This window comes from Escherichia sp. MR (genome assembly GCF_005280595.1).
In the GTDB taxonomy this organism is placed as follows: Bacteria; Pseudomonadota; Gammaproteobacteria; order Enterobacterales; family Enterobacteriaceae; genus Escherichia; species Escherichia ruysiae.
In genome coordinates, this window is sequence record NZ_SZVK01000024.1 from 1 (window position 1) to 56,154 (window position 56,154).

47 protein-coding genes and 4 pseudogenes are annotated in these 56,154 nt (G+C 50.0%); 23 read left to right on the forward strand and 28 right to left on the reverse strand.

Annotated features, from left to right (window positions below):
- Positions 1–92: 92 nt before the first annotated feature.
- Positions 93–761: a DUF3313 domain-containing protein gene (locus FC814_RS12085; protein ID WP_001261028.1), complete on the forward strand. Its 669-nt coding sequence runs from the start codon at positions 93–95 to the stop codon at positions 759–761.
- 34 nt (positions 762–795) lie between these two features.
- Here the strand turns inward: FC814_RS12085 and ydcO are convergent, their stop codons facing one another.
- On the reverse strand, positions 796–2,007 hold the full coding sequence (gene ydcO, locus FC814_RS12090; protein WP_105290254.1) for a BenE family transporter YdcO: 1,212 nt from the start codon (positions 2,005–2,007) through the stop codon (positions 796–798).
- Positions 2,008–2,059: 52 nt separating this feature from the next.
- On the opposite strand from ydcO, the gene FC814_RS12095 reads away from it, so the two are divergent.
- Positions 2,060–2,596 (forward strand): helix-turn-helix domain-containing protein, encoded by a 537-nt coding sequence (locus FC814_RS12095; protein WP_000429135.1) that lies wholly within the window; start codon positions 2,060–2,062, stop codon positions 2,594–2,596.
- A gap of 72 nt (positions 2,597–2,668) precedes the next feature.
- Positions 2,669–4,630: a 23S rRNA 5-hydroxycytidine C2501 synthase gene (gene rlhA, locus FC814_RS12100; protein WP_137326004.1), complete on the forward strand. Its 1,962-nt coding sequence runs from the start codon at positions 2,669–2,671 to the stop codon at positions 4,628–4,630.
- Between the two features lie 92 nt (positions 4,631–4,722).
- Here the strand turns inward: rlhA and FC814_RS12105 are convergent, their stop codons facing one another.
- Entirely contained in the window at positions 4,723–4,953 is a 231-nt protein-coding gene (locus FC814_RS12105) for a DUF2554 family protein (RefSeq protein WP_000494236.1), read from the reverse strand.
- A gap of 221 nt (positions 4,954–5,174) precedes the next feature.
- Between FC814_RS12105 and FC814_RS12110 the strand changes: the two are divergent.
- The 8 genes and pseudogenes from FC814_RS12110 (at position 5,175) to patD (ending at position 12,878) form a co-directional block, all read left to right on the forward strand.
- A pseudogene (locus FC814_RS12110) lies at positions 5,175–5,340 on the forward strand (mRNA interferase).
- A 44-nt stretch (positions 5,341–5,384) separates the two neighbouring features.
- Positions 5,385–5,800, forward strand: a pseudogene (hicB, locus tag FC814_RS12115) (type II toxin-antitoxin system antitoxin HicB).
- Between the two features lie 78 nt (positions 5,801–5,878).
- A complete protein-coding gene (locus FC814_RS12120) occupies positions 5,879–7,288 on the forward strand; it encodes a PLP-dependent aminotransferase family protein (RefSeq protein ID WP_000760661.1) in 1,410 nt (469 codons plus the stop codon).
- A 241-nt stretch (positions 7,289–7,529) separates the two neighbouring features.
- Entirely contained in the window at positions 7,530–8,675 is a 1,146-nt protein-coding gene (gene ydcS / locus FC814_RS12125) for a putative ABC transporter substrate-binding protein YdcS (RefSeq protein ID WP_137325991.1), read from the forward strand.
- 17 nt (positions 8,676–8,692) lie between these two features.
- Entirely contained in the window at positions 8,693–9,706 is a 1,014-nt protein-coding gene (locus FC814_RS12130) for an ABC transporter ATP-binding protein (protein ID WP_137325992.1), read from the forward strand.
- Positions 9,707–10,648 carry an ABC transporter permease gene (locus FC814_RS12135; protein ID WP_001251309.1) on the forward strand — a complete coding sequence of 314 codons (942 nt, stop codon included), beginning with the start codon at positions 9,707–9,709 and terminating at the stop codon, positions 10,646–10,648.
- Positions 10,638–11,432, forward strand: coding sequence for an ABC transporter permease (locus FC814_RS12140; protein ID WP_000555451.1), 795 nt, complete (start codon positions 10,638–10,640; stop codon positions 11,430–11,432). Before FC814_RS12135 ends, FC814_RS12140 begins: the two co-directional genes overlap by 11 nt.
- A gap of 21 nt (positions 11,433–11,453) precedes the next feature.
- Positions 11,454–12,878, forward strand: a complete 1,425-nt coding sequence (patD, locus tag FC814_RS12145; protein WP_137325993.1) for an aminobutyraldehyde dehydrogenase — start codon at positions 11,454–11,456, stop codon at positions 12,876–12,878.
- A gap of 98 nt (positions 12,879–12,976) precedes the next feature.
- On the opposite strand, the gene yncL is transcribed toward patD, so the two are convergent.
- Positions 12,977–13,072: a stress response membrane protein YncL gene (yncL, locus tag FC814_RS12150; protein ID WP_071598995.1), complete on the reverse strand. Its 96-nt coding sequence runs from the start codon at positions 13,070–13,072 to the stop codon at positions 12,977–12,979.
- A 193-nt stretch (positions 13,073–13,265) separates the two neighbouring features.
- On the opposite strand from yncL, the gene FC814_RS12155 reads away from it, so the two are divergent.
- Both FC814_RS12155 and ydcY read left to right on the forward strand, forming a co-directional pair.
- The gene (locus FC814_RS12155) at positions 13,266–13,439 is read left to right on the forward strand and encodes a GhoT/OrtT family toxin (protein ID WP_000061189.1); all 174 of its coding nucleotides are present in this window, start codon (positions 13,266–13,268) and stop codon (positions 13,437–13,439) included.
- A gap of 85 nt (positions 13,440–13,524) precedes the next feature.
- Positions 13,525–13,758, forward strand: a complete 234-nt coding sequence (ydcY, locus tag FC814_RS12160) for a DUF2526 family protein YdcY (RefSeq protein WP_000018633.1) — start codon at positions 13,525–13,527, stop codon at positions 13,756–13,758.
- Here the strand turns inward: ydcY and FC814_RS12165 are convergent, their stop codons facing one another.
- Both FC814_RS12165 and mddA read right to left on the reverse strand, forming a co-directional pair.
- A complete protein-coding gene (locus tag FC814_RS12165; protein ID WP_137325994.1) occupies positions 13,759–14,208 on the reverse strand; it encodes a DMT family transporter in 450 nt (149 codons plus the stop codon).
- Positions 14,205–14,723 carry an L-methionine sulfoximine/L-methionine sulfone acetyltransferase gene (mddA, locus tag FC814_RS12170; RefSeq protein WP_137325995.1) on the reverse strand — a complete coding sequence of 173 codons (519 nt, stop codon included), beginning with the start codon at positions 14,721–14,723 and terminating at the stop codon, positions 14,205–14,207. Before mddA ends, FC814_RS12165 begins: the two co-directional genes overlap by 4 nt.
- Before the next feature lie 180 nt (positions 14,724–14,903).
- Between mddA and curA the strand changes: the two genes are divergently transcribed.
- A complete protein-coding gene (curA, locus tag FC814_RS12175; protein ID WP_105290239.1) occupies positions 14,904–15,941 on the forward strand; it encodes an NADPH-dependent curcumin/dihydrocurcumin reductase in 1,038 nt (345 codons plus the stop codon).
- A 39-nt stretch (positions 15,942–15,980) separates the two neighbouring features.
- Here the strand turns inward: curA and pqqU are convergent, their stop codons facing one another.
- Positions 15,981–18,083, reverse strand: coding sequence for a TonB-dependent receptor PqqU (gene pqqU, locus FC814_RS12180; RefSeq protein ID WP_000689297.1), 2,103 nt, complete (start codon positions 18,081–18,083; stop codon positions 15,981–15,983).
- A 240-nt stretch (positions 18,084–18,323) separates the two neighbouring features.
- On the opposite strand from pqqU, the gene FC814_RS12185 reads away from it, so the two are divergent.
- On the forward strand, positions 18,324–19,385 hold the full coding sequence (locus FC814_RS12185) for a YncE family protein (protein ID WP_000550658.1): 1,062 nt from the start codon (positions 18,324–18,326) through the stop codon (positions 19,383–19,385).
- A 112-nt stretch (positions 19,386–19,497) separates the two neighbouring features.
- Here FC814_RS12185 and ansP read toward each other — a convergent pair whose 3' ends face one another.
- Positions 19,498–20,997: an L-asparagine permease gene (gene ansP, locus FC814_RS12190; protein WP_032225162.1), complete on the reverse strand. Its 1,500-nt coding sequence runs from the start codon at positions 20,995–20,997 to the stop codon at positions 19,498–19,500.
- Positions 20,998–21,289: 292 nt separating this feature from the next.
- Here ansP and FC814_RS23145 point away from each other — a divergent pair.
- Positions 21,290–21,355 (forward strand): annotated as a pseudogene (locus tag FC814_RS23145) (glutathione S-transferase); the annotation flags it as partial.
- Here the strand turns inward: FC814_RS23145 and FC814_RS12195 are convergent.
- Together FC814_RS12195 and FC814_RS12200 are read right to left on the reverse strand one after the other, a co-directional pair.
- On the reverse strand, positions 21,356–22,405 hold the full coding sequence (locus FC814_RS12195) for a GGDEF domain-containing protein (RefSeq protein ID WP_137326005.1): 1,050 nt from the start codon (positions 22,403–22,405) through the stop codon (positions 21,356–21,358).
- Between the two features lie 105 nt (positions 22,406–22,510).
- Positions 22,511–24,487, reverse strand: a complete 1,977-nt coding sequence (locus tag FC814_RS12200; RefSeq protein WP_085460733.1) for an alkyl/aryl-sulfatase — start codon at positions 24,485–24,487, stop codon at positions 22,511–22,513.
- A gap of 311 nt (positions 24,488–24,798) precedes the next feature.
- Here FC814_RS12200 and pptA point away from each other — a divergent pair.
- Positions 24,799–25,026, forward strand: a pseudogene (pptA, locus tag FC814_RS12205) (tautomerase PptA).
- 4 nt (positions 25,027–25,030) lie between these two features.
- On the opposite strand, the gene FC814_RS12210 reads toward pptA, so the two are convergent.
- On the reverse strand, positions 25,031–25,600 hold the full coding sequence (locus tag FC814_RS12210; protein ID WP_000077277.1) for a flavin reductase family protein: 570 nt from the start codon (positions 25,598–25,600) through the stop codon (positions 25,031–25,033).
- Positions 25,601–25,774: 174 nt separating this feature from the next.
- Between FC814_RS12210 and nhoA the strand changes: the two genes are divergently transcribed.
- Positions 25,775–26,620, forward strand: a complete 846-nt coding sequence (nhoA, locus tag FC814_RS12215) for an N-hydroxyarylamine O-acetyltransferase (protein WP_032225164.1) — start codon at positions 25,775–25,777, stop codon at positions 26,618–26,620.
- A gap of 110 nt (positions 26,621–26,730) precedes the next feature.
- On the opposite strand, the gene FC814_RS12220 is transcribed toward nhoA, so the two are convergent.
- The 7 genes from FC814_RS12220 to yddG all read right to left on the reverse strand — a co-directional run bounded on the left by FC814_RS12220 (position 26,731) and on the right by yddG (position 37,002).
- Positions 26,731–27,624, reverse strand: coding sequence for a PhzF family isomerase (locus FC814_RS12220; RefSeq protein ID WP_137325996.1), 894 nt, complete (start codon positions 27,622–27,624; stop codon positions 26,731–26,733).
- A 79-nt stretch (positions 27,625–27,703) separates the two neighbouring features.
- Complete coding sequence (gene narI / locus FC814_RS12225) at positions 27,704–28,384, reverse strand: respiratory nitrate reductase subunit gamma (protein WP_000617141.1); 681 nt, start codon at positions 28,382–28,384, stop codon at positions 27,704–27,706.
- On the reverse strand, positions 28,381–29,076 hold the full coding sequence (narW, locus tag FC814_RS12230) for a nitrate reductase molybdenum cofactor assembly chaperone (RefSeq protein ID WP_001166380.1): 696 nt from the start codon (positions 29,074–29,076) through the stop codon (positions 28,381–28,383). The genes narI and narW overlap by 4 nt, the downstream gene beginning before the upstream one ends.
- Entirely contained in the window at positions 29,076–30,620 is a 1,545-nt protein-coding gene (narH, locus tag FC814_RS12235) for a nitrate reductase subunit beta (protein ID WP_000702538.1), read from the reverse strand. Before narH ends, narW begins: the two co-directional genes overlap by 1 nt.
- On the reverse strand, positions 30,617–34,357 hold the full coding sequence (gene narZ / locus FC814_RS12240) for a nitrate reductase Z subunit alpha (protein WP_137325997.1): 3,741 nt from the start codon (positions 34,355–34,357) through the stop codon (positions 30,617–30,619). The genes narH and narZ overlap by 4 nt, the downstream gene beginning before the upstream one ends.
- Before the next feature lie 109 nt (positions 34,358–34,466).
- Positions 34,467–35,855 (reverse strand): nitrate/nitrite transporter NarU, encoded by a 1,389-nt coding sequence (gene narU, locus FC814_RS12245; RefSeq protein ID WP_137325998.1) that lies wholly within the window; start codon positions 35,853–35,855, stop codon positions 34,467–34,469.
- Between the two features lie 265 nt (positions 35,856–36,120).
- The gene (gene yddG, locus FC814_RS12250; RefSeq protein ID WP_137325999.1) at positions 36,121–37,002 is read right to left on the reverse strand and encodes an aromatic amino acid efflux DMT transporter YddG; all 882 of its coding nucleotides are present in this window, start codon (positions 37,000–37,002) and stop codon (positions 36,121–36,123) included.
- A 231-nt stretch (positions 37,003–37,233) separates the two neighbouring features.
- Between yddG and fdnG the strand changes: the two genes are divergently transcribed.
- From fdnG to fdnI, 3 genes are read left to right on the forward strand one after another with little or no spacing between them, the layout of a single operon-like run.
- Entirely contained in the window at positions 37,234–40,281 is a 3,048-nt protein-coding gene (gene fdnG, locus FC814_RS12255) for a formate dehydrogenase-N subunit alpha (RefSeq protein ID WP_137326000.1), read from the forward strand.
- Between the two features lie 12 nt (positions 40,282–40,293).
- Entirely contained in the window at positions 40,294–41,178 is an 885-nt protein-coding gene (gene fdnH, locus FC814_RS12260) for a formate dehydrogenase N subunit beta (RefSeq protein ID WP_001240581.1), read from the forward strand.
- Complete coding sequence (gene fdnI, locus FC814_RS12265; protein WP_000045638.1) at positions 41,171–41,824, forward strand: formate dehydrogenase-N subunit gamma; 654 nt, start codon at positions 41,171–41,173, stop codon at positions 41,822–41,824. Before fdnH ends, fdnI begins: the two co-directional genes overlap by 8 nt.
- 50 nt (positions 41,825–41,874) lie before the next feature.
- Here the strand turns inward: fdnI and FC814_RS12270 are convergent, their stop codons facing one another.
- The 6 genes from FC814_RS12270 to bdm all read right to left on the reverse strand — a co-directional run bounded on the left by FC814_RS12270 (position 41,875) and on the right by bdm (position 46,074).
- Positions 41,875–42,159 carry a HigA family addiction module antitoxin gene (locus FC814_RS12270; RefSeq protein ID WP_000781370.1) on the reverse strand — a complete coding sequence of 95 codons (285 nt, stop codon included), beginning with the start codon at positions 42,157–42,159 and terminating at the stop codon, positions 41,875–41,877.
- Positions 42,159–42,437, reverse strand: coding sequence for a type II toxin-antitoxin system RelE/ParE family toxin (locus tag FC814_RS12275; RefSeq protein ID WP_000605676.1), 279 nt, complete (start codon positions 42,435–42,437; stop codon positions 42,159–42,161). Before FC814_RS12275 ends, FC814_RS12270 begins: the two co-directional genes overlap by 1 nt.
- A gap of 186 nt (positions 42,438–42,623) precedes the next feature.
- The gene (gene adhP / locus FC814_RS12280; protein WP_000642407.1) at positions 42,624–43,634 is read right to left on the reverse strand and encodes an alcohol dehydrogenase AdhP; all 1,011 of its coding nucleotides are present in this window, start codon (positions 43,632–43,634) and stop codon (positions 42,624–42,626) included.
- Between the two features lie 133 nt (positions 43,635–43,767).
- The gene (gene maeA, locus FC814_RS12285) at positions 43,768–45,465 is read right to left on the reverse strand and encodes a malate dehydrogenase (protein WP_000433478.1); all 1,698 of its coding nucleotides are present in this window, start codon (positions 45,463–45,465) and stop codon (positions 43,768–43,770) included.
- Positions 45,466–45,619: 154 nt separating this feature from the next.
- Complete coding sequence (sra, locus tag FC814_RS12290; RefSeq protein ID WP_000841554.1) at positions 45,620–45,757, reverse strand: stationary-phase-induced ribosome-associated protein; 138 nt, start codon at positions 45,755–45,757, stop codon at positions 45,620–45,622.
- A gap of 101 nt (positions 45,758–45,858) precedes the next feature.
- Positions 45,859–46,074, reverse strand: a complete 216-nt coding sequence (gene bdm / locus FC814_RS12295) for a biofilm-dependent modulation protein (protein ID WP_000495766.1) — start codon at positions 46,072–46,074, stop codon at positions 45,859–45,861.
- Positions 46,075–46,418: 344 nt separating this feature from the next.
- Here bdm and osmC point away from each other — a divergent pair, with 344 nt between their 5' ends.
- The gene (osmC, locus tag FC814_RS12300) at positions 46,419–46,850 is read left to right on the forward strand and encodes a peroxiredoxin OsmC (RefSeq protein ID WP_000152304.1); all 432 of its coding nucleotides are present in this window, start codon (positions 46,419–46,421) and stop codon (positions 46,848–46,850) included.
- A 310-nt stretch (positions 46,851–47,160) separates the two neighbouring features.
- Complete coding sequence (locus FC814_RS12305; RefSeq protein WP_137326001.1) at positions 47,161–48,084, forward strand: omptin family outer membrane protease; 924 nt, start codon at positions 47,161–47,163, stop codon at positions 48,082–48,084.
- Between the two features lie 67 nt (positions 48,085–48,151).
- Here FC814_RS12305 and dosP read toward each other — a convergent pair whose 3' ends face one another.
- The 5 genes from dosP to FC814_RS12330 form a co-directional block, all read right to left on the reverse strand.
- Positions 48,152–50,557 carry an oxygen-sensing cyclic-di-GMP phosphodiesterase DosP gene (gene dosP / locus FC814_RS12310; RefSeq protein ID WP_137326002.1) on the reverse strand — a complete coding sequence of 802 codons (2,406 nt, stop codon included), beginning with the start codon at positions 50,555–50,557 and terminating at the stop codon, positions 48,152–48,154.
- A 24-nt stretch (positions 50,558–50,581) separates the two neighbouring features.
- Positions 50,582–51,964 carry a diguanylate cyclase gene (locus FC814_RS12315; protein ID WP_137326003.1) on the reverse strand — a complete coding sequence of 461 codons (1,383 nt, stop codon included), beginning with the start codon at positions 51,962–51,964 and terminating at the stop codon, positions 50,582–50,584.
- A 349-nt stretch (positions 51,965–52,313) separates the two neighbouring features.
- Positions 52,314–53,633, reverse strand: a complete 1,320-nt coding sequence (locus FC814_RS12320) for a family 10 glycosylhydrolase (RefSeq protein WP_000350415.1) — start codon at positions 53,631–53,633, stop codon at positions 52,314–52,316.
- A gap of 130 nt (positions 53,634–53,763) precedes the next feature.
- Positions 53,764–55,299 (reverse strand): acid resistance gamma-aminobutyrate antiporter GadC, encoded by a 1,536-nt coding sequence (gene gadC / locus FC814_RS12325; RefSeq protein WP_000246004.1) that lies wholly within the window; start codon positions 55,297–55,299, stop codon positions 53,764–53,766.
- 156 nt (positions 55,300–55,455) lie between these two features.
- A partial coding sequence (locus tag FC814_RS12330) for a pyridoxal-dependent decarboxylase (protein ID WP_301546367.1) occupies positions 55,456–56,154 on the reverse strand: 699 nt, incomplete at its 5' end.

The window sequence follows — 56,154 nt, forward strand, 5'->3', positions numbered from 1 at the left end:
CTGATAGAAACAGAAGCCACTGGAGCACCTCAAAAACACCATCATACACTAAATCAGTAAGTTGGCAGCATCACCATCTCAGGAAACTATTCATGCGTACCACATCAATTGCGAAAGTTGCAGCTTTATGCGGCTTGTTGGCTCTGTCCGGCTGTGCCTCTAAAATCACCCAGCCGGATAAATACTCTGGCTTTTTAAAGAATTACTCTGATCTTCAAGAAACAACATCGGCAACAGGTAAACCCGTTTTACGCTGGGTTTCCCCTGATTTCGACCAAAGTAAATATGACAGTATTGTCTGGAATCCAATCACTTATTATCCGGTGCCGAAACCTTCTACTCAGGTAGGGCAGAAAGTATTGGATAGAATTTTGAGTTATACCAATACCGAAATGAAAGAAGCGATTGCGCAGCGCAAACCACTGGTTACCACTGCTGGCCCGCGTAGTCTGATTTTCCGTGGTGCCATTACCGGTGTTGATACCAGCAAAGAAGGGCTGCAATTCTATGAAGTGGTTCCTGTTGCATTAGTGGTAGCGGGAACACAAATGGCAACCGGTCACCGTACCATGGATACCCGCCTGTACTTTGAAGGTGAACTGATTGATGCGGCTACCAATAAACCTGTTATCAAAGTCGTTCGTCAGGGCGAAGGTAAAGACCTGAATAACGAAAGTACGCCAATGGCTTTCGAAAATATTAAGCAAGTTATTGATGACATGGCGACCGATGCCACCATGTTTGACGTTAACAAAAAGTAATGCCAGTTGCGCCATCGTAAGATGGCGCTTCTTATTATCGGTTTCTGTCAGCAATTAAATTCAACACCACGTAACAGACGCCGCCGGCAATTAATCCCCAAAACGCCGAACCAATCCCAACCAATGTCAGCCCGCTCGCTGTTACCAGAAATGCCACCACAGCAGCGTCGCGCTCACGCTCATTATGTAGCGCCTGATACAAACTACCGCCAATGGTGCTTAACAGCGCCAGACCAGCCAGCATCTGGATCCAGCTAACCGGTAGGGCTGCCATCATTCCGGTAATGGCGCTACCAAACAGACCCGCAAGCAAATAAAAGACGCCCGCAACGGCGGCAGCCAACCAACGCCTATCTTTGTCCGGATGCGCTTCCGGGCTTTGGCAAATAGCGGCAGTAATTGCCGCAATACCGACGGAATAAACCCCGAAAGGGGAAAAAATCAGCGCCAGCAAGCCAGTGAATACAATCAGTGGCGAAACCGGAGCCGAATACCCGGCCGCTTTCATTGCCGCAATACCCGGTGCGTTTTGCGATGCCATCGTCACCAGAAAAAGGGGGAGTGCAACGCTCAAACTGTGAGCAAACGAAAATTCAGGGGTAATATAAATGGGGAGAACGGGTTTAAAGACAACATCCGTTGTGACAACGTCACCTTGCGCGATAACGATCACGATCCCAATAATCATCGCGGCAATTACCGCATAGCGCGGTGCAACGGCCTTGGTTGCCAGCCATACCAGCAACATACTGCCACACAACGTAAACTGACCATCCAGACTGGCAAACGCCTGTAAACCAAAGCGTAATAAAATCCCGGCAAGCATTGCCGCCGCAAGCGAGTGCGGAATAATGCGCATCAGACGAGCAAAGAGTCCCGTTATGCCGCAGAGGACAATTAATGCGTTGGTGACTATAAAAACGCCGATGGCTTCGTTAAGTGTTAGCCCCTGTAAACCAGTGACCAACAGCGCCGCGCCAGGCGTTGACCATGCGGTGAGAACAGGCACGCGATACCATAATGTCAGCGCCAGCGTACTGACTCCCATTGCCAGTCCCAGCGCCGTCATCCAGCCGGAGATTTGTGCAGTGGTTGCTCCGGCGACAATCGCCGCTTGCCAGATTATTGCTGCTGAACTGGCGTAGCCAATCAATACCGCCAGAAACCCCGCCAGTAGCGTGGGGGGAGGAATAGAAAACAGACGCATAGTCACCTCGTGCGTTATAGCGTACAGGCACCGTAGCATCTGTCCGTTATAACGCACAAGTGATAAACTCCTGTTTTGCCGGAGGAGTCGCATGGAAAATCTCGCTCGCTTTTTATCCACTACGCTTAAACATCTTCGTCAGCAGCGAGGCTGGAGTCTTTCGCGACTGGCAGACGCCACGGGCGTTTCTAAAGCCATGTTAGGGCAGATTGAGCGCAATGAGTCCAGCCCGACGGTCGCGACACTCTGGAAAATTGCCACCGGGATGAACGTGCCATTTTCGACATTTATTTCGCCGCCGCAGACCATTACGCCATCAGTTTATGATCCACAACAGCAGGCAATGGTGATCACTTCGCTGTTTCCTTATGATCCGCAACTCTGCTTTGAACACTTCTCGATTCAGATGGCACCCGGTGCAATAAGCGAATCGACGCCGCACGAAAAAGGGGTAATTGAGCATGTTGTCGTCATTGATGGACAGCTTGATCTGTGCGTTGATGGTGAATGGCGTAGTCTTAATTGTGGAGAAGGTGTTCGTTTTGCTGCCGACGTCAGGCATGTCTATCGTAATTGTGGGGAGCAAACCGTACATTTTCATTCCCTCATCCATTACCCGCGTAGTTAAGCGGGAAAACTATTTCGCAACGTCGCGCTTGTGGCTAAAATAGCCGCCATTTTTCAGCTACTGGATAAGAAAGTGACCGTATCTTCTCATCGTCTTGAACTGTTAAGCCCGGCACGCGATGCCGCCATTGCCCGCGAAGCTATTTTGCACGGTGCCGATGCTGTTTATATCGGCGGACCTGGTTTTGGTGCCCGTCATAATGCCAGTAATAGCCTGAAAGATATTGCCGAGCTGGTGCCATTTGCCCATCGTTATGGTGCAAAAATTTTCGTCACGCTTAACACCATTTTGCATGACGATGAACTGGAACCGGCGCAGCGACTGATTACCGACCTCTACCAGACCGGCGTCGATGCGCTGATCGTTCAGGATATGGGGATTCTGGAACTTGATATTCCGCCGATTGAACTGCACGCCAGTACGCAGTGTGATATTCGCACTGTAGAGAAAGCGAAGTTTCTTTCGGACGTCGGTTTTACGCAGATTGTGCTGGCGCGAGAGCTGAATCTTGAGCAGATCCGTGCGATTCATCAGGCCACGGACGCGACCATTGAGTTCTTTATTCATGGTGCACTGTGCGTGGCATATTCCGGTCAGTGCTACATTTCCCATGCGCAAACAGGGCGTAGCGCCAACCGTGGCGATTGCTCGCAGGCGTGCCGTTTGCCATATACATTGAAAGACGATCAGGGGCGGGTGGTTTCCTATGAAAAACACCTGCTGTCGATGAAAGATAACGATCAGACTGCCAACCTGGGCGCTTTGATTGATGCAGGCGTGCGTTCCTTCAAGATTGAAGGGCGTTACAAAGATATGAGCTACGTGAAGAATATCACCGCCCATTATCGCCAGATGCTGGATGCCATTATTGAAGAACGTAGCGATTTGGCGCGAGCTTCATCCGGTTGTACTGAGCACTTCTTCGTACCGTCGACGGAAAAAACCTTCCATCGTGGCAGCACCGACTACTTTGTTAACGCGCGTAAAGGCGATATTGGCGCATTCGATTCACCGAAATTTATCGGCCTGCCGGTGGGTGAAGTATTGAAAGTGGCGAAAGATCATCTTGATGTTAAGGTTACCGAACCGCTGGCTAACGGCGATGGACTGAACGTAATGATTAAGCGTGAAGTCGTCGGCTTTCGTGCCAACACGGTAGAGAAAACTGGGGAAAATCAGTACCGCGTCTGGCCAAATGAGATGCCAGTGGAGCTGCACAAAATTCGCCCGCACCATCCGCTTAATCGCAACCTCGACCATAACTGGCAGCAGGCGTTGACCAAAACCTCCAGCGAACGTCGGGTGGCGGTAGACATTGAACTGGGCGGCTGGCAGGAACAACTGATTCTGACTCTGACCAGCGAAGAGGGCGTCAGTATCACTCATACGCTGGACGGGCAGTTCGACGAAGCGAATAACGCCGAAAAAGCACTCCTCAATCTGAAAGAGGGATTGTCGAAGCTTGGGCAAACCATCTATTACGCCCGCGATGTGCAAATTAATTTGCCGGGGGCGCTGTTTGTGCCAAACAGTCTGTTAAATCAGTTCCGCCGTGAGGCTGCTGAAATGCTGGATGCTGCGCGTCTTGCCAGTTATCAGCGCGGTAGTCGTAAACCGGTTTCTGACCCAGCGCCAGTTTATCCGCAAACGCATTTGAGTTTCCTCGCGAACGTATACAACCAGAAAGCTCGTGAATTTTATCATCGCTATGGTGTGCAACTGATTGATGCTGCCTATGAAGCGCATGAAGAGAAGGGCGAAGTGCCGGTAATGATCACCAAGCATTGTCTGCGCTTTGCCTTCAATCTGTGCCCGAAACAGGCGAAAGGCAATATCAAAAGCTGGAAAGCAACGCCAATGCAACTGGTTAACGGCGATGAAGTGTTAACGCTAAAGTTTGATTGCCGGCCGTGTGAGATGCACGTCATTGGCAAAATCAAAAATCACATTCTGAAAATGCCGTTACCGGGGAGTGTTGGCGCCTCCGTAAGCCCGGATGAACTGATGAAAACATTGCCGAAGCGAAAAGGGTAAAACGCAAATTTTCAGACCTGTTAACAACTTATTGAATTTGCAGATATTACAGGCCGGGTAAGGCGTTCATACCGTATCCGGCAACAACCGACTCAACGCTGTCCCGCTTCTGGTTTGCGTGACTTTTGCCAGTAAAAATGCTCGCGCAAACCTTCTGCCGATTCTTCCGCAACGGCGCGCAATTCATCACTGTCCGCTTCATGACGCAGTTGATGATCCACATTTTTTACCCACAAAAATTCATGTCCTTTGTGTCCTGCCATCAACTGTCCAGAGAACAGCGCACACGTTAATAAGACAACCGCTAACGCCTTCGTAAACATCCCGACACCTTTTTCTTACCTTTTGCCGCTATGATGCCGATAGTTTCTTGAGGTTATTATTCAGTTTTGCAAATTAGCGCAAAGAAATTCTGGAATCAGCCTTCCTTATTTGGCATCGCATTCTGCCGTTGCGGCGATTAAGTGCTATTTTCGAGCAAATTACACACGGAGGTAAACATTAATGTTTACTTTGTTGATATACTCAGCGGCAGGGAGGCGATGTGAAACAAAGCGAGTTCAGACGTTGGCTCGACTCTCAGGGCGTCGATGTAGCGAATGGCAGCAACCATTTAAAACTCAGGTTTCACGGGAGGCGCAGTGTCATGCCGCGTCACCCAAGTGAAGAGATTAAAGAAAGCAATTCTGAAACAACTCGGTTTGAGTTAATCGCCAATTAAAAGGTTAATGACATGCGAGAGACAGTCGAAATTATGCGTTATCCCGTCACTCTTACACCCGCGCCGGAAGGCGGTTATATGGTTTCTTTTGTGGATATCCCTGAAGCGTTGACCCAGGGCGAAACTGTCGCTGAAGCGATGGAGGCAGCAAAAGATGCCTTAATCACCGCATTTGATTTTATTTTGAAGACAACGAGCTTATCCCGTTACCTTCGCCATTAAATAGTCACGATCACTTTATTGAAGTGCCTTTGAGCGTTGCCTCTAAAGTATTGCTGTTAAATGCTTTTTTGCAGTCAGACATTACTCAGCAAGAGCTGGCGAAGCGAATTGGTAAACCTAAGCAGGAGATCACCCGCTTGTTTGATTTGCACCACGCGACAAAAATCGACGCTGTCCAGCTTGCGGCTAAGGCGCTTGGCAAAGAGTTATCGCTGGTGATGGTTTAATTACAGTTAACGAAAAGTTGTCATTTTTAACAACTGATATAGACTGCCGGATCATCTGCACATAAAAACGATCCGATAATGAAAAAATACCAGCAACTGGCAGAACAATTACGCGAGCAGATTGCGTCGGGCATCTGGCAACCCGGCGATCGTTTGCCTTCGTTGCGTGAACAGGTGGCGCTTTCTGGTATGAGCTTTATGACCGTCAGCCATGCCTACCAGTTACTCGAAAGTCAGGGGCATATTATCGCGCGACCGCAGTCGGGTTATTACGTTGCACCACAGGCATTAAAAATGCCGAAAGCCCCAGTCGTTCCAGTCACACGTGATGAAACAGTCGATATCAATACTTATATTTTTGACATGTTGCAGGCCAGCCGCGATCCTTCAGTGGTGCCGTTTGCATCTGCTTTTCCCGATCCGCGCTTGTTTCCGCTTCAACAACTCAATCGTTCCCTGGCCCAGGTAAGCAAAACCGCAACGGCGATGAGCGTGATTGAAAACTTACCTCCAGGGAATGCTGAGCTTCGTCAGGCTATTGCTCGTCGCTATGCCTTACAGGGCATCACAATTTCGCCCGATGAAATCGTCATCACCGCCGGGGCGTTAGAGGCATTAAACCTCAGTTTGCAAGCGGTAACCGAGCCGGGTGATTGGGTGATTGTCGAGAATCCTTGTTTCTACGGCGCGTTGCAGGCGCTGGAGCGGTTACGGCTGAAGGCGTTATCGGTAGCGACGGATGTTAACGAAGGGATCGACCTTCAGGCGCTTGAACTGGCGTTACAAGAGTATCCGGTGAAAGCGTGCTGGTTAATGACCAACAGCCAGAACCCGCTCGGTTTTACCTTAACGCCACAGAAAAAAGCGCGGCTGGTAGAACTCCTTAGTCAGTACAACGTGATGCTGATTGAAGATGACGTCTACAGCGAACTTTACTTCGGACGGGAAAAACCGCTGCCCGCAAAAGCGTGGGATCGCCACGATGGCGTGCTGCATTGTTCATCATTCTCCAAATGCCTGGTGCCAGGTTTTCGCATCGGTTGGGTCGCCGCAGGAAAACATGCGCGTAAAATCCAACGTTTGCAGTTGATGAGTACACTTTCCACCAGTTCACCGATGCAGCTTGCCCTGGTGGATTACCTTTCTACACGCCGCTACGATGCGCATCTGCGTCGTCTACGTCGTCAGCTTGCGGAACGAAAACAACGCGCCTGGCAGGCGCTGCTGCGTTACCTGCCTGCGGAGGTGAAAATACACCATAACGACAGTGGTTATTTTCTCTGGCTGGAACTTCCCGAACCGTTAGATGCAGGTGAATTAAGTCTGACGGCACTGGCGCATCACATTAGTATTGCGCCGGGTAAAATGTTTTCTACTGGGGAACGCTGGTCGCGTTTTTTCCGTTTTAATACCGCGTGGCAATGGGGAGAGCGCGAAGAACAGGCAGTAAAAGAATTAGGCAAACTTATTCAAGAACATCTGAAGTAACTTTCAATTTAATTCCTCTCAGGTTGGGTAATATGAATTTCGAATAGAAGCCATATTTCGTAACCCTTTGTCTATACTCCAGAAGATAGCTTCACAGACGGCATAATGCGCGTTAGCTCACAACCTGATTAAATTTTCTCAGGGGTGAAGGTGTGCCTGCAAGCCGCCGTCTATGGTTAAACAAGGAGATATTTTTACGGCACGGCGGCTGAACAATTAATTACGACAGGAGTAAGACCTTATGAGCAAGACATTTGCCCGCAGCAGCCTGTGTGCGCTCACCATGACTATAATGACCGCTCACGCCGCCGAACCGCCTACCAATTTAGATAAACCGGAAGGGCGACTGGATATTATTGCCTGGCCGGGATACATCGAACGCGGACAAACTGATAAACAATACGACTGGGTAACGCAATTCGAAAAAGAGACAGGTTGCGCGGTAAATGTGAAAACCGCCGCGACTTCCGATGAAATGGTCAGTCTGATGACCAAAGGGGGTTACGATCTGGTCACGGCGTCCGGCGATGCCTCGCTGCGTTTGATTATGGGTAAACGCGTGCAGCCGATTAATACCGCGCTAATTCCTAACTGGAAAACACTCGATCCGCGTGTAGTAAAAGGCGACTGGTTTAACGTTGGCGGTAAAGTATATGGTACGCCGTATCAGTGGGGGCCTAACCTGTTGATGTACAACGCCAAAACCTTCCCGACACCGCCGGATAGCTGGCAAGTGGTTTTTGTTGAGCAGAATCTGCCGGACGGCAAGAGTAATAAAGGTCGGGTACAGGCCTATGATGGCCCCATTTATATTGCCGATGCCGCGTTGTTCGTCAAAGCTACGCAGCCGCAGTTGGGCATCAGCGATCCGTACCAACTTACCGAAGAACAGTACCAGGCGGTGCTGAAAGTGCTGCGCGATCAACATAGTTTGATCCATCGCTACTGGCATGACACCACCGTGCAAATGAGCGATTTCAAAAACGAGGGTGTGGTTGCTTCCAGCGCCTGGCCGTATCAGGCCAACGCGTTGAAAGCCGAAGGCCAACCGATCGCCACCGTATTCCCAAAAGAGGGCGTTACCGGCTGGGCCGACACCACCATGTTGCATAACGAAGCGAAACATCCGGTTTGCGCTTACAAATGGATGAACTGGTCATTAACGCCAAAAGTGCAGGGCGATGTGGCTGCCTGGTTTGGCTCGTTGCCGGTCGTGCCGGAAGGATGTAAAGCCAGTCCGTTATTAGGCGAAAAAGGCTGTGAGACCAACGGTTTTAACTATTTCGATAAAATTGCTTTCTGGAAAACGCCTATAGCAGAAGGGGGCAAGTTTGTTCCCTACAGTCGCTGGACGCAGGATTACATTGCCATTATGGGCGGTCGCTAACTTCGCTGAGGTGTTTTATGACGTACGCAGTGGAGTTTGACAACGTCTCGCGGTTGTACGGTGACGTGCGCGCGGTAGATGGCGTCAGTATTGCGATAAAAGATGGTGAGTTCTTTTCAATGCTGGGGCCGTCCGGCTCCGGCAAAACCACCTGCCTGCGCCTGATTGCCGGATTTGAACAACTTTCCGGCGGGGCGATCGCTATCTTTGGTAAACCCGCCAGCAATCTGCCACCGTGGGAGCGGGATGTTAATACCGTTTTCCAGGACTATGCGCTGTTTCCCCATATGTCGATTCTCGATAACGTGGCCTACGGGTTAATGGTCAAAGGTGTGGAGAAAAAAAAGCGTTACATCATGGCGCAAGAGGCGCTGGAAAAAGTGGCGCTGGGTTTTGTTCAGCAACGTAAGCCGTCACAACTTTCTGGTGGTCAGCGCCAGCGGGTTGCTATCGCCAGAGCATTAGTAAATGAACCACGCGTATTATTGCTGGATGAACCACTCGGCGCACTGGATCTCAAGTTGCGTGAGCAGATGCAACTTGAGCTGAAAAAGCTGCACCAATCTCTCGGCATCACGTTTATCTTCGTCACCCACGATCAGGGGGAAGCATTATCAATGTCCGACCGTGTGGCGGTGTTCAACAACGGTCGCATTGAGCAGGTCGATTCACCACGTGATCTCTACATGCGCCCGCGCACGCCGTTTGTTGCCGGATTTGTCGGTACATCCAACGTTTTTGATGCGCTGATGGCAGAGAAACTTTGCGGAATGATGGGTAGCTTCGCATTGCGCCCGGAACATATTCGCCTCAATACACCTGGCGAAGTGCAGGCTAATGGCACGATCCAGGCGGTGCAGTATCAGGGCGCGGCGACCCGTTTTGAACTGACACTGAGCGGCGGTGAAAAACTGCTGGTAAGTCAGGCAAATATGACGGGGGAAGAACTCCCCGCTACGCTTACTCCAGGACAACAGGTGATGGTTTCCTGGGCGCGCGATGTGATGGTGCCGCTGGTTGAGGAGAGGTGAATGGCGATGAACGTATTGCAATCACCTTCACGTCCAGGTCTGGGCAAGGTGTCAGGTTTCTTCTGGCGGAATCCGGGGCTGGGGCTGTTTTTGCTGCTGCTTGGCCCGTTGATGTGGTTTGGCATCGTCTATTTCGGTTCGCTGCTGACGCTGTTATGGCAGGGCTTTTATACTTTTGATGATTTCACCATGTCGGTAACACCGGAACTGACACTGGCGAATATCCGCGCGCTGTTTAATCCGGCCAATTATGACATCATTCTGCGCACGTTAACCATGGCAGTTGCTGTGACCATCGCCAGTGCTTTTTTGGCCTTTCCGATGGCGTGGTATATGGCGCGCTACACCAGCGGTAAGATGAAAGCGTTTTTTTACATTGCGGTAATGTTGCCGATGTGGGCGAGCTATATCGTCAAAGCCTATGCCTGGACGTTATTGCTGGCGAAAGATGGCGTGGCGCAGTGGTTTTTACAGCATTTGGGGTTGGAACCGTTATTAACTGCGTTTCTCACGCTACCGGCGGTGGGTGGTAATACACTGTCAACTTCCGGACTGGGACGCTTTCTGGTGTTTCTCTACATCTGGCTGCCGTTCATGATTCTGCCGGTGCAGGCGGCGCTGGAGCGTTTGCCCTCGTCACTTTTGCAAGCCTCAGCGGATTTAGGCGCACGTCCACGGCAAACCTTCCGTTATGTGGTGTTACCGCTGGCGATCCCTGGCATTGCAGCCGGCTCTATTTTTACCTTCTCGCTAACGCTGGGCGATTTTATTGTCCCGCAGCTGGTTGGCCCGCCGGGGTATTTTATCGGCAACATGGTTTACTCGCAGCAAGGCGCGATTGGCAATATGCCGATGGCAGCAGCGTTCACCCTGGTGCCGATTGTTTTGATCGCACTGTATCTGGCGTTCGTGAAACGTCTGGGAGCGTTCGATGCACTCTGAGCGCGCACCGTTTTTCCTCAAACTGGCGGCCTGGGGCGGCGTGGTTTTCCTCCATTTTCCCATCCTGATTATCGCGGCCTATGCTTTTAACACTGAAGATGCGGCGTTTAGTTTTCCACCGCAAGGTCTGACGCTGCACTGGTTTAGCGTGGCAGCACAGCGTAGTGACATTCTTGATTCCGTGACACTGTCACTTAAAGTGGCGGCGCTGGCGACATTAATTGCGCTGGTATTAGGGACGCTGGCCGCCGCCGCGCTGTGGAGACGAGACTTTTTCGGCAAAAACGCCATTTCGCTGTTATTGCTGCTGCCCATTGCGCTGCCGGGCATTGTCACTGGTCTGGCGTTATTAACCGCCTTTAAAACCATCAATCTGGAGCCGGGATTTTTCACCATCGTGGTCGGTCATGCGACTTTTTGTGTAGTTGTGGTGTTTAACAATGTCATCGCCCGTTTTCGCCGCACCTCGTGGAGTCTGGTTGAGGCGTCAATGGATCTTGGGGCCAATGGCTGGCAAACCTTCCGCTACGTTGTGTTGCCGAATCTTAGTTCGGCGTTACTGGCAGGAGGAATGCTGGCGTTTGCCTTGTCGTTCGATGAAATCATCGTTACGACTTTTACGGCAGGTCATGAACGAACGTTACCGTTGTGGTTGCTCAATCAGCTTGGGCGACCGCGTGATGTACCGGTAACCAACGTGGTGGCACTGCTGGTTATGTTGGTAACAACCTTGCCGATCCTGGGGGCCTGGTGGCTAACCCGCGAAGGCGACAATGGTCAATAACCACTGATACAGGAATATGCTATGCAACATAAGTTACTGATTAACGGAGAACTGGTTAGCGGCGAAGGGGAAAAACAGCCTGTCTATAATCCTGCAACGGGGGAAGTATTACTGGAGATTGCCGAGGCATCCGCAGAGCAGGTCGATGCTGCTGTGCGCGCGGCAGATGCAGCATTTGCCGAATGGGGGCAAACCACGCCGAAAGTGCGTGCGGAATGCCTGCTGAAACTGGCTGATGTTATCGAAGAAAATGGTCAGGTTTTTGCCGAACTGGAGTCCCGTAACTGTGGCAAACCGCTGCATAGTGCGTTCAATGATGAAATTCCGGCGATTGTCGATGTTTTTCGCTTTTTCGCCGGAGCGGCGCGCTGTCTGAATGGTCTGGCGGCTGGCGAATATCTTGAAGGTCATACTTCGATGATCCGCCGCGATCCGTTGGGGGTTGTGGCTTCTATCGCGCCGTGGAATTACCCGCTGATGATGGCAGCGTGGAAACTGGCTCCGGCGCTGGCGGCAGGGAACTGCGTGGTGCTTAAACCATCAGAAATCACCCCGCTAACAGCGTTGAAGCTGGCAGAACTGGCGAAAGATATCTTCCCGGCAGGCGTGATTAACGTGTTGTTTGGCAGAGGCAAAACGGTGGGTGATCCGCTGACCGGACATCCAAAAGTGCGCATGGTGTCGCTGACGGGGTCTATCGCCACTGGTGAGCACATCATCAGTCATACGGCACCGTCCATCAAGCGCACTCATATGGAACTTGGCGGTAAAGCGCCAGTGATTGTCTTTAATGATGCTGACGTTGAAGCGGTTGTCGAAGGTGTCCGTACATTTGGCTATTACAATGCCGGGCAAGATTGTACTGCTGCCTGCCGTATCTACGCGCAAAAAGGCATTTACGACGTGCTGGTAGAAAAACTCGGTGCCGCAGTGGCAACGTTGAAATCAGGCGCGCCGGATGATGAATCCACAGAGCTTGGCCCGTTAAGTTCACTGGCGCATCTCGAACGCGTCAGCCGGGCGGTGGAAGAGGCGAAGGCGACGGGACACATTAAGGTGATCACCGGCGGTGAAAAGCGGCAGGGTAATGGTTATTATTATGCGCCTACACTGCTGGCTGGTGCGTTACAAGAAGATGCTATCGTCCAAAGAGAGGTATTTGGGCCGGTAGTCAGCGTGACGGTCTTCGACAACGAAGAGCAAGTAGTTAACTGGGCGAATGACAGCCAGTATGGCTTAGCTTCTTCAGTATGGACGAAAGATGTGGGTAGAGCGCACCGCGTCAGCGCACGTCTGCAATATGGCTGCACCTGGGTTAATACCCATTTCGTGCTGGTGAGTGAAATGCCGCACGGCGGGCAGAAACTTTCAGGTTATGGCAAAGATATGTCACTTTATGGGCTGGAAGATTACACCGTAGTACGCCACGTAATGGTTAAACATTAAGGATAATGTTGTAAATCTGGAGAGTGTGAGAAGATCTAACGCACTGTCAGAGAGTTGATTTTTCTCTGACAGTGCGTACTGCGTGCAATTTTGCTACATCAGATAAACCATCCAAATCTCATAGAGATAAGAGTAAACAACCCAACAGCAGCAAAGAGATTTATCAGCACTACAGTTCTACTGGAAACGTTCATTTTTGCCACCTTTTGTCATAGCCCTTATGTGTATAGTACGGGTTAAGAAAATCCGCAATCATACTTATTCTGAAGATGGACAAGAACATGCGGTAGGTTATTGAATTTATCTCAAATGGACTGAAAACTTGATACACATCAAGAAATGACGCATATTTGCGCGCGTTTTATTCATCTGGCTGGACGCCCATACATGTCTCTTTATCAATATATGCTTGTTTTTTATGCTGCCATGGCAGCAATCGCCTTTCTCATTACCTGGTTTCTTTCCCACGATAAGAAGAGCATTCGCTTTCTGAGCGCCTTTCTGGTGGGGATTACATGGCCAATGAGTTTTCCGGTGGCGCTACTGTTTTCACTATTTTAAATCTTACACGCTGGCTTGACGGCACAACGCAGACTTATATCATTTGAGTGAATCGATAAATTTCACAAGTGGCTGAGGAGAAAGTATGTCGCATCTGGATGAAGTCATCGCGCGCGTGGATGCCGCGATTGAGGAGAGCGTCATTGCCCATATGAACGAGTTGTTAATCGCCCTGAGTGATGACGCAGAGTTAAGCCGGGAAGATCGCTACACACAGCAGCAGCGTTTGCGTACCGCAATCGCTCATCACGGACGCAAGCATAAAGAAGATATGGAGGCGCGCCACGAACAATTAACCAAAGGCGGCACCATCCTCTGATTAAAACGTGCGTCTGGCCACCAGCCAGGCGCCAACTACCAACAAAACTGCCCCGCAAATTGGGCCAATCAGCGCCCGAAGTGGTACGCCATGACTGCGGAAAATATCCAGCACCAGACCACCAATAAGTTGACTGGCGACCAGTACCGCAATGGTCGTTGCCGCGCCAACATTCTGATATCCTCTGATACTGGCGAAAACAAAAAACGATCCCAACAAACCAGGGATTAGAGTCCACCAGCGCACGCTGGACACCAGTTCGCCAAAGCCTGCTGTTCCTTGCTTAAACCATAAAATAGATACGAACAGCACAATCCCCACCAGTGAGTTCAGCAGCATGGCGATGAGAATGGTGGAGGATGTCTGGGTGATGCGTACCATCAATGTGTTTTGCACCACAAGACCAATCCCGGCAGCGATCAAAAAGGCAAGGGTAAGCGACTGATTCATCCAAGTGAGTCCGGTTCGCTGCGATCGTCAAGCTGCAATTGCATAAAGGTGAGATCCAACCAGCGACCAAATTTAGTACCAACTTGGGGCATTTGCGCCGTGACGATAAATCCCAGTGACTGGTGCAGATGCAACGACGCTTGATTTTGTGATTCTATGCCGGCAACCATCACATGCTTACCGCAGTTCCGCGCTTCATCAATCAACGCGCGTAACAATTTTCGCCCAAGACCTTTGCCCTGATGATCCGGATGGACATAAACCGAATGTTCCACGGTATGGCGAAAACCGTCGAAACTACGCCAGTCACCAAACGAGGCATATCCTGTAACTACGCCATCTTCTTCGCTCACCAGCACCGGATAACCCGATAAAGTTCGTGCTTCAAACCAAGCAATGCGGTTATCTGTATCCACAGTCTGGTCGTTCCAGATAGCTGCCGTATGCAGTACAGCGTGGTTATAAATTTCCGCAATTGCAGCACAATCGGCTTTGCGGGCAGAACGGATGGACATCTTAAGCCTCGATAAAATAATGATGATGACGTTATCAATACTATCGAAAACAGCCCGAAGCAACGGATTCCTCGATGAAATTATTGCGTGTCGCAGTAGTGATGTGACGGCTGCAAACTAAACCAATCCAGTGAGCCTGCTACTATTGATGGATTCATGCCAAAAGCACAGGAGAGCATTATGGGTCAACAAAAGCAACGTAATCGCCGTTGGGTTCTGGCGTCGCGTCCACACGGCGCGCCGGTTCCGGAGAATTTCCGTCTTGAAGAAGATGATGTCGCCACGCCGGGTGAAGGACAGGTGTTACTGCGCACGGTCTACCTGTCGCTCGATCCGTATATGCGCGGGCGCATGAGCGATGAGCCATCTTATTCACCACCGGTTGATATTGGTGGCGTGATGGTCGGCGGCACGGTGAGTCGGGTGGTGGAATCTAATCATCCGGATTACCAGCCTGACGACTGGGTGCTGGGTTACAGCGGTTGGCAGGATTACGACATATCCAGTGGCGATGATCTGGTGAAACTTGGCGATCATCCGGAAAATCCTTCGTGGTCACTGGGTGTGCTGGGGATGCCAGGCTTTACGGCTTATATGGGGCTGCTGGATATCGGTCAACCTAAAGAGGGTGAAACGCTAGTGGTTGCTGCAGCAACGGGGCCGGTCGGTGCGACAGTGGGGCAAATCGGCAAACTAAAAGGTTGCCGCGTGGTGGGTGTTGCCGGTGGCGCGGAAAAATGTCGCCATGCCACAGACGTTCTCGGTTTTGATGTTTGCCTTGATCATCATGCAGATGATTTTGCCGAACAACTCGTGAACGCGTGTCCGAAAGGCGTTGATATCTATTATGAAAACGTTGGTGGTAAGGTGTTTGATGCGGTGCTGCCTTTACTCAATACATCCGCGCGTATTCCCGTTTGCGGTTTAGTGAGCGGCTATAACGCCACCGACCTGCCTTCCGGGCCGGATCGTTTACCGCTACTTATGGCTACGGTGCTGAAAAAACGTATTCGCCTGCAAGGGTTTATTATTAGCCAGGATTATGGTCATCGCATCCATGAGTTCCAGCAAGAGATGGGGCAATGGGTGAAGGTGGGGAAAATTCACTATCGTGAACAAATTACCGATGGTTTAGAGAACGCCCCGCAGACATTCATTGGTCTGCTGAATGGTAAAAACTTCGGCAAAGTCGTGATCCGTGTTGCGGATGATGATTAACATTTCAGGTGGCGGCATTCTTGCCGCCACTAATGAATATTATTCAAATCGCCATGCGAGATTTACGCCTACACCATAATTCCGCCCAGGCGCAGGCTCGTAATATCGACCATTCGATTCATTAACAATCACCGAGCCGACATATTCTTTATCGAATAAATTATCGACACGACCAAATAAATCTATTGTCATATTGCGATAATTATATTTGTAACCGGTGAACAAACCGACGAGAGTGTAAGAGGGCGCTTTTGCCGTATTTTCGTCATCCGCCATGATATCGCCCATATAACGTGCTTCTGTGCCTGCATACCAGCCTTCTTCTGGTACATAACCTAATGACGCAAAGCCCATATTGCGGGCGATCCCGGGCATTCGGTTACCATTACAGTCCTGAGCGTTACAAACATTGCTGCGATAAGTTGCGTCAAGCCGCGTCCACGACGCTTTCACACGGAAATCTCCGGCAAAACGCTGATCCCAGGCCAGTTCAGCCCCCTGACGGCGCGTCTTCCCGGCATTTTTATACGTGGTACGCCCGCCGCTACTGCTATCAACAACGATTTCATCATCGGTATCAGTCTGGAATAACGCAGCGGTAAACAAGCCATCGCCGATACGCGTTTTACTGCCGATTTCGATTGTGTCGTTGGTGGACGGTTTTAAACCAAAGTTCATGCCACTTTGCCCGTCAGCACGGTAAGAAAGCTCGTTAATGGTTGGCGTTTCAAAACCGCGCCCGGCTGCCAGATAGACGTTCCAGGCATCGGTTATGGCGTATTTCAACGATCCCGCAGGAAGCCATTTGTGATAACTGGCATCACCGCTGTCATCACCGTTACCCGGGGTAACGTAATGATCGTCAGAGTCAAACCACACGGAGCTGTAGCGCACACCAGCATCCAACGATAGTTTGTCAGTTAGTTGCCACTGGGTTTGTAAATAGGGATCGACGTTCCACATCAGATTGCGCTCGTCGCGGCGCAGATCACCTTTTTGCCCGTACTCCGGCACGCCGTTATTAAGTCGGAAGTTATTGTAACCCTTGCGGTTTTCGCTCATGTTTTCATAGTTCAGGCCAGTAGTGAAAGTGACCGGAACTCCCAGCTCGCCACGATGTGTCCAGCGGCTGTCTATACCCTGGTAATGACGTTGCAGAGTAATTACGCCGCCCGCATGAGATGGGGTAAGTTGGGGGGCCATCGGAATCGATTGATACTGGGTCGTTTCCCGTTCACCTGCGTACATCATCACGCTCATATCATCCCGCGAACTCAGGCTGCGCTCATAACGCAACCCTGCCTGAGTTTGCTTGATGGTTTTTCGCGTGTCGTACTGTTCTGCACGAGGCGCTTGTTGCGGATTCGCTTTCCATTCTGCTTCGGTCAACCCACCAGGGTCATCGGCTTTGATATCCACACTGTTGAAAATCAGGTTTAACTTACTGGCGTCATCAATGTGTACGCCCAGTCTGGCATTGGCTAAATTTTTCTGTGCGCCGCTATGGTCACGATAGCCGTGAGTTGTAAAACGCGTGGTCGAAACGGTGTAATCAACATCGCCAGGTTGGGTGCCGTCGCCCATTGCGCCCGTCGCTTTCAGTCCATAGCGCCAGCTACCATAACTGCCATAGTAACTGCTGGCCTCAATAGTTGGCGGCTGTTCGCCGATTTGGGTAGTGACGTTCATTACGCCGCCGGACGCATTGCCATACAGGGCAGAGAAGGGGCCTCGCAGCACTTCCACATTTTGCACACTGCTTAAATCGATATTGGATGTTTGCCCTTGTCCGTCGGGCATGGTAGCGGGAATACCATCAACATACAGGCGAATACCGCGAATACCGTAAGTGGAACGGGAGCCAAATCCGCGAATAGACAGTTGTAGATCCTGCGCATAGTTCTGCCGGTTTTGTACCTGCAAACCAGGCACACTGGTCAGTGATTCAGACAAATTGATGCGCGGCGTTGCCAGACGCATCTCCTCGCCATCGACCACGCTTACCGCAGCGGGTGTGTCCAGTTCAGAAACTACCTGCGGCGCGGCGCTAACAATCATGGTTTGTTCATTAGCGGCAAAAGTGGAAGGAGAAAGGAGAATCAGTGCGGGTAAAACGGTCTGTCGGACGGAAAAAATCTTCATGAAAAAAGCCAGGTTAAGAATGGGAAAACGCTTCAATGGTAATAAATTTGTAAATTTATGGAAAACGAAACGGCACAATACGTTAATCAATTGAGAAAATTGTAGTCGTAACAACAAGAAATGCTCCACATTTGAGAAAATAATGATTACCATTCCCATTTATAACAAGGGCGTAACGAAGATTATGCTCAACGAAGCATTGTGAAGCTGCTATAAATCGGTTCATCAAAGGGAGTCGTCATGCATTTACGTCATCTGTTTTCATCGCGCCTGCGTGGTTCATTACTGTTAGGTTCATTGCTTGTTGCTTCATCATTCAGTACGCAGGCCGCAGAAGAAATGCTGCGTAAAGCGGTAGGTAAAGGTGCCTACGAAATGGCTTATAGCCAGCAAGAAAACGCGCTGTGGCTCGCCACTTCGCAAAGCCGCAAACTGGACAAAGGCGGTGTGGTTTATCGTCTCGATCCGGTGACTCTGGAAGTCACTCAGGCGATCCATAACGATCTCAAGCCGTTTGGTGCCACTATCAACAACGCGACGCAAACGCTGTGGTTTGGTAACACAGTAAACAGTGCGGTCACGGCAATTGATGCCAAAACGGGCGAAGTGAAAGGGCGTCTGGTGCTGGACGATCGCAAACGTACAGAAGAGGTGCGTCCGCTGCAGCCACGTGAGCTGGTTGCTGACGATGCCACGAACACTGTTTACATCAGCGGTATTGGGAAAGAGAGTGTGATTTGGGTGGTTGATGGCGAGAATATCAAACTGAAAACCGCCATCCAGAACACCGGTAAAATGAGCACCGGCCTGGCGCTGGATAGCAAAGGCAAACGTCTCTATACCACTAACGCCGATGGTGAACTGATTACCATTGACACTGCCGACAACAAAATCCTGAGCCGTAAAAAGCTGCTGGATGATGGCAAAGAGCATTTCTTTATCAACATCAGTCTCGATACTGCCAACCAGCGAGCGTTTATCACTGACTCCAAAGCGGCAGAAGTGCTGGTGGTCGATACCCGTAACGGCAATATTCTGGCGAAGGTAGCAGCACCGGAATCCCTGGCTGTGTTGTTTAACCCGGCGCGTAATGAAGCCTATGTGACGCATCGGCAGGCGGGTAAAGTCAGTGTGATTGACGCGAAAAACTACAAAGTGGTGAAAACGTTCGACACGCCGACCCATCCTAACAGCCTGGCGCTTTCTGCCGATGGCAAAACGCTGTATGTCAGCGTGAAGCAAAAATCGACTAAACAGCAAGAAGCCACTCAGCCGGACGATGTGATTCGTATTGCGCTGTAATAGATATGGCGAGGGTGAAAATGGAGTGACTTGCCTGACTTTTATCACGCCGCATCCGGCACCTTCGTCAGTAATTTGAATTTGCCCGGCACGTAGCCGGGCAATTTTGCAATTAACTCGCCGTTTCAGGCTTAAACACAATTTCCTGTTGTTCTTCATCTTCCTTGACGACTGGCGCAGTGCTGTGAATTTCAGCAACGCGTTTGCGCACACCAAACCAGCCTATAACCAGCAGAATACCGATAATCGGCAGCGCCGCGATGGTATAAGTCCCGTTCGGGTAATCGAACGCCATCAGCACAAGAACACTCAGTAAAAACAGTAATGTCAGCCAGGAAGTGAAGGGCGCGCCAGGCAGTTTAAAACTGACATCTGCCGCTTTACCTTCTTTGATGGCTTTACGCAGGCGCATCTGACAAACAATGATAAACGCCCACGAGGCGATAATTCCCAATGACGCGAAGTTCAGGACAATCTCAAATACGCGCGACGGCACCAGATAATTGAGGAATACGCCAACGACATACACAACCAGCGTCGCCAGAATCCCGGCATACGGCACATGCTGGCGACTCATTTTCGCCATAAAACCCGGCGCAGATCCGCCCATCGCCATCGAGCGCAGAATACGCCCGGTGCAGTACAGACCAGAGTTCAGGCTGGAGAGGGCCGCGGTCAATACCACAATATTCATGATGCTGCCAATGTACGGCACACCGAGTTTAGAGAAGAAGGTCACAAAGGGACTTTGACCGGCCTGATAGGCACTCCACGGCAATAACATAACTAGCAACACCACGGAACCGACATAAAACAGGCCAATACGCCAAATCACGCTGTTAATTGCTTTTGGCACCATAGTCTGCGGATCTTTACATTCTCCGGCGGCAGTTCCGACCATTTCGATGGAGGCAAAAGCAAATACCACGCCCTGAATTAACACCAGCGCAGGCAGCAAACCGTGGGGGAAGAAGCCGCCATTATCGGTAATTAAATGAAAGCCAGTGGTGTTGCCATCCAGCGGCTGACCGCTACCGAGGAACACTGTACCCACGACCAAAAAGGTCACAATGGCGAGCACTTTAATCAGCGCAAACCAGAACTCCATCTCTGCGAACCATTTCACACCAATCATATTCATGGTGCCAACGATGGTCAGCGCAGCGAGTGCAAATACCCATTGCGGCACGCCGCCAAACGCGCCCCAGTAATGCATATACAGTGCGACGGCGGTGATATCGACAATCCCGGTCATCGCCCAGTTGATGAAATACATCCAGCCGGCAACATAAGCGGCTTTCTCTCCCAAAAATTCACGCGCATAAGAGACAAAACTACCACTGGAAGGGCGATGTAATACCAACTCACCCAACGCACGCAAAATAAAAAACGAAAACAGGCCGCAGATTAAATAGACCAGTGCCAGTGCCGGGCCGGCCATTTGCAGTCGGGCACCCGCGCCTAAAAACAAACCAGTCCCAATCGCGCCGCCAATGGCGATCATCTGCACCTGGCGATTACCCATCGCTTTGTGATAACCCTCTTCATGGGCATTAAGCCAGCGGCGTTTCGCGGCGTGTTGATCTGAAGTGTCGGTGTCGTGTTTACTCATTGCTCTCCCTGATTGCTTCGTTGAAAAAGTCTTATAAGCCGCCATGAACAATGTTTATTCATCCTGGCGATGACAGTTATTACCATTATTCTTTATGGGTATAAAACTATCGGCGCAGCATCCTACCTGTTATCGATAAACGATGCAAAATATCCCCTTGCAAGTTGAGTGGGGATTAAAAGGATTGCTGAAAAAATGACAAATCTTAGTCCTGGCCGCCCTGTTTACTGACCTACACTTAAGCTTTAACGCTGTGTGGGGGAAATATGATTAAGGTGTATGGGGTTCCACCATGAGTGAACTGATGCTGACTTTGGCTGATATTCCCTATAAGTTTGTTGATGTCAGCGGAATAGAGTTATTTAGCCCACCGATTTCGCCCATTTTCTTTCGCCCGATATAACGCGGCATCGGCATCAGCAACTATTTGTTCAGCCGTTTTTGCAGGAGCAGAACAGGCAATCCCCTGACTAACCGTAACAAATGCACTAACAGCAGATGCCTGATGCGGGATAGCCGCCAGTTTAAGTTCTTGCTTAACTCTGGCTGCTATCGCTTCGGCTTCCTGCAAGCCCGCATTGAAAAGAATAATGGCAAACTCTTCACCGCCATAGCGCGTAACTACATCTTCGGGCTGGCGAATTGCACGTTGCAGTGCGTTGGCAACTTGTATCAGACAACGATCGCCAGCAGGGTGCCCATAAGTGTCGTTGTAGCGTTTAAAAAAATCGACATCCAGCATAATTAAAACGAACGACGTCTTTTGTTCGACGGCATCGCGTAAAATACTATCCAACGCTCGTCGGTTTGCCACTCCAGTTAAGGGATCGCGATGAGCTAATGCATCGAGGCGATGAATCAACTGGTTGTTGTACTTATTTTGTTGCCATGCTTCTTCAAACCAACGCAACAAAATAAAACGTCCGCCATAGAGAGCCAGTGAAAAAATGCTCCAGATAACAGCGAAATGAATATTCACATACTGATTGAGCACAAGACTGGCTAACGGGATGCTAAACCATAATGGAATGACAAATGCGAGGAGTGATGGGGTGTGGAAATATAGCGCAACAACGGCACTAAGCATTAGTAATACGCACAGTGGATATGCAAAAGGCAGCGTCCAGTGTGCAATAAAATAAAAACAACACCATGACCATAGTAGGCTTAGAATAACCAATAACTGCTGAATATACTGTACTTTGTTGCGTGGGCTAACTAATAAAAGACCACTGATTAGCAGAATACCTAATGATGAAATATCAATCGTATGTACAAGATTTTTCTCATTAAACCATGGAGTCGTGCCTTCATTAAACAATACCCCTCGAAGCAAAACCAACGATGAAAAACTGATGTTAATCAACGCAAACCACGGCAGGCTAATCGCCATACCGCGAATAACCATATCCTGGCGGTTTTTCCATGAATAATGAGGGTGTTTTCTTTTGTCAGAATACATGTTTGTTTATAACCCAAAAAGGGCAGGGAACCTGCCCGACTTACACGAAAATTATGGCGTTACAATATTGAACCAGAATTCAAAGTTGTCCATATAACCTAACAGTTCGTTGAGTTTTTCCTCATTTCCAGTGATTTTTACTTCGCCTTTATCCGTGGCTTCTTTTAATGTCTCTTCCTTCAGGATGATTTTATTCAGGACATCGCGGGAGAGGGTGATAGTCGCATCGGCGTCAGAGGCTTGCGTATCAGCCGTGTGATTGAGCACACCGTTTTCCAGTTCCACTTTATAAGTGCCGCCATCTTCACCGAAATCAAAATTCAATACTGCTTTAGCGTCTGCCGCTTTCTCGCCATTTATATGCACAGCAAGATAATCAAAGAACATTTCCGGCGTCATGGCACGAACGGTGTCAGGACTGGCTGTATTTGGCGTAGGCAGTTTTTGCACACCATTGCGTAATTCCTGTGCGCCAGTGAGATAAAAATTACGCCACGGCCCGGATTCGGCCTGGTAGCCTAACTGTTCAAGCGCATCGGCTTCCAGATTCCTTGCAGCCTGGTTGTTTGGATCGGCAAACACCACCTTACTGACAACCTGGGCAACCCAGCGGAAATTTCCCTGGTCATAATCCTGTTTGGCTTTTTGTAAAATGGCATCAGCACCGCCCATATACTCCACGAATTTTTTAGCGGCTTCTTCTGGTGGCAGTTCATCAAGAGTCGCGGGGTTACCATCAAACCAGCCAAGATAAAGCACATAAGTTGCTTTCACATCATGGCTCACTGAACCGTAATAACCGCGATTCGCCCAGGTGTTAGCAAGTGAAGAGGGCAATTTGAAGTTTGCGGCAATTTCATCACGAGTCAGCCCCTGATTCGCCATGCGTAGCGTTTGATCGTTGATATAACGGTACAAATCGCGTTGGCTTTTTAGCAGTTTGACAACGTTATCGTTACCCCAGGTTGGCCAGTGATGCTGGGCAAGAATAATCTCCGCTTTATCGCCCCACAGATTGAGGGCTTCGTTGATGTATTTAGACCACGGGAGAGGTTGACGAATTTTGGCACCACGCAGCGAATAGGTGTTGTGGAGGGTGTGCGTGACATCTTCTGCGGTTTCGATCAGTTTCTTTTCTTCAATAAACCACAGCATTTCGGAAGGTGCTTCGGAACCGGGCGCCATCAAAAAATCATAGGTCAGCCCGTCGATAGTCTCTTTTTGTCCGGTTTTGGTGATGTAGTTGGTAGGGGCAATCAATGTAACCGTTCCGGCTGAGGTCGTTGTTCCCAGCCCAGCGCCGACCTGACCTTTAGCATCAGGTTTCAACAAATTACCGTACATATAACTGGCTCGACGGCTCATTACATTGCCAGCCATAATATTTTCTGAAACAGCTTCTTCTAAAAATCCGGCTGGCGCATAAATTTTTGTTTTTCCTGACTTAACGTCAGCTTCATCAACCACACCGCGAACGCCGCCGTAGTGATCGACATGACTGTGCGTGTAGATAACCGCCACCACTGGTTTTTGACCGCGATTTTTATAATAAAGATCCATGCCAACTTTAGCTGTTTCTGCTGAAACCAGTGGATCAACAACGGTAATACCTTCTTTACCTTCAATGATGGTCATATTTGATAAATCGAGATTGCGAATCTGATAGACGCCTTCAGTCACTTCAAATAAGCCGCTGATATTTATCAGTTGCGCCTGACGCCATAAACTTGGATTGACAGTATCAGGTGCTTTATCGCCTTCTTTGATAAAAGAATATTGCTGTGGGTTCCAGATTACATTCCCTTGTTCACCCTTAATCACTTCCTGAGGTAAAGGAGCAATAAAACCTTTATGAGCATCAGCAAAATCGCTGTTATCGGAAAACGGCAATTGACTATAAAGTGCGTTATTCGCTTGTTGGGTGGCAGCGGAGGCCTCTTTGGGCGCTTCTGCTGCGATGAGAGGAAGTGAACTTGTTGTGAATAATCCCATGACTAGCAGACTTTTAGCAATATGGTTAAGCTGCATCGCAAGTGTCTCCAGAAAGACTTTATAAAAGAAAGGATATTACGATTGAAAATTATGATTGAGGGCAAGAATAACTATAATTGGCATTAATAAATCAGCAAGCTGGATGTCGTGAATTTTCTTAATATGATAATAAATAAAGAATAGATTCTGTATGTTACAGGACGGGTGCTTATTGGCGCGGAAGCTAATAGTATATGTATGTTATTAAAGTGACGGCGTATATATCGCACATCATTTCGCATCAAATAACACATGACGTTTTCGGCTTGTGCTAAATTTGCTGGCAGTCTTTAAAAAGGAGCACAACAATGCCGCACATAGACATTAAATGTTTTCCCCGTGAACTGGATGAACAACAAAAAACGGCACTGGCGGCGGAGATTACCGACGTCATTATTCGCCATCTGAACAGTAAAGAAAGTTCGATAAGCATTGCCCTACACCAGATACAACCGGAATCGTGGTAAGCTGTCTGGGACGCTGAAATCGCACCCCAAATGGAGACTTTGATAAAGAAACCCGGTTACAGCATGTAATTGCTTAACCAGCCGTAACACGCTTGCCGCTGGTAACAAAGGTGCCAGCGCCTAAATGATGTAGCGTATTGAGTTTATCGTCATCAAATTGCCAGCGGCCTTCGACAAAAACACGAGCGTCTGCCGCTGCTGATACCACTTCGCCAAACAGCGTGTCGTATTTTTCTTGCGCAGAAGTCGCGGGAAGCAAGCGGCACTCCATCCATGCCAGACATTTCTTTTCGACCACCGGCAAGCCAAGCACCGGACCTTTCACAACCGGAATGCCATAACAGTTAAACTTATCTTCATCACGCCCAGAAATGCTGCCCACTGCCCACGTCCAGTTTGTTGCTGCGACGCCTGGGATCACAATGCCAAACATGCCACTACGTTCAATCAACTCCCGTGACCATGTCGATTTATCGACCACAATTGCCACGCGTGGTGGTTCGAACTCCACGGGCATCGACCAGGCCGCAGCCATAATGTTACGTCGCTGGGATTGCTCATCGAAACTGGTGATCAGGACGGTAGGGCCGTGGTTTAACAGACGGCTGGCATGATGCAACTCAACGGGAATAAATTGGCTCACGGTATCGCCTCGCTAAGAAAGTGGTTTTAAAAGCGTAGCTCGTAACGCAATAAGTAACGAAATTAACGGGATTGGCGATTTGCGAACGTGATGCTTGTCCGCGATCGCACAAAATAGCCGGTGTGGCGTCCATTCCAGGTTATAAATTGAGAAAACCACTAAGGGAAACGCCTGATGACGCCCATTCTGAATCACTATTTTGCCCGTATTCGCTGGACGGGTGCTGCTGCGGTCAATATCGATACGCTACGAGCATTACACCTGAAACACAATTGCACTATTCCATTTGAAAATCTCGACGTTTTGCTGCCGAGAGAAATCCAGCTTGATGATCAATCGCTTGAAGAGAAGCTGGTGACTGCGCGACGTGGCGGTTACTGTTTTGAGCAGAATGGTGTGTTTGAGCGAGTGTTACGTGAGCTGGGATTTAACGTTCGCAGTTTGTTAGGTCGCGTGGTGTTATCTAACCCACCATCGTTGCCGCCGCGCACGCACCGTCTGTTGTTAGTAGAACTGGAGGGTGAACAATGGATTGCCGACGTCGGTTTTGGTGGTCAGACGCTGACCGCGCCAATCCGTTTAGTGCCGGATATCGCGCAAACCACGCCACACGGAGAGTATCGGTTGTTGCAGGAGGGTGATAACTGGGTTTTACAGTTTAATCATCATCAGCACTGGCAGTCGATGTACCGTTTTGATCTCTGCGAGCAGCAACAAAGTGATTATGTGATGGGCAATTTCTGGTCGGCGCACTGGCCGCAGTCGCATTTTCGCCATCATCTGTTGATGTGCCGCCATTTGCCGGACGGTGGCAAGCTGACGCTGACCAATTTCCATTTCACCCATTATGAAAATGGGCACGCGGTGGATCAGCGGAATCTACCGGATGTGGCGTCGTTATATGCCGTGATGCAGGAACAATTTGGGCTGGGCGTGGATGATGCGAAACATGGGTTTACCGTGGATGAACTGGCACTGGTGATGGCAGCGTTCGACACACATCCGGAGGCGGGGAAATAGTATGTGCCGGATGCGGCGTAAACGCCTTATCCGGCCTAAATTAGCCAACAGATTCACGCTTGTAGGTCTGATAAGCGAAGCGCATCAGGCAATTGGGACCGGCAACGGTTTCAGAGATCAATGGCCCATTCGGCATGAAACAAAATCACCGCTGTGCCAGAAATGGTGACTTTCTCCGGTTGGTTGTCCCGAATAGTCACCGTCACATCAATCACGCCGTCACGCCCCAGAGCTCGTCCCTGATGGCCTTTAACACGCAACACGTTGCCATCGTGGGGCAATACGTTGTGATGCACTAACCATGCGCCCATTGGGCCATTGGCATTGCCGGTCACCGGATCTTCCACAATACCAATCGCAGGCGAGAACATGCGACCATCGGTTTCATTTTTGCCTGGGCGGATCTGGAAGGGGAAGAAACCATTGCAGCCAATCTGTTTACTGATAGCGGTCAGCGCAGCAAGGTCAGGCGAAAGGGCGTCGATATCCACTTCCGGTTTCAGCGGAATCATCACTTTTGAGTGTCCTGTGGTTGCCACCTGAATTGGCAAGCCTGGCAAAATATCGTCTTCAGTGAGATGGAGCGCGTTGATAATTGCCGCGCGAGCTTCACCTTCCAGCGGCGGTTCAAAGCCCGGCGTGCCTTGCTCCAGAGAAATACGATAATCACCGTTTTGTTTTTCGATAGTGACACGGTGCTTTCCCGCCAACGATGTTTGCCAGACGGTGCAATTTCCCAAACCCAATACCTTTGAACGTACATAGTGCGCTGCTACCGTCGCGTGACCGCAAATTGGCACTTCAACCGTTGGCGTAAAGTAGCGAATGTGTACATCGCTGTCGTCACTGCGCAGCAGAAAAGCCGTTTCCGAATGGCCTAACTCGCGGGCGATAAGTTGCATTTGCGCTTCGCTAAGATTATCGGCAGGGAATACAACACCGGCAGAATTGCCGCGAAACGGTTGAGAGGTAAAAGCATCGACGTGGTAAATCTGCGGTTTCATTACTGTTCTCCTGTGGCTGGAGAACTATCATAGCCTGCAATCGGCCGGAGAGCGAAAGGCTATCCGGCCGGCATGAGAATTATCGCCGTGAGCGCACAATCTGATACCTGCGGGTAAAGTACTCAAACGGTGCGCTCCATACATGCACCAGTCGGGTGAACGGGAAGAGCAGGAAGATGGTCATTCCCAACACCAGATGAACGCGGAAGATATAAGCTACGCCATCAAGATGCGTCGATGCGCCGCCCTGGAAAGTGACGATGCTTTGCGCCCATCCCACCAGCTTCATCATTTCACTGCCGTCCGGATGTTGTGCTGAAAAGGGAATGGTGGTTAACCCAAGAATGCACTGAATTAACAAAATGGCGAGGATCAGGATATCCGCACCAGAAGACGTCGCCCTGATACGCGGATTTGTTAAACGACGCACCAGCAGCCCCGCACCGCCAATCAGCGTCAACACCCCGCAAATACCGCCGAGGATCATCGCCATCTGCTGTTTTACCGCCACCGGAAGGAACCACGCGTACATCCAGTGCGGCGTTAACATGCCGAACAGATGACCGAAGAAGATCCCCAGAATACCGATATGGAACAAGTTCGACCACAGCACCATTCCGCGTTTATCCAACATCTGGCTTGAGGAGGCACGCCAGGTGTACTGCCCGTAATCGTAGCGCAACCAGCTTCCGAGGATAAAAACCGTGCCACACAAGTACGGGTAGATATCGTAAAAAAAGACGTTCAGATACTGAATCATTTCCCACCTCCCGCACTGATGTCCACATACTGCGGTGCGACATCCTGACTAAAGCGTCGCTGATATTGATTAAGCGGCGAGCTGTCACACGCCGTGGCGTTATCTTCAATAAACTTCACCTGTTCCTCTTCCCACACCGCATCCAGTGCCTGACGGGTGTCGTCGCGCTCCTCGCTGCGTATCTGTTTTGTGACACTGTCACTTGAGAGTGTGCTTCCCGCCAGATGCAGCAGGGCGTCAAACAACGGATACCACGGCGCCTCACGTTGTTTTAAGCGCCCGCCGAGCAGGGCGAGGATTGGCGCAACGTTGAGCAAACCTTCTTTAGCCTGGTTGTCGGGTAGCACACTTAAATACTCCAGATACAAAGGCAGATAATCAGGCAACTCGCGACAATTTAGTTGCAGGCCGACTTTTTCATACTCCGCCAGCAGATCCACCATTGCCTGACCGCGATCGCGTGACTCGGCATGAACATGTTCAAATAGCAGCAGCGAGGTGGTACGTCCACGGTCAAACACTTCACACCATTCAGCCTGTTTATCCAACAGCGGCGCATTAAGCAGGTCGCAGGTGAAATCGGTGAGCATCGGCGCGTCGTGGCGAATCAGCGCCAGCGCGTCGTCTTTGTTCTCCCATAGCAGCTCGTCCGGGTACTCCATCAACAGGCCAATCACTTTGAGGATTTGCATTATTCCCCCTCCGCTTTATTGCGTACTTCGGTAATGTCGATAGCATCGATCCGGCTACTGTTGAACAGGTTGAATTTAGTATCAGAGCCGTGGCAACCGTCGCCAAAAGTAAAGCCGCAGCCGTTGCGTTCACCGAAGGCGTCGCCCGCCATTTCCCGATGACTGGTCGGAATGACAAACCGATCTTCATAGTTGGCGATAGCGAGATAGCGATACATATCTTCCACCTGGGCGACGCTCAGCCCGACTTCGTCGATCGCGCGGGTATCAGTTACACCTTCTACGGTTTGCGAACGCATATAGTGGCGCATTGCCATCATCCTTTTCAGCGCCCGCAGTACAGGGCCGGTATCGCCCGCACTCAACATATTGGCGAGGTATTGCACCGGAATACGCAGGCTTTCGATGGCGGGAAGTACGCCTTCGCTTTTGGGCAGTCCGCCCGCGTCGGCGTAAGACTGAATCGGCGACAGCGGCGGCACGTACCAGACCATCGGCAGGGTGCGATATTCCGGGTGCAACGGTAGCGCCAGTTTCCAGTCCATTGCCATTTTGTAAACCGGTGAACGCTGGGCTGCCTCAATCACGTTTTGCGGGATACCTTGTTTCAGGGCTTCTTCGATCACTGATGGATCGTGCGGATCGAGGAACACTTCGCACTGGCGTTCATAGAGATCAACTTCGCGCTCGGTGCTCGCTGCTTCCTCGATGCGGTCGGCGTCGTAGAGCAGTACACCAAGATAACGAATGCGCCCCACGCAGGTTTCGGAGCAGACCGTGGGCTGACCGGACTCAATTCGCGGATAACAGAAGATGCATTTTTCCGACTTGCCGCTTTTCCAGTTGAAGTAGATTTTTTTGTACGGACAACCGCTAATGCACAAGCGCCAGCCACGACATTTATCCTGATCGATCAGCACAATGCCGTCTTCTTCGCGTTTGTAGATAGCGCCGCTGGGGCAGGTCGCCACGCAGCTGGGGTTGAGGCAGTGTTCGCAAAGGCGCGGCAGGTACATCATGAAAGTGTTTTCAAACTGACCGTACATCTCCTTTTGCATGGCTTCGAAGTTGCGGTCGCGGGCGCGTTTTTCAAACTCGCCGCCCAGCAATTCTTCCCAGTTTGGCCCCCAGATCACTTTGTCCATCCGTTTGCCGTCAATCAGCGAACGTGGGCGGGCAGTGGGAATGTGTTTACCTTCCGGCGCGCTATGCAAATGTTCGTAGTCGAAGGTGAAAGGTTCGTAGTAGTCGTCAATCTGCGGTATCACCGGGTTGGCGAAGATTTTAGTTATTACGCCCATCTTGCTGCCCAGGCGAGGGCGGATCTTGCCATTCACATCACGTACCCAGCCGCCTTGCCACTCTTCCTGATCTTCCCAGTTTTTCGGATAACCAATACCCGGTTTGGTTTCGACGTTGTTAAACCATGCGTACTCCATGCCTTCGCGCCCGGTCCAGACGTTTTTACAGGTCACCGAACAGGTGTGGCAGCCGATACATTTATCGAGGTTAAGCACCATGCCGACTTGCGAACGTATTTTCATTTTTTCGCCTCCTGTACCTGATCGCGACCTTCATCGTCCAGCCAGTTAACGTTTTTCATCTTACGGATCATGATGAACTCATCGCGGTTCGAGCCGACGGTGCCGTAGTAGTTAAAGCCCCAGGCCAGTTGCGCGTAACCGCCAATCATATGCGTCGGCTTCGGGCAAACGCGGGTGACTGAGTTGTGAATACCGCCGCGCATTCCGGTCACTTCTGAACCGGGGATATTCATAATGCGTTCCTGAGCGTGATACATCATGGTCATGCCCGGTGGCACGCGCTGGCTGACTACCGCACGAGCTGTCAGCGCACCGTTGGCGTTAAACACTTCCACCCAGTCGTTATCAACAATGGTCAGTTCGCGGGCATCGGTTTCGCTGATCCAGACAATCGGCCCGCCGCGCGAGAGCGTCAGCATTAGCAGGTTTTCACTGTAGGTAGAGTGAATGCCCCATTTCTGGTGCGGCGTCAGGAAGTTAAGTGCTTTTTCCGGGAAGCCGTTTGGCGGGATCTGACGCATGTCACTGACACTGCGGGTGTCGATAGGCGGGCGATAAGCCACCAGGCTTTCACCAAAGGCGCGCATCCAGGGATGATCCTGATAGAGCTGCTGGCGTCCCGACAGCGTGCGCCACGGAATTAACTCGTGAACGTTGGTGTATCCCGCGTTATAGGAGACGTGATCGCTTTCCAGACCGGACCAGGTGGGGCTGGAAATGATTTTACGTGGTTGCGCCTGAATATCGCGAAAGCGAATCTTCTCATCCTCTTTGTGTAGCGCCAGATGAGTATGTTCACGCCCGGTGATCTCGCCCAGCGCCTGCCAGGCTTTTACCGCTACATGGCCGTTGGTTTCCGGTGCCAGCGCCAGAATGACCTCTGATGCATCAATAGCGGTGTCAATCAGCGGACGCCCCTGTGCCGGGCCATCGCGTTTGGTGTAATTGAGTTTGCCGAGGAAATCGATTTCATCCTGGGTATTCCACGAAATCCCTTTACCGCCGTTGCCAAGTTTGTCCATCAACGGCCCCAGCGAGGTAAAACGTTCATAGGTAGCAGGGTAGTCGCGCTCCACCGCCACAATATTCGGCGCGGTCTTACCTGGGATTAGGTCGCATTCGCCTTTGCGCCAGTCGAGCACTTCACACGGTTGGGAGAGTTCTGCCGGAGAGTCGTGCAATAACGGTTGCAGTACAATATCTGTTTCTTTGCCAAGATGCCCCACGCAGACTTGCGAAAATGCTTTGGCGATACCTTTGTAGATTTCCCAGTCGCTGCGTGATTCCCAGGCGGGATCGACCGCCGCAGAAAGTGGATGAATAAACGGATGCATATCCGAGGTATTCATATCGTCTTTTTCGTACCAGGTCGCGGTGGGCAGGACGATATCGGAGAATAAACAAGTGCTGGACATGCGGAAGTCGAGCGTCACCAGCAGGTCGAGCTTGCCCTCTATCGCGGCGGTTTGCCACTCGACTTCTTCCGGTTGAATTCCCTCCGTTGGCCCAAGTTCTTCCCCCTGAATACCGCTTTCCGTACCCAGCAGATATTTCTGCATATACTCATGGCCTTTGCCGGAGGAGCCAAGCAGGTTAGAACGCCAGACAAACAGGTTACGCGGATGATTGCTGCCGTTATCTGGCTGCTCGCAGGCCATACGCAAATCACCCGATTTCAGCGCCTGAGCGGTAAATTCAGTGGGTGATAATCCGGCCTTGTCGGCTTCAGCTTTCAACGTGAGCGGATTACGCCCCAACTGCGGCGCAGAAGGTAGCCAGCCCATGCGTTCGGCGCGAACGTTGAAATCAATCAGATGACCGCTGTATTTACTGGCATCGGCGAGCGGTGAGAGCAATTCCTGAGCGGTGACTTTTTCATAGCGCCACTGGCTTGAGTGATTGTAAAAAAATGAGGTGCTGTTCATCTGGCGCGGTGGGCGGTTCCAGTCAAGCGCAAAGGCCAGTGGTAACCAACCGGTTTGCGGACGCAGTTTTTCCTGACCGACATAGTGTGCCCAGCCCCCGCCGCTTTGCCCAACACAACCGCAGAAGATCAACATATTGATCATTCCCCGATAGTTCATATCCATGTGATACCAGTGGTTAACACCAGCACCGAGGATAATCATCGAACGTCCGTGGGTTTTATGGGCGGTATCGGCAAATTCACGGGCGATGGTTTCAATATACTGGCGCGGCACGCCGGTAATTTGCTCGCCCCATGCCGGCGTGTAGGCTTTGATTTCAGCGTAATCTTTCGCGCTGTTTTCGTCTTCCAGCCCGCGATCAAGACCGTAATTTGCTAGCACCAGATCATAAACGCTGACCACCGGACAGACACTGCCATCGGAGAGCGTCAGATTTTTCACCGGAAGCTGGCGTACCAGAATCGGATCGTGTTTTACGCTGCGAAAATGCGGGTTTTCAATGCCGCCAAAGTAGGGAAAAGCCACGCCAGCAACAGCGTCGTGTTGACCGAGCAGGGTTAACGACAATTCGGTTTCTGAACCTGCGGCAATGGATTCCAGATTCCATTTGCCTTTCTCTCCCCAGCGAAAACCGATCGAACCGTTCGGCACCACCAGTTCTCCAGCGATATTAAACGCCACGGTTTTCCACTGCGGATTGTTGCTTTCACCCAGTCCATCCACCAGGTCAGACGCGCGGATCATGCGTCCCGGAACGTAGCTGCCATCGTCGCGCGGTTCCAGCATTACCAGCATCGGCATATCGCTGTAGCGGCGGCAGTAGTTGATAAAGTAGTCGCTGGGGTTATCGAGGTGGAACTCTTTTAAGATCACATGGCCCATCGCCATTGCCAGCGCGCTATCGGTGCCTTGCTTTGGCGCCAGCCACTGGTCGCACAGTTTTGCTACTTCCGAGTAGTCCGGGGTAATGGCGATAGTTTTGGTGCCTTTGTAGCGCACTTCGGTAAAGAAGTGGGCGTCTGGCGTGCGCGTCTGCGGTACGTTAGACCCCCATGCGATGATGTAGCTGGAGTTATACCAGTCGGCGGATTCCGGTACGTCGGTTTGTTCGCCCCAGGTCATCGGCGAGGCGGGCGGCAGGTCGCAATACCAGTCATAGAAACTTAAGCAGGTGCCGCCTAGCAGTGACAGATAGCGTGTTCCGGCGGCGTAAGAGACCATCGACATCGCCGGGATCGGCGAGAAACCGGCAACGCGATCAGGGCCGTAAGTTTTGATGGTCCAGACATTAGCGGCAGCAATCAGTTGATTCAGTTCCTGCCAGTTGGAGCGGATAAACCCACCGCGTCCGCGTACCTGCTTGTAGCTCAGGCACTTTTGCGGGTCATTCATAATTGATGCCCACGCCAGTACCGGATCGCTGTGTTGTTTAAGTGCTTCGCGCCACAGTTCAATCAGCCGTTTACGAATTAGCGGGTATTTCAGGCGGTTGGCACTGTAGAGATACCAGGAGTAACTTGCGCCACGCGGGCAGCCGCGTGGTTCATGATTGGGCAGGTCAGGGCGAGTGCGTGGGTAGTCGGTCTGCTGAATTTCCCAGGTCACCAGGCCATTTTTAACGTAGATTTTCCAGCTACAGGAGCCGGTACAGTTAACGCCGTGGGTGGAACGCACGATTTTGTCGAACTGCCAACGCTGGCGATAGCTGTCCTCCCAGTCGCGGTTGCTATGCATCACCTGTCCGTGACCATCGGCAAAAGTTTCGCCCTTTTGTTTGAAGTAGCGAAAGCGATCCAAAAGTTTACTCATGACATGACTCCTGCTCCAGGAATGATTTGGGATCTGATGCCTTGTCAGATGCGGCATAAACGCCTTATCCGACCTACGGGTGCGACACGTCGCATCAGGCATCGATCTCTTATTTTTGGCTAAACTTCCGCCGACCATAGACCAGCCAGGTCAGCAGTACACAGATGATGTAAAAGATTAAAAACACTTTCATCGCGCCCACCGGAGAGCCTGTCATATTCAGCGACATGCCAAACGCCTGCGGAATAAAAAAGCCGCCAACTGCGCCAATGGCTGAGATAAAGCCCAGCGCCGCCGCCGTTTCGGTGATCGCTTCTCGCTGCGCTTCATCATCGCTGCCACCTTTCATCTTGACGCGATAAATGGTTATCTGGCGGAAGATGACAGCAATCATCTGGAAGGTGGAGCCACTACCCAGACCCGCTGTCAGGAACAACCCCATAAACACGACGAAAAATGCGATGAAATTGCCGGAACCTGTACCAGGCAGAGTGAGGAACAACAGGGCACTGAAAAGCGCCATAAAAATAAAGTTGATAAGCGTCACCCGCACGCCGCCAAATTTATCGGAGATAGCACCGCCAACTGACCGGGCAATCGCGCCGATAAACGGCCCAAAGAACGCCAGTTGCAGTATATTCACATCCGGGAACTGAGTTTTCGCCAGCATGGCAAAACCAGCGGAAAAACCGATAAACGAACCGAAGGTGGCGAGATAGAGCAGACTCAACAGCCAGAGATGCAGACGTTGTAAAACGGGCAACTGGTCGGCAATTGACGCGCGTGAACTGGCGATATCGTTCATCCCAAACCAGGCGGCGATAGTGGCAATCGCCAGCAGTGGCACCCAAATCCATGCGGCGTTCGCCAGCGACATCACTGAGCCATCGGCCTGTGGTACGCCATTAACACCGAGAAAGGCAAATACCGGAACAAAAATCACCAGTGGCGCAACCAGTTGCATCACGCTGACGCCTAAATTGCCTAATCCGCCATTAATCCCTAATGCGCTACCTTGTTTTGCTTTCGGGAAGAAAAAACTGATATTGCCCATACTGGAAGCAAAATTCGCGCCAGCGAAACCACACAGCAAGGCAATAACAATAAATATTCCAAAAGGAGTATGGGGATTTTGTACGGCAATACCGAGCCAGCCGCAGGGAATAATCAGGATCGCGGTACTAAAAACAGTCCAGCGACGCCCACCAAATATAGGCACCATAAAGGAGTAGGGGACACGTAATAATGCGCCAGAAACGGAGGGTAATGCGGTTAATAAAAAAAGCTGATCGGTCGTAAAATTAAAGCCAATTTTATTGAGATTAACGGTGACTGCGCTAAATAACATCCAGACACAGAATGCAAGAAGTAAACAACTGACTGATATCCAGAGATTTCTTCGTGCTATATGTTTTCCTTTATTTTCCCAGAAGGCCGGATTTTCTGGCTTCCAGTCGCGCAAAAGATAACGATTACTTTTCTCATTTTGCAGTACCATATTCTTCCTCACATGCACACGTTGGTAATGAAAAAAAGAAAGACAGGACGTTGGGCGCGATGACCCACTTTTAGAATTAAGAGAATCAGGTGAGATACTGACTGAAAGAATAGATAAGAAAGCGCAGCCGCGCGGCGAGAATGCGGATTATCTGAAGGGTTATGTGTTACTGAATGTAACAAAGATATATCATTGCCTTCACTAATATTTCAATCCGCATACCCTGAACGAACTTTGTTGCAGCATGAAGCGTTGTCATCTTTCTTTATCGGTGACGTGTCGCCAGCCAACAGAGCAGAGAACCGGCACAGACCATGAGTGCGCCTTGCCAGAATGAGAACGATAGCGGTGCGTTGAGTAGCACGGCAGCCAAAGCAGAAGAAAGTACAGGCGTAAAATAAGAACCAACCGCCATAATCGTTACGTTGCCATGTAAAATACCGACATTCCAGGCGGCGTAAGCAAATCCTAAAGTAAATGCCGCAGATATGAGTTTAACGATGACAGGAAAGCTAAAAACCATCTCTGGTTGTGGCGTTATAAAATAGTAAATCCATAGACTTGCCCCCGTCAGAAGAACGAAAACAGTAATGCCGTTAAATCCACGGGCATATTTATTCGTGACTGTGCAATAAGCTGCCCAGATAAACGCACCAATAAACGCCAAAAAATAACTTAATGGACTGGTGGTAATATTATTGATGATTTCATCATATTGTAGCCCGTTGTCGCCGCCTAATACCCAACAGACACCCATCAAAGCTAAAAGCAATCCGGGAATAATCAGCCAGTTTGTTTTCTGACCATTAAAAAGAATGGCGAATAGTATCGTCAGGCTGGGCCATAAATAGTTCACCATACCTACTTCTATCGCCTGATGGCGGGTAGCAGCATAACCTAAGGAAAGCGCGAGGCAGATTTCATAACTCACGAACAATACGCTGCCAGCAAGTAAATAGCCTTTCGGGATCTGCCGGATACGCGGGAATCCAACGGTGAAGATTAACAGCAGCCCGCTTAATGAATAGATCGCCGCCGCACCACCGACCGGGCCGAGCCCCTCGCTGACACCGCGAATCAATCCTACCATGGTGCTCCACAGGACGATCGCGATTAGCCCTATGAGCGTTGCTTTTTGTCGTGTCATGCGCGTTGTTTAGTCTCTCTTGCCGTTAAAAATTAAGCTGAAATTTATAGCATTTTTTTAACCGGCCTGTCAGGCAGTGGTGTGTTTTTCTACCGCCATTGAGGTAGGTCAATTTGCGCAGGCGGATTATTTTGTGGCAAACACGTGTTCTTTTTGATTTCGCGCAAAAAGATTCAGAATTTTACTGTTAGTTTCCTCGCGCAGTAATACCCCTGAAAAAAGAGGAAAGCAATGGACGTCAGTCGCAGACAATTTTTTAAAATCTGCGCGGGCGGTATGGCGGGAACAACAGTAGCGGCATTGGGCTTTGCCCCGAAGCAAGCACTGGCTCAGGCGCGAAACTACAAATTATTACGCGCTAAAGAGATCCGTAACACCTGCACATACTGTTCCGTAGGTTGCGGGCTATTGATGTATAGCCTGGGTGATGGCGCGAAAAACGCCAGAGAAGCGATTTATCACATTGAAGGTGACCCGGATCATCCGGTAAGTCGTGGTGCGCTGTGCCCGAAAGGGGCCGGTTTGCTGGATTACGTCAACAGCGAAAACCGTCTGCGTTACCCGGAATATCGTGCGCCTGGTTCTGACAAATGGCAGCGCATTAGCTGGGAAGAAGCATTCTCCCGTATTGCGAAGCTGATGAAAGCTGACCGTGACGCCAACTTTATTGAAAAGAATGAGCAGGGCGTAACGGTAAACCGTTGGCTTTCTACCGGTATGCTGTGTGCCTCCGGCGCCAGCAACGAAACCGGGATGCTGACCCAAAAATTTGCCCGCTCCCTCGGGATGCTGGCGGTAGACAACCAGGCGCGCGTCTGACACGGACCAACGGTAGCAAGTCTTGCTCCAACATTTGGTCGCGGTGCGATGACCAACCACTGGGTGGATATCAAAAACGCTAACGTCGTGATGGTGATGGGCGGTAACGCTGCTGAAGCGCATCCCGTCGGTTTCCGCTGGGCGATGGAAGCGAAAAATAACAACGATGCAACCATGATCGTTGTCGATCCCCGTTTTACGCGTACCGCTTCTGTGGCGGATATTTACGCACCTATTCGTTCCGGTACGGACATTACGTTCCTGTCTGGCGTTTTGCGCTACCTGATCGAAAACAACAAAATCAATGCCGAATACGTTAAGCATTACACCAACGCCAGCCTGCTGGTGCGTGATGATTTTGCTTTCGAAGACGGTCTGTTCAGCGGTTATGACGCTGAAAAACGCCAGTACGATAAATCGTCCTGGAACTATCAGTTCGATGAAAACGGCTATGCGAAACGCGATGACACGCTGACTCATCCGCGCTGTGTGTGGAACCTGCTAAAAGAGCACGTTTCCCGCTATACGCCGGACGTCGTGGAAAACATCTGCGGTACGCCAAAAGCCGACTTCCTGAAAGTGTGTGAAGTGCTGGCCTCCACCAGCGCGCCGGATCGCACAACCACCTTCCTGTACGCGCTGGGCTGGACGCAGCACACCGTCGGTGCGCAGAACATCCGTACTATGGCGATGATCCAGTTGCTGCTCGGCAACATGGGTATGGCTGGCGGCGGCGTGAACGCACTGCGTGGTCACTCCAACATTCAGGGTCTGACTGACTTAGGTCTGCTCTCTACCAGCCTGCCAGGTTATCTGACGCTGCCGTCAGAAAAACAGGTCGACTTGCAGTCTTATCTGGAAGCGAACACGCCGAAAGCGACGCTGGCTGATCAGGTGAACTACTGGAGCAACTATCCGAAGTTCTTCGTTAGCCTGATGAAATCTTTCTACGGCGATGCCGCGCAGAAAGAGAATAACTGGGGTTACGACTGGCTGCCGAAGTGGGACCAGACCTACGACGTCATCAAGTATTTCAACATGATGGACGAAGGCAAAGTCAGCGGTTATTTCTGCCAGGGCTTTAACCCGGTTGCGTCCTTCCCGGACAAAAACAAAGTGGTGAGCTGCCTGAGCAAGCTGAAGTACATGGTGGTTATCGATCCGCTGGTGACTGAAACCTCTACCTTCTGGCAGAACCACGGCGAGTCGAACGATGTCGATCCGACGTCTATCCAGACTGAAGTATTCCGTCTGCCTTCGACCTGCTTTGCTGAAGAAGATGGTTCTATCGCCAACTCCGGACGCTGGTTGCAGTGGCACTGGAAAGGCCAGGACGCACCAGGCGAAGCGCGTAACGACGGCGAAATTCTGGCGGGTATCTACCATCACCTGCGCGAGCTGTACAAAGCTGAAGGTGGTAAAGGCGTAGAACCGCTGATGAAAATGAGCTGGAACTACAAGCAACCGCACGAGCCGCAGTCTGACGAAGTGGCAAAAGAGAACAACGGCTATGCGCTGGAAGATCTCTATGATGCCAATGGCGTGCTGATTGCGAAGAAAGGTCAGTTGCTGAGTAGCTTTGCGCATCTGCGTGATGACGGTACGACTGCATCTTCTTGCTGGATCTATACCGGTAGCTGGACAGAGCAGGGCAACCAGATGGCCAACCGTGATAACTCCGACCCGTCCGGTCTGGGGAACACGCTGGGATGGGCCTGGGCGTGGCCGCTCAACCGTCGCGTGCTGTACAACCGTGCTTCAGCGGATATCAACGGTAAACCGTGGGATCCGAAACGAATGCTGATCCAGTGGAACGGCAGCAAGTGGACGGGTAACGATATTCCTGACTTCGGCAATGCCGCGCCGGGTACGCCAACCGGGCCGTTTATCATGCAGCCGGAAGGGATGGGACGCCTGTTTGCCATCAACAAAATGGCGGAAGGTCCGTTCCCGGAACACTACGAGCCAATTGAAACGCCGCTGGGAACTAACCCGCTGCATCCGAACGTGGTGTCTAACCCGGTGGTTCGTCTGTATGAACAAGACGCGCTGCGGATGGGTAAAAAAGAGCAGTTCCCGTATGTGGGTACGACCTATCGTCTGACCGAGCACTTCCACACCTGGACCAAGCACGCATTGCTCAATGCAATCGCCCAGCCGGAACAGTTTGTGGAGATTAGCGAAACGCTGGCGGCGGCGAAAGGCATTGCCAATGGTGACCGTGTCACTGTCTCCAGCAAGCGTGGCTTTATCCGCGCGGTGGCTGTGGTAACGCGCCGTCTGAAACCGCTGAATGTAAACGGTCAGCAGGTTGAAACGGTGGGTATTCCAATCCACTGGGGCTTTGAGGGTGTCGCGCGTAAAGGTTATATCGCTAACACTCTGACGCCAAATGTCGGTGATGCAAACTCGCAAACGCCGGAATATAAAGCGTTCTTAGTAAACATCGAGAAGGCGTAAGGGGGCGAACAGATGGCTATGGAAACGCAGGACATTATCAAAAGGTCCGCAACTAACTCCATCACGCCGCCTTCTCAGGTGCGTGATTACAAAGCAGAAGTCGCGAAACTTATCGACGTTTCCACCTGTATCGGCTGTAAAGCCTGTCAGGTGGCGTGTTCGGAGTGGAACGACATCCGTGATGAAGTGGGGCACTGCGTCGGGGTTTATGATAACCCCGCCGATCTGAGCGCCAAGTCCTGGACGGTGATGCGCTTTAGCGAAACCGAACAGAACGGCAAGCTGGAGTGGCTGATCCGTAAAGATGGCTGTATGCACTGTGAAGATCCGGGCTGCCTGAAGGCGTGCCCGTCTGCTGGTGCAATCATTCAGTACGCTAACGGGATTGTCGATTTCCAGTCGGAAAACTGCATCGGCTGTGGTTACTGCATTGCCGGGTGTCCGTTTAATATTCCGCGCCTCAACAAAGAGGATAACCGGGTATATAAATGCACGCTCTGCGTCGATCGCGTCAGCGTCGGCCAGGAACCGGCTTGTGTGAAAACCTGTCCGACCGGGGCTATCCACTTCGGCACCAAGAAAGAGATGCTGGAGCTGGCGGAACAGCGCGTGGCGAAACTGAAAGCGCGTGGTTACGAACATGCTGGCGTCTACAACCCGGAAGGTGTCGGTGGTACTCACGTTATGTACGTGCTGCATCACGCCGATCAGCCAGAGCTGTATCACGGTCTGCCGAAAGATCCGAAGATCGATACCTCGGTGAACTTGTGGAAAGGCGCGTTGAAACCGCTGGCAGCGGCTGGCTTTATCGCCACTTTTGCCGGGTTGATTTTCCACTACATCGGTATTGGCCCGAATAAGGAAGTGGACGATGACGAGGAGGAGCATCATGAGTAAGTCGAAAATGATTGTGCGCACCAAATTTATTGATCGCGCCTGTCACTGGACCGTGGTGATTTGCTTCTTCCTGGTGGCGCTGTCCGGGATTTCGTTCTTCTTCCCGACGCTGCAATGGCTGACGCAAACCTTCGGTACGCCGCAGATGGGACGCATTTTGCACCCGTTCTTCGGCATTGCGATTTTCGTTGCGCTGATGTTTATGTTCTTCCGCTTTGTGCATCACAACATCCCGGATAAGAAAGATATTCCGTGGCTGTTGAACATTGTCGAAGTATTAAAAGGCAATGAGCACAAAGTGGCGGATGTTGGTAAGTACAACGCCGGGCAAAAGATGATGTTCTGGTCGATCATGAGCATGATTTTCGTGCTGCTGGTGACCGGGGTGATTATCTGGCGTCCGTACTTTGCGCAGTACTTCCCGATGCAGGTTGTCCGTTATAGCCTGCTGATCCACGCGGCAGCGGGTATCATCCTGATCCACGCCATCCTGATCCATATGTATATGGCATTTTGGGTGAAAGGATCGATTAAAGGGATGATCGAAGGGAAGGTGAGCCGTCGCTGGGCGAAGAAACACCATCCGCGCTGGTATCGTGAAATCGAGAAGGCAGAAGCGAAAAAAGAGAGTGAAGAAGGGATATAATCTCTTTTGAACTTTAAGCTGAAAATGGCGCTGTAAAAGGCGTCATTTTTTTATTGCGTAACCAGACGGCGTAGTCGCGACACATCCACCGTTTTTTCAGCCTCTGCCAGACTCCACGCGTTTTGCAGATTCAACCACATTTGCGGCGAACTGCCGATCACCACGGAAAGTTTAATCGCCATTTCTGGTGTCAAAGCCGCTTTTCCGGTCAGCAATCGGCTTGCCGTTGAGGGCGCAATTTCCATTGCTCTGGCAAATTCGCGCAGGCTGACGTTCAGCTCGTCCAGTGATTCCTGAATGATGTCCCCCGGACGGGGATGATTGGCCATTTTCATCAGTGATAGTCCTCGTAATCCAGTATGTATGCATCGCCATTGACGAACTCAAACGTTATCCGCCAGTTGCCCGAGACAGAGATTGCCCAAATTCCATCGCGATCGCCGCTTAACGGGTGTAGTCGGTAACCTGGCATATCGATATCAGCAAGACAGCTTGCTGCATCAATTACAGCGAGTCGGTGGCGTAATCTTTTGACTTGCGTCGGTATAACGCCGGAGGTTTTGCCAAGAAGAAACAAGTCACGCAATCCCTTGTGTCTGAAATTCATTATCATCTCTTCATCCTTGTTCCTTCGAAAGGAACACTATCACTATTGTTCCGTGCAGCGCAACAAATTTCGCTACGTTTTCGCGAATTGTGAGGGGAAAGATGAGGGAGGAAAAGAAGAAGAGTTAAATAGCGGAAAGCGTCTCGCAAAACAGGCTGCGACACCAGGACTGGCAGTCGCAGCAATGGTCTCTTAGCGGCGGAAATCAATCACCATACGGCCACGGATTTTGCCTTCTTCCATCTCGGTAAAGATGGTGTTGATGTCCGCTAACGGACGCAGGGCGACTTTCGGCACCACTTTGCCTTCGGCGGCAAACTGGAAGGCTTCAGTTAAATCCTGGCGCGTGCCGACCAGCGAACCAACCACTTCAATACCATCCAGCACAAGACGTGGGATATCCAGGCTCATAGACTCCGGCGGCAGACCGACAGCCACAACACGACCGCCTGCACGGACAGCATCAACTGCCGAGTTAAACGCAGCTTTAGCTACTGCTGTTACCACCGCAGCATGAGCGCCACCGGTTTTCTCCTGCACAATTTTGGCGGCGTCTTCGGTGCGTGAGTTAATCGCTAAATCTGCCCCCATTTCAGTCGCCAGTTTTAACTGCTCATCATTGACATCAATGGCGATCACTTTGGCGTTAAAGACATTCTTCGCGTATTGCAGGGCGAGGTTACCCAGACCGCCAAGACCGTAGATAGCAATCCACTGACCGGGACGAATTTTTGACAGTTTAACCGCTTTGTAGGTGGTGACCCCCGCACAGGTAATGCTGCTGGCCGCCGCCGAATCCAGGCCATCTGGCACTTTTACCGCGTAATCGGCGACCACGATGCACTCTTCCGCCATCCCGCCATCAACGCTGTATCCGGCATTTTTAACTGAACGGCAGAGCGTTTCGTTACCACTGTTACAGTATTCGCAATGACCGCATCCTTCGTAAAACCACGCTACGCTGGCACGATCGCCTGGTTTTAATGAGGTGACACCTGGGCCAACTTCTGCTACCACACCGATGCCTTCATGGCCCAGAATTACGCCGGTTTTGTCACCAAAATCGCCATTCTTAACATGAAGATCGGTATGACATACACCACAACACTCCATTTTCAGCAGGGCTTCGCCATGTTTCAGTGAGCGCAGTGTTTTATCCGTAACGTCAACATGATGATCCTTCGTAACAACTGCAGCCTTCATAGTTCCTCCTTTTCGGATGATGTTCTGCATAGCAGGTGAGGCAAATGAGATTTATTCGCCACTACCCAGTATGGATGAGATCTGAAAAAGGGAGAGGGAAATTGCCCGGTAGCCTTCACTACCGGGCGCAGGCTTAGATGGAGGTACGGCGGTAGTCGCGGTATTCGGCTTGCCAGAAATTATCGTCAATGGCTTGTTGCAAAGCTTCGGCAGACGTTTTCACCGCCACGCCTTGCTGCTGCGCCATTTTGCCAACCGCAAACGCAATTGCGCGGGAGACTTTCTGAATATCTTTCAGTTCCGGCAGTACCAGACCTTCGCCGTTCAGCACCAGCGGCGAATACTGAGCAAGCGTTTCACTTGCCGACATTAACATCTCATCGGTGATACGTGACGCGCCGGAAGCAATAACGCCCAGCCCGATGCCAGGGAAAATAAAGGCGTTGTTGCACTGGGCGATAGGGTAGATTTTATCTTTCCATACCACTGGATTAAACGGGCTACCGGTGGCGACCAGCGCGTTACCTTCGGTCCAGGCGATAATGTCCTGCGGTGTGGCTTCCACGCGTGACGTCGGGTTAGACAGCGGCATCACGATCGGACGCGGACAGTGTTTATGCATCTCACGGATGATCTCTTCCGTAAACAGCCCGGTCTGTCCTGAGACGCCAATCAGAATATCTGGTTTGACATTGCGCACCACATCCAGCAGTGACAGCACATCGCTGTCGGTATCCCAGTCACTAAGATTTTCGCGTTTCTGCACCAGTTTGGTCTGGAAAGGCAGCAGGTTTGGCATCTTGTCCGTCAGCAGGCCAAAGCGATCGACCATAAACACTTTCTGTCGCGCCGCTTCTTCGCTTAATCCTTCGCGCTGGGTCTGGGCGATAATCATTTCGGCAATGCCGCATCCCGCTGAACCGGCGCCGAGGAAGACAATCTTTTTCTCGCTTAACTGACCACCTGCTGCGCGGCTGGCTGCGATCAGTGTGCCGACCGTTACCGCTGCGGTGCCCTGAATGTCATCGTTAAAAGAACAAATTTCATGGCGATAGCGGTTAAGCAACGGCATCGCATTTTTTTGTGCAAAGTCTTCAAACTGCAGCAACACGTTTGGCCAGCGTTGCTTCACTGCCTGGATAAATTCGTCAACGAATTCATAGTATTCATCGTCAGTGATGCGCGGATTACGCCAGCCCATATACAACGGGTCGTTAAGCAGTTGCTGGTTGTTGGTGCCGACGTCCAGCACCACCGGAAGAGTATACGCCGGGCTGATGCCGCCACAGGCGGTATAGAGCGACAGTTTACCGATCGGAATACCCATCCCGCCGATGCCCTGGTCACCAAGCCCCAGAATACGTTCGCCATCCGTCACCACAATCACTTTAATGTTGTGATTCGGCACGTTTTGCAGAATGTCGTCCATATTGTGGCGGTTCTGGTAAGAGATAAACACGCCGCGCGAACGGCGGTAGATCTCAGAAAAACGCTCACAGGCTGCGCCAACGGTCGGGGTATAAATAACGGGCATCATCTCATCAAGATGATTGTTAACCAGACGGTAGAAGAGGGTTTCGTTAGTGTCCTGGATGTTACGCAGGTAGATGTGTTTGTCGATTTCGGTTTTGAATCCCTGATACTGGATCCATGCTCGTTCCGCTTGTTCTTCGATGGTTTCGACCACCTCCGGCAGTAACCCCAGCAGGTTGAAGTTACGGCGTTCTTCCATGCTGAAGGCACTGCCTTTATTCAACAACGGAAATTCCAGCAGTACAGGGCCAGCGTAAGGAATATAAAGCGAACGCTGTTTTTTTGTTTTTGGTTCCATGTCACTCACTCTTTTTTGAATATCCATCCCTGGGGTTTTTATCGTCTTTGCTTTACCTCCAGGGCGTCGCCCCCAAGTATAAAGCAGATAAAAACAAAAACACCATTGCGCAGGCAATGGTGTTTAATCGTCATTGAGGACTGATTGTTAAGGATTACTTTTCAGCGGGGCGTTTTCTGCCGGTTGGGTTATTTACCACGCTGGATTTGTCACCTTCGGTAACTATTTTGCGCTGGTTAGAAATTTTATGATCCAGTCCAAGAATATGACGTGCCTGACGGTTCGATTTCATTTTAACTCCTCAATCCTGTTGCTAGTTTTAAGGACAACATCGCCGTAGCGAAGAAACACGTGCTAAACCCCTAAATTAGGTCGCCGATCAAGCATAGCAGCTTAAAGCGTAGGGTGCTGGCCACTGACCACATAATTGATCGTTTGCTGGTAGATATCACTGAGGATGTCGTTATCAGAAGCTTCCACCCATTTGGTCAGCTCCATGAGAATGTCATCTTCAGTGACAACACCGTGCTCTGCCCGAAGGCCTTGCTCAATGGCATTAACCAGAGCGGGTTCTGCTGTTGAATTTTCTGCCTGATAATAAGTAAACATAGTGATTCTCCGTGTCTGTGTATTTATGGTGTCTGCTACGGATCGCAGATTTATAAAGCACATTCAGCATGGCAAATATTTACCGCTTCGTTGTTAAGATTAGTCCTGGTTGATGTGTTTTATATTTTAACTGCATGATATTCATGACTATTGTTATTGGCATTCGTTGCTTGATATTGCTGCAATATCTTTTAAACCATATATTCCCCGCCTTCTGTTGTGGTAATTTTATTTAAGTTCGGAGGTAATATTTTCGCGGGATTTTATTCGGAATATCCTGCTTATCCTCGTGCTGTTTCTCACGTAGTCTATAATTTCCTTTTTAAGCCCACAGGAGAGCAACAATGACAATCCATAAGAAAGGTCAGGCACACTGGGAAGGCGATATCAAACGCGGGAAGGGAACAGTATCCACCGAGAGCGGCGTGCTGAACCAACAGCCGTATGGGTTTAACACGCGTTTTGAAGGTGAAAAAGGAACCAACCCTGAAGAATTGATTGGCGCGGCACATGCCGCTTGTTTCTCGATGGCACTTTCATTAATGCTGGGGGAAGCGGGATTCACGCCAACATCGATTGATACCACTGCCGATGTATCGCTGGATAAAGTCGATGCTGGTTTCGCGATTACCAAAATCGCACTGAAGAGTGAAGTTGCCGTACCGGGTATTGATGCCTCAACCTTTGACGGCATTATTCAGAAAGCAAAAGCCGGATGCCCGGTTTCTCAGGTACTGAAAGCGGAAATTACGCTGGATTACCAGTTGAAAGCATAAGTACTCGCCGGATGATGTTGTCATCCGGCAAGCATTTACACCAATATTTTCTGCTTATCTCAATGAAATCTCGCATTTAAACTGTATCGTCATTCTTTTCGTCATTCCCGCCTGTTTCCGAACAATCATTATTGCATCAGGTTGTAAACTCCTATTTCGTTCAGAATAACAGTAAAACTCTGTTTATTTATGTTCTCTGTTTGATGGTGAGAAACATTTATGGCATTGTAAGATTCAGTTGATTTAATTAATTTGAATTAATTAAATTTAATTAATGAGCTAATTAACATTGTTTAATAAGGATGAAACTATGTTGATGAAAAAGGTCTCTTTTGCTATTGCTTTAATTTCTCTAAGTCAGTATGCAAGCGCATCTTCAGAATTTAATTTCTTATCTGACAATGTTTTTGGTGATGCTTCTCTTTCATTTCTGAATGGTGAATCAGGTGAGTTTGTTTATAGCGATGGCGGTAAACTTAGCCAACTGGACTGGAAAATTCAAAATACCCCCATTATTAAAATGGGGCTAACCTGGGATGCAATCTCATGGCTGACGCTTAATGCTAAAGGCTGGACGACGATTGCGTCTGCCGGTACGCTAATGGATGATTATGACTGGCTGGAGCCGGGGCAGCACCACTGGAGCGATTGGTCACATCACCCGGCAACGCGGTTGAATTTTGCAAATCAGTTTGATCTCAATATGACAGGTTGGTTTTTAACGGATCCGAGTTACCAACTCGGCGCTATGTTAGGCTATCAGGAGACGCGTTTCAGTTGGCTGGCGAAAGGAGGTTACTATAGTTATGATAATGGTGCCGACACTGGAGATATTCCTCATAACCAAAGAGTTATTGGCTACCAACAAAAATTCAGTGCGCATTATTTAGGTCTTTCTGGTAAATATGTCTATCATGATTTTGATATTATTGCTCAATTTAAATATAGTGCCTGGGGAGAAGGGAAAGGAACAGATCAGCATTATTTGCGCAACATTACATTTAAAGATAAAGTATCCAACCAAAAATATTATTCAGGTCTTATTAATGCGGGGTATAACATTAACTCACAGGCGCGGATTTTCACAGAAATATCATGGAGTAGATTCTCTAATGATATTGGTAACACAGTAATTTCTTATAAAGACAAGGGTGAAAGCGTAAAAGAGAAAGATTCGCCAGGGATGCAAAACTATAATTACATTATTGGCGCGGGCATTCAGTACAAATTTTAATATAGCATCGGGCGAATGGCGGAATATGAATACGTGAAATCTTGCCCGCCTGCGCGGGCAAGATGTACTAAGCGTCGATTTGAAGCGGTAGCGTAGTAGACATCCAGCCAGGGATCTCCTCAGCGGGCAAAGGACGTGAGAAGAAATAACCCTGAATCACAGGGCAGTGGATCTTGCGTAACATCTCAAACTGTTCTTTCGTTTCCACACCTTCTGCCACTACGGTTAAGTTCAGGCTTTGCCCAATGCTGGTAATGGCTTCTAATAAGGCACGGATGCGTTTTTCGCTCAGGCAACGATCGACAAAACTTTTATCGATTTTAATTTCCGTTACCGGCAGGCTGACTAAGCGTGACAGGCCGGAAAAGCCTGTACCGAAATCGTCGACAGATAAACCTACGCCCATATCCCGCAGGATCTGGATGCGTTTAAAGATCTCCGTATCGTGTTCCATCATCATGCTTTCAGTGATTTCCACCGTCAGCTGGTGGCCGTCAATCTGCCAGGCTTCCATCGCATCGCAAACCTGATTGGGTAGCTGATTACTGCGAAAATGAAGCGCAGATAAGTTTACGGATAACGCCGGGATATGAATATTCTGGCTTCGCCATTCTGCTAACTGGCGACAGGCTTCAGCAATTACCCAACGACCAATATTTTCAATTTCACCAATCTCTTCTGCGAGGGGAATAAACCGGGAAGGGGGAACATGTCCATGCTGCGGGTCATACCAGCGAGCAAGAGCTTCAATACCATACAGTTCACCCGTTTCGGCGAAGATCTGCGGCTGGTAAACCAGCTTCAACTGGTTGTTGCTGATTGCTTCTTTCAGCGCCGCACCTAATATCAACCGCTCTTTAACCATCTCGTTCATTGTCGGGCTAAAGAACTGCCAGCCGTTACCGCCGTTTTTGCGAATGAAATCCATCGCATTGTGGGCGGTAGAAAGCAGGTAGTCACGGTTTTTGCCAACGTCGTAACTGATACCAATACTTAAGGTTAAAGGAAAAGGCTGATTGTCAATGATGACCGGTTTGCTAACGACGTTGCGTAGTTCATCAGCGATTTGGGTAATGTTGCTGACTTCATCCTCCAGACTAATGAGGACAAACTGTGCACCTTCAACGCGGCAGAGATACTGGTCGGGTTTGAGTTTTTCGCGAAAGCGATTAACGACTTCTAACAATGCCTGATCGGCCCACGCATAGCCGAGACTGTCGATCACATCCTGAATATGGTCGACGCCAATAAGATAAACCACCGGAGATACAGCTCTATCGACAAGGTCATCGAGGTAATTGTGCAGATTATTGCGATTTGGCAGACCGGTCATCGGATCAAACTGGATTAGCTGTTCGATGTGCTGGCGGCTTTTCTCCTGTTCCAGCGCCAGTGCGGCCATATGCTGGCTGATGTCTGCCACGCGTTCGACAAATGCACTGGTTTCTGTCCCTGCAGCCGTCTTGATTTGCAGAACTCCCGCTGGTGCGCCATCGCGCTGGCGAATGGTAACAGCCCAGCTTTGTGCATTCTTTACTTCTGTCCCATGAGAGGACGACGCCCAATGCACTGGCATCCCATTACGCAATGCATACAGTGACACATGCGATTCATGAAGAATGGCTTCAATATTACGGCAAATGATTTCACCCATTTCGTGAAACGGTGGGCTGCTGCACATGGCGGCGAGGATGTTGCCTTCCAGCTGGCGGATTTGCCGTTCTTCGGTGATATCTGAGAAGGTCATTACCAGATTTTGTAGATGAGCAAGCACGTCATAGACCGGACTGATAGACGCTTTAATCCAGATATTTTCACCCGTGCGCGTTAATAGCAAAAATTCATCTTGATCGCGGGAGGTTTTCCACAAAAGCTGCTGTAAGCGGATGCGGTTATCTATCGGGTATTCAGGAATGTTAAGCAGCGCATCGGGCTGCATACCGCTGGCTTCGCTGATGCAATAGCCGAACATTTCTGTAAACGCGCGATTGCACTGAACGATATGACGCTCAGGATCAAGCACAATCACAGGTCGGTCGAGATGATCCACGGCAATGAGCAACTGCCGGGTCTGTTCTTTCTGCGCCATTTCAACGCTGGCATCTCGCACCAGCGCCAGGTAATAAATTTTCCCCTCGGCAGTCACTTTTGACAGGGCAAATCGTGTCCATATTTTACTGCCATCTTTTTTCTCCAGCTGCAATTCCCGGCTCATTCCTTCGACACGCGCTTTACCTCCTTCGCGGTTATGCCGGATGTATTCAGGGTGTGCTGGGCGCAAATTATGGGGAATCAGCATATCGATGTTATTGCCAATGACCTCTTCGCGTTTATATCCCCAAAGCTTCTCTGCAGCGGGGTTGAAAAACATGACTTCATCATTTTCGTTGATTAACACCGCGCCCATCATATTTTGCTCAAGCGCGGGGAAAAAAATGCCGTCAGCGGCATTTTCTGCATCGGTTAGCTTCATGATTACCTCTGCATCCGGGTGAATCTAAAGACTGGCTTTCCAGAGTTCAACACGGTTTCTACCTCGTCTTTTGGCGATATACAGAGCTTCGTCGGCTATTTGAATTAAACGTTCATAATCCGGATGTCCATTAAACATGGCGGCACCAATGGACAGAGAGAGGTAAATATCTTCGCCGTTTGCAGCTTTCAGTTTGGTTTTTTCTACCCGACTGCGAATACGTTCTGCGGTACGTAAAGTGTCAGTTTCTGAGGCTTCCGTCAGTACAATGATAAATTCATCTCCACCGTAGCGGAAAACATAATCACTACTACGGACGTTGTCGTAAAACGCCTGCGAGACTTTACGCAGAATTTCGTCGCCGGTGTTATGTCCCCATGTATCATTGATCTCTCTGAATTTATCAACATCGATGATGAGAACAGATAACGGCGTGCCAGCCCGATTGGCATGGGCAATTTCACGTTTGAAGATAGTCGGCAGGAAACGGCGGTTAAGTAGCTTAGTCAACACATCCATTCCCACTTCATGGCGAGAAACTTCTTCAAACAGTTCTCGCAATAAGGTTGTAATTTGCGATACGGTATTTCGTATCTGCAATAAAAACTTCACTCGCAGACTTTTGTTACTCAGATTCTTGGCATGGAGTATTGTCTGATTAAAAACCCCGTCGAAATCCTGAATAAGGCGGGAGATATGACCGACTTCGGCAATACCGCTAAAATAATGCCGACCTTTATGGTTAAACCATAAGCCAAAATCAGCCTGGCTTAACGGTAAGCTGCTGCCTAAATCAGAATCCAACAGGACTTTATAAATAACATCTAATTCCCATGAAAGTAATGAGGCTATTTGCCGTTCTTTTTCTTCTTCGGCATTTTCAAGTAGTGAGAAGATACGATAATTCTCGTCTTCTTTAGCCGCACTACTGTCGCTAAAGGTAAACGCCCGGGTCATAACTTCCATGGCTATATCAATACTGTTAATCGAAAAATGATAAACCTGAAGTTTATCCGCTGGCGAATAATCAGAGGAAAATATCGCTGGATAGAGGATTTTCTTCAATACACGAAAACCCATCTCAACGATTTCTACGGGAATGCCAATACGGGCATGTACTTCGGCCACGGTATGTTGGATTTGTATAAGCCTATCAACATCGTCCGCTTGCGCAGAGAGCACATCGATAATCCATGTTTCCAGAGCACTTTTAAGCTGCCTTTCAACCTGTTCGTTACTCAAAAACTCTTCGGCATGTGGGTCTGTGCGTACAATACGATAAAACTCATTGCTCAGGTAATGGGCATGTGCAACAGCAATTTCTGCGGCTTTAGCGCGAATGAGAGGGGAAGCCTGGGTAACTAATCCAGTCCACTCATCTTTCATTCTTTTAAAGTACATCTCCATAATTCAGCCCCTTATACGACTGGAAAGGCAGATGGGATCGAAAAACGAAACGCAACATACTGGACAGACTTATCGCACCATATTCTCCTGAAATATGAGGATATAATGAAACGAAATAAACGGATTAGACAGTTTTAATCTACGCTACTGTTCTTCTGAAGAGTATAGCCCATCGTGATTATTTTTCGGTGGTGACGAATATCGTATTGTTTTTCATGTTGATACTAATTAATCAGAGGATTATGGCAATTTGCTTATATGGAGATAATTTTATTTAAGAGGTTACGGCATTTTGCAGGGTGACAAGCCGGTGCTTACATCACCGGCATGACACAGTAAAAGAGGGCGTTTAACTACCCCAACGACTTTGCAGATAACTAACGGCTTGTTGGGTCTGTGGCTTATTAAGGTAATCTTCGCGGAACAGAATCGTGCCGCTAATTTCGGGTACAGCATCGTTAAGATCAAGCTGCTTTTTTAGTTCTGGCACGCCGCCGTTAACCATCCAGTCAGGTTCTATCTTTGAGGGTTCACCCACTTTATAGAAGGCAATACCGATATATAGACGGGTTTTGGTCGGTTTGACGACATCTGCCCACCATTTTGCCAGTACGTCATAGCGTGCTGCGCTACGTGAGAAAGGCCAGTAAATTTGTGGGGCAATATAATCCAGTAAACCATGTTCTACCCAACGGCGGGTATCTGCATAGGATTCGTCATAGGCTGCTGCGCCTCGGGTATCGGAACCGAGCGGATCGTGTGATCGGTTGCGCCAGACGCCCGCCGGACTAACGCCAAATTCAACCTCTGGCTTAATGCTTTTGATGGTGTGCGATACCTTTGCAATTAATTGCTGAGTATTGTTGCGCCGCCAGTCTGCTTTTGATGCAAAAGCTCTCCCATATTTGCGGTACGTCTCGTTATCGTTCAGCAGCGAACCCGGTGATTCAGTATAGAAATAATCGTCGAACTGCACGCCATCTATCGGATAACGGGAAACCACTTCCGCAACTATTGATGTGATCCAATCCTGAACCTCAGGGATACCAGGGTCGAGAACAAAACGGTCGCCCGACGTTCTGATCCAGTCGCGATGCTGCACGTAGACACTGGCTGGTTGCTGTGACAGGGTGCTATTCAATTCCCTGATAGTTCCGGGTTTTGTATTAACCGACACGCGATAGGGGTTAAACCAGGCGTGTACTTTCATTCCACGTTTGTGGGCTTCGTCGAGCATAAATTGCAGCGGATCGTAACCTGGATCTTCACCAATCTTGCCGGTCAGAAGATCGGACCACGGTAAAATTTTCGATGGCCAAAGGGCTGTACCATCGGGCTTTACCTGGAAAAAGACCGTATTTATGCCGAGACGTTGTAGATGATCTAACTTGTCAATCATCGCCTGTTGTTGTGCGCGGGCTCGGCTGGTGGGGTTACTGATATTAACCGAGGAAACGGGGGGCCAGTCGAGGCGAGAGACAGTAGCCAGCCAGATACCTCGCATCGGCTGCGCTGGTTGATGTGTTGTCGCTGGTGGTTTTGAACCTGCTGGTGGTGTAGTTATTGGCGTTGGCGGTGTGGTCTTACAACTACACAGTAAAAGAGCCAGAGCAACGAGTGTGGCTGGCTTTTTGATCGTTAATTTCACGTTTCGGGAGCAGATATCCATATATGCTGGTTTCCGGTAAACAGATGTGTTGCTCATTCTCGTACTTATCTGGGGCAAGTCAATACGATAACAGGTACGAAAAAGGGAGCGATTAACTATCGCTCCCTTGTCTTATCCCCTTCAGAGATGGTTAATGTTTCTTATCGTTCATCACAATATAGTGCGGTGAACGAGCACGTGGATGCAGGAAGAAGTGACCTTTCGGTGCGTTCTGGCTGTTAATTGGCTCCAGTGTCACACCGGTATTCGCTTTGCCTTTACGATCGTGGATGGCATAGAGAATAAAGGGCAGGGCAAGTACCACCAGGAAGCTAACGACCAGTAATTCGACATACATATCGGTAGAGTCACCCTGGATATTATCCGGCGGCAGGAAGGAAACAATAAACGCCATGATTGAGGTCAGCAGGCCGACAATAGCCACAACCAGTTTCACGCCTTTACCACCAGGGATATTAAATGTGCGTTTTAAGTCAGGATGTTTAAGGACTAACACAATGTAGCCAATAAACAGCATGAAATAAGCACACAGATAAATCACCACCGTCAGCGCCAGTGCGATCAGGAAGGACATGTTGTTACCACCACCGGTATTGGTGAGGATAATCAAGGCGATAGAGGTAATCACTAGCTGAGAAATAACCAGAGTGACCGGCACGCCATTTTTGTTCATTTTGGCGAACGCTGGAGGTAGCAGGTTTTTCTGCGCTGTGACATACATCCCGCGAGAAGGACCGACAATCCAGGAGGCGATTTCTGCCAGAACACCCAGCAGCAGCAGTGCGGAGATCACGCGAACCGTCCACTCAATTTCCGGTGCTACATGGGACATCAGAACGGTAAAGGTTTGCATTACCCCAGCGGACAGATTGATTTCATTACCCGGAATGACCATCGCAATGGACAAACCACCAACCGAGCTTAAACAGATTGCCGCCACCATCAGCAATAACATTGCCAGCGGATAATCTCGCCCCGGATTGCTCATTTCATTGACGTGGGTTGCGGAGGCTTCTACACCCATATAACTCAATATAAAGGCAACAAACACAACCAGGGTGCCAACTTTAGAGAAATCCGGGAAGAAGGTTTTTGCATCCATTTCGATAGCAACTGGCGCACCGGAGTGCAGATAAATCGCCGCTAATGCAATCAAAATAAATGCGGGTAACAGGATACCGGCAAAGAAGCCGACTTTAGCAATTCGCGCTGTATATTTAGTACCGCCAAACTGAGTTAATGCCAGAACCCAAAGAATGATGAGTGCCGCAATGGTTTTTGTTACCGGGTCTTCATTCAGTGCTGGCCATTTAAGAATGTAGGAGAGTGCCCCTAACACGAAATAGAGCATCGGAATAAAGCCGATAGCGATTTGCAGATAGCCAAATGAGATCGCTGCAAATCCCCATTTTAACCCCAGGGTATTCGATACCCAGGCGAAAACGCCGCCTTCCTCCCAACCGTCCACGGTAGCCATTTCCGCAGCACAGAGTCCAACGGGGATAAACCATAAAATCCCGCCTAATAGCAGGAAGAAAACTAATGAAAAACCGGATGTTGCAAAGGTAGGGTATTCATAAACAGCCATTACCATCGATGCCGTAATAGCGAAGAACCCAAGTAATGTTAGCTGCTTAGCTTTACCTGTCTGTACTGATGTAGCCATATTTTCCCCCTAAAACGGTATTCCTGTCGGAACCGCGCCTGTCTTGTTCTGAAGCGTATTCAGAGCAATATTTTCCATTGCTAATGCCAGTGAACAGACTTTGGAATTTGTCCCGAAACGAGAGCGTTCCGGGACACCGTTACCACTTAAACGTTATCAGGTATGTTTAAAGCTGTTCTGCTGAGCAATACCCTGCAGTTTCGGGTGATCGCTGAGATATTTCAGGGAGGCTTTGTAGTCTTCCAGCAACAGTTCAGCGAAGTCCATTTCGAAACCACGACGGCACATAATACGCATCACCACAATGTCGGTGGCTTCACCGCCGAGGGTAAAGGCCGGAACCTGCCAGCCGCGCAGACGCAGACGTTCAGAGAGGTCATACAGGGTGTATCCCGGATCTTCGCCGTCTTTCAGTTTGAAGCAAACCGCCGGAATACCTTCGTCCGGGCGACCTGTACAGATGAACTCATACGGTCCCAGTTTAGCGATTTCATCCGCCAGGTAAGTGGCGACCTGATAAGAGGCGTTTTGTACTTTGGTGTAACCCTCACGACCGAGGCGCAGAAATTCATAGTATTGCGCAATCACCTGACCGGCAGGGCGAGAGAAGTTGATGGCGAAAGTCCCGATTTGCCCGCCAAGATAGTCAACGTTGAACACCAGTTCTTTCGGCAGTGCTTCTTCATCACGCCAGATAACCCAGCCGCAGCCCAGCGGAGCCAGACCGAATTTATGGCCTGAAGCACTGATCGATTTCACGCGCGGCAGGCGGAAGTCCCAGACAATATCCGGAGCCACGAACGGTGCCAGGAAGCCACCGCTGGCGGCGTCGATGTGCATGTCGATGTCGATACC

Coding starts and splice junctions, on each gene's coding strand:
- FC814_RS12085 (WP_001261028.1), top strand. CDS start 93: ATGCGTACCACATCAATTGCGAAAGTTGCAGCTTTATGCGGCTTGTTG.
- ydcO (WP_105290254.1), bottom strand. CDS start 2,007: ATGCTACGGTGCCTGTACGCTATAACGCACGAGGTGACTATGCGTCTG.
- FC814_RS12095 (WP_000429135.1), top strand. CDS start 2,060: ATGGAAAATCTCGCTCGCTTTTTATCCACTACGCTTAAACATCTTCGT.
- FC814_RS12105 (WP_000494236.1), bottom strand. CDS start 4,953: ATGTTTACGAAGGCGTTAGCGGTTGTCTTATTAACGTGTGCGCTGTTC.
- FC814_RS12120 (WP_000760661.1), top strand. CDS start 5,879: ATGAAAAAATACCAGCAACTGGCAGAACAATTACGCGAGCAGATTGCG.
- ydcS (WP_137325991.1), top strand. CDS start 7,530: ATGAGCAAGACATTTGCCCGCAGCAGCCTGTGTGCGCTCACCATGACT.
- FC814_RS12130 (WP_137325992.1), top strand. CDS start 8,693: ATGACGTACGCAGTGGAGTTTGACAACGTCTCGCGGTTGTACGGTGAC.
- FC814_RS12135 (WP_001251309.1), top strand. CDS start 9,707: ATGGCGATGAACGTATTGCAATCACCTTCACGTCCAGGTCTGGGCAAG.
- FC814_RS12140 (WP_000555451.1), top strand. CDS start 10,638: ATGCACTCTGAGCGCGCACCGTTTTTCCTCAAACTGGCGGCCTGGGGC.
- patD (WP_137325993.1), top strand. CDS start 11,454: ATGCAACATAAGTTACTGATTAACGGAGAACTGGTTAGCGGCGAAGGG.
- yncL (WP_071598995.1), bottom strand. CDS start 13,072: ATGAACGTTTCCAGTAGAACTGTAGTGCTGATAAATCTCTTTGCTGCT.
- FC814_RS12155 (WP_000061189.1), top strand. CDS start 13,266: ATGTCTCTTTATCAATATATGCTTGTTTTTTATGCTGCCATGGCAGCA.
- ydcY (WP_000018633.1), top strand. CDS start 13,525: ATGTCGCATCTGGATGAAGTCATCGCGCGCGTGGATGCCGCGATTGAG.
- FC814_RS12165 (WP_137325994.1), bottom strand. CDS start 14,208: ATGAATCAGTCGCTTACCCTTGCCTTTTTGATCGCTGCCGGGATTGGT.
- mddA (WP_137325995.1), bottom strand. CDS start 14,723: ATGTCCATCCGTTCTGCCCGCAAAGCCGATTGTGCTGCAATTGCGGAA.
- curA (WP_105290239.1), top strand. CDS start 14,904: ATGGGTCAACAAAAGCAACGTAATCGCCGTTGGGTTCTGGCGTCGCGT.
- pqqU (WP_000689297.1), bottom strand. CDS start 18,083: ATGAAGATTTTTTCCGTCCGACAGACCGTTTTACCCGCACTGATTCTC.
- FC814_RS12185 (WP_000550658.1), top strand. CDS start 18,324: ATGCATTTACGTCATCTGTTTTCATCGCGCCTGCGTGGTTCATTACTG.
- ansP (WP_032225162.1), bottom strand. CDS start 20,997: ATGAGTAAACACGACACCGACACTTCAGATCAACACGCCGCGAAACGC.
- FC814_RS12195 (WP_137326005.1), bottom strand. CDS start 22,405: ATGGTTATTCGCGGTATGGCGATTAGCCTGCCGTGGTTTGCGTTGATT.
- FC814_RS12200 (WP_085460733.1), bottom strand. CDS start 24,487: ATGCAGCTTAACCATATTGCTAAAAGTCTGCTAGTCATGGGATTATTC.
- nhoA (WP_032225164.1), top strand. CDS start 25,775: ATGACGCCCATTCTGAATCACTATTTTGCCCGTATTCGCTGGACGGGT.
- FC814_RS12220 (WP_137325996.1), bottom strand. CDS start 27,624: ATGAAACCGCAGATTTACCACGTCGATGCTTTTACCTCTCAACCGTTT.
- narI (WP_000617141.1), bottom strand. CDS start 28,384: ATGATTCAGTATCTGAACGTCTTTTTTTACGATATCTACCCGTACTTG.
- narW (WP_001166380.1), bottom strand. CDS start 29,076: ATGCAAATCCTCAAAGTGATTGGCCTGTTGATGGAGTACCCGGACGAG.
- narH (WP_000702538.1), bottom strand. CDS start 30,620: ATGAAAATACGTTCGCAAGTCGGCATGGTGCTTAACCTCGATAAATGT.
- narZ (WP_137325997.1), bottom strand. CDS start 34,357: ATGAGTAAACTTTTGGATCGCTTTCGCTACTTCAAACAAAAGGGCGAA.
- narU (WP_137325998.1), bottom strand. CDS start 35,855: ATGGTACTGCAAAATGAGAAAAGTAATCGTTATCTTTTGCGCGACTGG.
- yddG (WP_137325999.1), bottom strand. CDS start 37,002: ATGACACGACAAAAAGCAACGCTCATAGGGCTAATCGCGATCGTCCTG.
- fdnH (WP_001240581.1), top strand. CDS start 40,294: ATGGCTATGGAAACGCAGGACATTATCAAAAGGTCCGCAACTAACTCC.
- fdnI (WP_000045638.1), top strand. CDS start 41,171: ATGAGTAAGTCGAAAATGATTGTGCGCACCAAATTTATTGATCGCGCC.
- FC814_RS12270 (WP_000781370.1), bottom strand. CDS start 42,159: ATGAAAATGGCCAATCATCCCCGTCCGGGGGACATCATTCAGGAATCA.
- FC814_RS12275 (WP_000605676.1), bottom strand. CDS start 42,437: ATGATAATGAATTTCAGACACAAGGGATTGCGTGACTTGTTTCTTCTT.
- adhP (WP_000642407.1), bottom strand. CDS start 43,634: ATGAAGGCTGCAGTTGTTACGAAGGATCATCATGTTGACGTTACGGAT.
- maeA (WP_000433478.1), bottom strand. CDS start 45,465: ATGGAACCAAAAACAAAAAAACAGCGTTCGCTTTATATTCCTTACGCT.
- sra (WP_000841554.1), bottom strand. CDS start 45,757: ATGAAATCGAACCGTCAGGCACGTCATATTCTTGGACTGGATCATAAA.
- bdm (WP_000495766.1), bottom strand. CDS start 46,074: ATGTTTACTTATTATCAGGCAGAAAATTCAACAGCAGAACCCGCTCTG.
- osmC (WP_000152304.1), top strand. CDS start 46,419: ATGACAATCCATAAGAAAGGTCAGGCACACTGGGAAGGCGATATCAAA.
- FC814_RS12305 (WP_137326001.1), top strand. CDS start 47,161: ATGTTGATGAAAAAGGTCTCTTTTGCTATTGCTTTAATTTCTCTAAGT.
- dosP (WP_137326002.1), bottom strand. CDS start 50,557: ATGAAGCTAACCGATGCAGAAAATGCCGCTGACGGCATTTTTTTCCCC.
- FC814_RS12315 (WP_137326003.1), bottom strand. CDS start 51,964: ATGGAGATGTACTTTAAAAGAATGAAAGATGAGTGGACTGGATTAGTT.
- FC814_RS12320 (WP_000350415.1), bottom strand. CDS start 53,633: ATGGATATCTGCTCCCGAAACGTGAAATTAACGATCAAAAAGCCAGCC.
- gadC (WP_000246004.1), bottom strand. CDS start 55,299: ATGGCTACATCAGTACAGACAGGTAAAGCTAAGCAGCTAACATTACTT.